Source organism: Streptomyces sp. NPDC054834, from assembly GCF_053611185.1.
The window spans coordinates 1-57141 of sequence record NZ_JBSGZV010000001.1; the positions used below are offsets into that span (position 1 = coordinate 1).

Below are 57141 nucleotides of genomic sequence, written 5' to 3' on the forward strand. Positions count from 1 at the left end.
CGAGTCTCCGCTCGCCCACCGGTTATGACATTGGTGTGGTCGCGGGCCGAACCCACCGCCGTCCGCACCGCCGGCCGCGGGGCCCGCGGTCGGAAGCGCGGGCCCGGCGGAGGGTGGGGGGTGACGGCGGAGCTCGGTCAGTGGCCCGGCCAGCCGTCGAGGTGGCGGTGCAGGGTCACGTCGGGCTGCGTGTCGCCCTTGGGAGCCTGCGCCACCGCGTCGTGGAGGACACCGGTGACCTCCGCGGCGAGACTGTCGACCTTCGACTTCAGCTCGGCTGCCGGAATCGTGGACCGGGTCAGCTCGTCCAGCCGGCGGTGGATGTCGGCGAGCCGTCCCCGGGCGTTGTCGTCGAGGGTGAGCCGGGTCGGCGTGGAGACGACGAACTGGTAGGCGCCGGCCAGCGTCTGACAGCCGGTGCACTTCTTGTTCGCCGCGTCACTGAGGTTCACGGCGTTCAGCCGGGTCTGCTCCCCCGTGACCGTGACGATCTGGAAGGACAGCGCCACCGACCGGCAGTGGGCGTCGGCCGAGCAGCCCGCCGAGACCGCGTTGGCCTGGTTGCGCACGGCGGTGGCGTCCACGTCGCCGAACTGGCGGACGGTGAACGAGTCCTTCGCCTGCGTGTGGTGCGCCCGGTCGGCATGACTGAACACATGGTCCGACGCGACGGCCACGTGCGACTGCGTCGCGGCCGTCGCGGCCTGAGCCGGCACCGCTGTCGCCACACCGGCGATGCCGGCGGCGAACAGACCTATGCGGACCGCCCGTTGGGTGATGGGGCTGCTGGTGGAGCGTGGCTTTCGGTGGCTGTTCATGGGATCTCCAGCGATGGATCGGACACGTACGGTTGGCGGCTGCCGCAGGCGCGCGGCCGGCGGTGGGCTCGCGCCCCAGGTGGGTGGTGGGCTACCGCCGCCGACACCCGGCTGACTGCCGGCAGACGGTTGGCTTCCGCCCCAGGCGCAGTCGGCTACCGCGCCGGCACCCGGCCGGCTGACTGCCGCTGACGGTGGCTGCGATGGGCGCAGGTCCGCGGCTGCCACGGCCGGGCGGTGGGCTCGCCCCCGGGTGGGCGGTGGGCTACCGCCGCCGACACCCGGCCGGCTGCCGGCAGGCGGTTGGCTGCCGCCCCAGGCGCAGTCGGCTACCGCGCCGGCACCCGGCCGGCTGACTGCCGCTGACGGTGGCTGCGATGGGCGCAGGTCCGCGGCTGCCACGGCTGGGCGGTGGGCTCGCCTCCGGGTGGGCGGTGGGCTACCGCCGCCGACACCCGGCCGGCTGCCGGCAGGCGGTTGGCTGCCGCCGCCGACCCGCGGGTGGTGGCTGCCACGGGCGCGCGACCGGCGTCGGCGGGCGGTTGGCTGCCGCCCCAGGTGCGGTTGGCTGCCACCGGTCCCGGGGTGGTTGCCGCAGGGACGGACGGTGACTGCCGCAGACCCGTGGTTCGCGGCCGGCTGCCGCGGGCGGTGGGCCGCCGTCGCCGGCCCCCTCCCTGGCCGGGCTGCCGCCGAACGCGCGGTTCGCGGCCGGCGTCGACGGGCGGTTGACTGCCGCCCGCCGGCTCCCCGCCGGGCCGGCCGACGCCGGCAGGCGGTGGCGGTCCCGGCCCCAGGCGCGGCTGGCTACCGCGCCGATGCCCTGCCGGCTGTCGCGGCTCAGGTCGACGGTGGGGCGGAGGGCTCGCTGGTCGGGGGCGGGGTGGAGGTCTCCGTCGGTGATGGTGTGACGCTTTCCGACGGGGTGGGTGAAGGCTCTGGTGTCGGCCCGCCCCCTCCGCCGGAGGTGGTGGGTGCGGGCTCCTCGGTGGCCGGGACGCTCGGTGCCGCCTTCTGCGTGGACGCGCTCCGGCTCGGCTTGCCGGACACGGAGGCCGAGGCCGACACCGACGCGCTGCCCGATGCCGAGGCCGACGGACCGTGTCCCGGCCGCGCCGACCCGGCGCCCGCCGCACCCGAGGATGACGTGGAGCCACCACCCGAGGGAGCGGAAGGGTTGTCGTCGTCCGGCGTGGACACCTCCCGCGGCTCCGGCTCCCGCGTGGACACCCCGGGTTGCAGGATCGGCGCGATCGGCGGCTTCTTCGGCAGCGGCTGCGGCGTCATCCCGGACACCCAGGCGTAGCTCAGCCCCGCCAGCCCGGCCAGCGCCAGCGCGCAGAACGCCACCCGCAGCCGCGGCCGGCCCTCGGTGGAGCGCTTCGCGGCCCGCAGGATCCGGCCGCCCATCTTCACCGACAGATAGATGACCCCGGCCATCGGGCACAGCAGCATGACGCAGCCGATGACCCCGACCAGGCCCTCGAGGATCCTCCCGTGCACGAAGGCCGACCCGGTGCCCAGGAGTTGCTCGGTCAGCGACCGCGTCATCGTGGCGATGATCCGGGGCAGGTTCCACAGGGCGTACCCGAGTTCGCCGACGATCAGCGGCACCATGGTCAGCACCCAGGTGGCCACGATCGTGCGGGCGGACTTCTTCAGCCCCGCGACCTCCTGGCGGGCGGCCCGCCCCTTCGCCCCCGGCACCAGGCTCAGCAGGATCGGCTTGATCTTGCCGTACAGGTCCGGCACGCCGGCGAGGTCGCCCAGGATGTAGTAGCCGTCCAGCCGGACGGCCGGCATCAGCTGCTCCAGGATCTCGAAGTGCCCGAGATACACCGTGGCCAGCAGGAACTGCGCCCCGGTGGCGAAGTACAGCCCGGCCATGACCAGCATGAAGACGACGTTGAAGTACACCCCGCCCAGATCGGTGCGCAGCCGCCCGCCGCGTCCGATCCGGTAGACGTCGGTGACGTCGGTGTACATCGACGGCCAGATGAGGAACAGCCCGCAGCCGATGCAGCCCGGTCTGGCGCCGCCGTATCTGCATGCGGAGGCGTGGCCGAACTCGTGGAACACGAGGGAGGCCACCGTGAGCACGAAGACGACGAGTATCAGCACCGGCTGGTCCAGGACCTCCAGGACCGGCTCGATCGCGCCGAAGAAGCCGAACAGCCAGACGTCCATGGCCACGGCCGCCAGCAGCACGAGCACGACCGCGGCCGGCCGGTGCAGCCAGGCGAACGCCCGGGCGATCTTCGCGGTGCGCCGCTCGTTGAAGATGACCCGGTGGCCCTTGAGAGCGAGCAGCAGGTCGGAGCGCGGGGCCTCGACCTCGTCGTCCTCCTGGCCCTCGGGGACCGTCAGCCCGAGCGGCTCGAGCTTCTTCTCGACCAGGTAGCGGATGTTCTCGCCGCTGACCTCACGGCCGAACCGGGCGCTGACCCGGTGGGCGATGGCCTCGACGTCGCGCACGCCGTCGACGGACGACGCCACCAGATACAGCAGCCGCGACAGCTGCACGACCTGCCCGTCCCCCCGACGGGCGATGTACTTGGGGTCGGTGAAGCCCGATCCCTGGTACTCGCCGTGCAACCGCAGTCCCGCGCTCAGTCTCGGCACCAGCGGCGGCGGCTCGACGACCGGCAGGCTGCCCGTCGCCACCTGCTCGTAGGTCACCGGCCAGCCGCCGGGGCCGGGCACCGGCCCCGTGTCGTACAGCGCCGGGACCCCGTCTCCGAGCACCGTCATCCGTGATCTCCCCCCACGTACTCACCGCTCCCCCCCCCCGTCCGGTTCCGGGGGCGGCCCGCGCCACCTCGCGGTCCGCCCCCGGTACCCGTCGTAGCGGTGCTGCCGCTTACTGCGTGACGTTGATCGTCTGGGCGGCCGAGGACTCGGCGGCCGACCACGAGGAGTGGTCGTTGAGCGCGGCCGACTCGTTGTGCGCGTTGATGTTCGCGACGTGCTTGGTGACGTTCACGGTCTTGCCGAAGCTGAACTTCAGACGACCGAGGGCCTCGCGACCCGGCAGCAGCTCGGCGGACTCGGTCTCCAGCTCGTTCATGTCCATGCTCATGATGGATGTCCTTTCAGGTGTTTCCGGCGTTCAGGTGTCTCAGGTGTTCGGGTGTTACGAGTGCTCAGGCGCCCAGGAGTTCAGCTGGGCGTGCGCGTCACTGAGCGACGTTGATGGCCTGGGCGGCGCCGGAGTCGGCCACGGACCACGCGGAGTGGTCGTTCAGGGCGGCGGACTGGTTGGCGGCGTGGATGTTCGCGACGTGCTTGGTGACGTTCACGGTCTTGCCGAAGCTGAACTTCAGACGACCGAGGGCCTCGCGACCCGGCAGCAGTTCCGCGGACTCGGCCTCGAGCTCGTGGGCGTCCATCATGATCGATTCCCCCTCAGGGATAGACATTTCCGGTCGGACCGAGTCAGGTTCCCCCCCGACTCTGTCCAACTTGGTCGGACGTGTTGTCCAACGAGATTGGACACTACGGCCTCGAGGCACCTCCGCGCAACCCATTCGGGTAAGCACCCTTTCGGCGGTACGTACCCCCGACCGTAGAATCGGCCCCGACATGGACAGCCAGGCCCCAAACCGAGCGGCGAGCAGGAAGTGACCGTCAGTGGCCAACGCACTGCAGCAGTTGATCCGGGAACGCCTCGACCGCAAGAGCTGGTCCTACGGTGACGTGGCGCGCCGCGGCGGCGTCCCCCGCTCCACCGTCCACCACCTGGCCACCACCGACCGCGTCGTCCGGATGCCCCAGGCCGCCACCCTCGAAGGCCTGGCCAAGGGACTGGAGCTGCCCCTGGACACCGTGCGCCGCGCCGCCGCGGAGGCCTGCGGCATCCACGTCTACGGCGCCCCGTCCAACGCGGCCGACGACGGCGGGGCCCCTCCCGCCGTCGACCCCGAGGTGGACCTGCTCATCGCCAGTGTCCAGAAGCTGTCGGCCGACGACCGCCGGCATGTCGCCGCCCTGGTGGAGTCCCTGCTGGACCGCTCCCCGCGCGAGAAGTGACCGGGCTCCCGGCCGGCCCGGCCGTCCGATGACACCGGACGGTCGCTCCACCACCAAGTCGGAAAAAGAATCCGACACCGCCCGAATCCACCGAGATCCCCCGCTAGTCTCTCGTCACGCCCGAGGCACTGGAGCCGCACGACCACGGGCTCTCTGGGGGGAATGTGTTGTTCGTGCATGGTGGGACGACCACGGCGGTGGTCCGGGGGCCCGCCGGTGAATCGATGGTCCTGCTGTCCGGGGACCTGCCCGAGGTCCTCACCGCGGAGGCGGTCGCCGATCTGCTGGACCTGGCCGCCGCCATCCTGGACGCGGATGAACTCGGCCTGTTCCACACCTGTCTGGAAACACTCCGCCGCAACGGTATGCGGGCGGGACGGCGGATCGAGGTCGGGGGGGCCGTACTGACCGTCTATGAAGGGTGACATGCCGTCGACCAGGGCCATGGGACCCGGCAGATGCGATCACCATCAGGGCGAGTGACGCTGTTGTCATACCGAGCGCGCCACTACCCCGAGGAGATCGTCATGGCCGTCCTGCCCGCCGGTTCCCTGGTTCTGGAGCCTGCCTCCCAGCAGCTCGCCGATGCCACCTCCAAGCCGCCGTTCCTGTACGAGATGGGTCCCGCGAAGGCCCGCAAGGTGCTCGACGACATCCAGGCGGAGCCGATCGACAAGCTTCCCGCCGACGCGGAGTGGATCACGGTTCCCGCCAAGGTGGGTGACGTCCGTGTCCGGATCGTCCGGCCACAGAACGCCGCATCACCCCTTCCGGTGGTCCTGTACATGCACGGCGGGGGCTGGATCCTCGGCAACGCGGACACCCACGACCGGCTGGTGCGCGAACTGGCCGACGGGACACGGGCCGCTGTGGTGTTCGTCGAATACGCCCGCTCACCCGAGGCGCACTACCCCGTGGCGATCGAGCAGGGCTACGCAACCGCCCAGTGGATCGTGCGCGAAGGAGCCGCTCACGGTCTCGACCCGGGCCGCATCGCGGTGGCGGGCGATTCGGTCGGCGGCAACATGACCGCCGCACTGACCCTGCTGGCCAAGGAGCGCGGCGACGTCCGCTTCGTCCACCAGTCGATGTACTACCCGGTCACCGACGCCGACATGGACACCCAGTCCTATTCCGACTTCGCCACGGGTTACTACCTCACCGCCGAGGCCATGCGATGGTTCTGGGACGCCTACGCGCCGAACCGTGCGCAGCGCGACGAGATCACCGCCTCCCCCTTGAAGGCGGACCTCGACCAGCTCGCCGACCTGCCGCCGGCCCTGGTCCTCGTCGACGAGGCCGACGTCCTGCGTGACGAGGGCGAGGCGTACGCCGCCAGACTCCGTGCCGCGGGCGTCGACGTCACCACGGTCCGCTATGACGGCATCACCCACGACTTCATGATGCTCAACCCGCTCAGCGACACCCACGCCACGCGTGCGGCCATCGCCCAGGCCATCGCGGTACTCAGCGCCGCACTGGGAACGAGTGAGGAGGCATAGGCCTGCGTCGGCGCGCCGCAGACATGGAAGGTGCCCGGAACCGGACTTGAACCGGTACGCCCGCGAGGGGCAGCGAGGTTTAAGCTCGCCGTGTCTGCATTCCACCATCCGGGCAGGCCATGGGCTCCGCTTCGAGGTTCCGACCCTATCGGGATGCATCCCCCGAACAGCGGCAGGGCAGTGCGATGTTGTCTTATTTTATTGAGGTCTGAGGGAGCATCAGGCCCCTGCACACGCCATCCGCACTTGCCAATAGCGTTACGTGTGGTGGATGCGCGCGTACACGGAATGACGGAATTTCACCGTACGAACAAGGGGGCCCCACCTGTTCTCGACAACTTGTCCGGTCTCCCGCGGACCTTCCCGCCCCCTCCTCGGCTCAGGGTCGGCCGTCATCCCCAGGTATGACATGACGCCGCCCGGTCCGACCGCAGTCGGCCCCCGGAACCGGAACAGCGGGTGACTCCAGGACGGCAGCCGGCCGGGACGATGGATCACGTCCCCACCAACGCCGTCGTCCTGACAGGAGCACCTTTCCGTGACCACCACACCCACCGCCGACCGGACCACCACCGTGGCCGCGCGCGCCATGGAGCTGTCGAAGATCTACGGGCAGGGTGAGACCCGGGTGGTCGCCCTCGACCAGGTCTCCGTCGACTTCCGGCAGGCCGAGTTCACCGCGATCATGGGGCCGTCCGGGTCGGGCAAGTCCACACTGATGCACTGCGTGGCCGGGCTGGACACCTTCTCCTCCGGGTCCGTGCGCATCGGCGACACCGAGCTGGGCTCCCTGAAGGACAAGCAGCTGACCAAGCTGCGCCGGGACAAGATCGGGTTCATCTTCCAGGCGTTCAACCTGCTGCCGACCCTGACGGCGCTGGAGAACATCACCCTCCCGATGGACATCGCGGGCCGCAAGCCGGACAAGCAGTGGCTGGACAGCGTGATCCAGATGGTCGGCCTGTCCGGGCGGCTGAGCCACCGGCCGGCCCAGCTCTCCGGCGGCCAGCAGCAGCGCGTCGCCGTCGCCCGCGCCCTGGCCTCCAAGCCCGACATCATCTTCGGCGACGAGCCCACCGGAAACCTCGACTCCCGCTCCGGCGCCGAGGTGCTGGGCTTCCTGCGCAACTCGGTGCGGGAGCTGGGTCAGACGGTGGTGATGGTCACTCACGACCCGGTGGCCGCGGCGTACGCGGACCGCGTGGTGTTCCTGGCCGACGGCCGGATCGTGGACGAGGTGTACGGGCCCACGGCGGAATCCGTCCTCGACACGATGCGGCATCTTCCTGGGGGACCCCCCCAGACCCCCGAGTTCGACGCGAAGGGCCGCACGAGCTGATGTTCCGCACCGCCCTGCGCAACGTATTCGCGCACAAGGCCCGGCTCCTGATGACCGTGCTCGCCGTCATGCTCGGCGTGGCGTTCGTGTCCGGGACGCTGGTCTTCACCAACACCATCTCCGACGCCTACCAGAAGAGCTCCGCCAAGGGCTTCGATCAGGTCGACGTCGCCGTCACGGCCGAGGGCCAGGCGGACAAGGGCAACACCGTCGGAAAGACCCCCGAACTGACCCAGGCACTGCTGGACCGGAGCGCGAAGGTCCCCGGGGCCGACTCCGCGACCGGCGTCGTCACCGGCTTCACCGCCATCGCCGACAAGAACGGCAAGCTGATCGGCGGCGGCTGGCAGTCCGAGGGCGGGAACTACTGGGGCACCAAGGACGCCCGGTACCCGCTCGTCAGCGGCCACGCCCCGAGCGGCAAGGGCGAGGTGCTGATCGACTCCAGGACCGCCGAGCGGGCCGGCTACAAGGTCGGCGACAAGGTGCGGATATCCGTCGACGGCCCCGTACTCACCCCGGTCATCAGCGGCGTCTTCACCACCGACGACGGCAATGTCGCCGCCGGCGGCAGCCTCGCCCTGTTCGACACGGCGACCGCGCAGAAGCTGTTCGGCAAGCCGGGCACGTACGACGAGATCGACGTCAAGGCGAAGCCGGGCACCAGCCAGACGGCGCTTCAGGACGCGCTGGACCAGGCCCTGCCGAAGAACCGCGTGGAGACCACCACCGGCAAGGAACTCGCCGACTCCCAGGCAGAACTGATCTCGTCCCAGATGAGCGGGCTGAAGCAGGGCCTGCTGGTCTTCGCGGGCATCGCGCTCTTCGTCGGCACGTTCATCATCGCCAACACCTTCACCATGCTGGTCGCCCAGCGCACCAAGGAGCTGGCCCTGCTGCGCGCGGTCGGCGCCTCCCGCCGCCAGGTCACCCGGTCGGTGCTCATCGAGGCGTTCGTGGTGGGCACGGTCGCCGGCATGACCGGTCTGGCCGCCGGCATCGGCATCGGCGCCGGACTGCGGTCGCTGATGAACTCGCTCGGCGCGACCGTCCCGGACGGCCCGCTGGTCATCACGCCCAGCACGGCCGTCGCCGCCCTCGCGGTGGGCATCGTCATCACCATGCTGGCCGCCTGGCTACCGGGCCGGCGCGCCGCGAAGATCCCGCCGGTGGCCGCGATGAGCGCGGTGCACGCGAAGGCGACCACCAAGTCGCTGGTGCTGCGCAACACGATCGGCGCCCTGTTCTCGGCGGCCGGCGTGGCGGTGGTCCTGGCGGCCACGTCGATGGACGCCGACAAGGCGCAGGCTCCCATGGGTCTGGGTGCCGTACTGCTGATCATCGGCGTGTTCGTGCTGACCCCGCTGCTGTCCCGCCCGCTGATCGCGGCCGCCGCGCCGGTGCTGCGCGTGTTCGGGGTCTCCGGCAAGCTGGCCCGGCAGAACTCGGTGCGCAACCCGCGCCGTACGGCCGCCACGGCCTCCGCGCTGATGATCGGCCTGACCCTGATCACCGGTATGACGGTGATGGCGGGCAGCCTCCAGAAGTCGATCGACAAGATGGCGAGCGCGGCGATCCGTGCCGACTACGTGGTGTCGATGGCCAACGGCAACGAACTCTCCCCGGACGTGGCCGAGAAGCTCGCCGCCACCGACGGCGTCACCGCCAGCAGCCCGCTGCGCAACGCGGCCTCCCGCATCGACGGCCAGACCGAGTACCTGACCGGCGTCACCGGCCCGGCGATCGGCAGGCTGACCGACCTGAAGGTCGACGACGGCTCCTTCGAGGTGGGCGGCTCGCGGGTCGTCGTCGACAAGGACACCGCCAAGTCCCACGGCTGGAAGGCAGGTTCGGGCTTCACCGTGCACTACGAGGACGGCAAGCGGCAGAAGCTGACGGTCGCCGGGGTGTACGAGGGCAACGAGATGATCCAGGGCATCATGCTGGACAACACGGCCCTGACCCCGCACCAGACGGACCCGGCCGACATGCAGGTCATGGTCAAGGCGGCGGGCGGCGCGTCCGACGCGACCAAGGACAAGCTGGAGAAGGCGCTGGGAGACAACCCGGCGATCAAGATCCAGGACAAGAAGGACCTGTCCGACTCGATCGCGAAGATGTTCACTCTGATGCTGAACATGCTCTACGGCCTGCTGGCGATGGCCGTGATCGTGGCGGTCCTCGGCGTCATCAACACTCTGGCCATGTCGGTCTTCGAACGCTCCCAGGAGATCGGCATGCTCCGCGCGATCGGCCTGGACCGCAAGGCCGTCAAGCGGATGGTCCGCCTGGAGTCCCTGGTGATCTCCCTCTTCGGCGCGGTGCTGGGCATCGGCCTGGGCGTGTTCTTCGGCTGGGCGGCCGGTGAGCTCCTCGGCACGAAGATGGCGACCTACGAACTGGTCGTCCCGTGGGGCCGGATCGCCTTCTTCCTGCTGCTGGCCGCCACGGTCGGCGTCCTCGCGGCCCTCTGGCCGGCCAGGCGCGCGGCCCGGCTGAACATGCTCACCGCCATCAAGTCGGAGTAACCCGCACGGCAGCCGAGGCCCCGTTCCCTTCCGGACACGGACAGGGAACGGGGCCTCGCGCGTTCAGTTCCAGGTGCGGGACCGCAGCGGCAGGCCCGACTCGCCCGACTCGGGGGTGCGTACCGCGAGGACCTGGTTGACGCCGATGCGGTTGTCTTCGAAGGCGAGAGCGGAGGCCGCCATGTACAGCTGCCAGACGCGGGCGCGGCCGGGGCCGGTGAGCCGGACCGCGTGCGGCCAGTCGGCCTCCAGGTTGGTGACCCACCGGCGCAGGGTGCGGGCGTAGTGCTCGCGGATCGACTCCACGTCCCGGACCTCGAAACCGGCCCGCTCCAGCTGGGTGACCGTGGTGCCGAGGGGGGCGAGCTCGCCGTCGGGGAAGACGTAGGCATCGATGAACTCGTTCACGTTGTACGCCGACTCGTCGCGGTGCGGACGGCGGGCGATCTGATGGTTCAGGAGCCGTCCCCCGGGCCTGAGCAGGGCGTGCAAAGCCGTGGCGTACTCCAGGTAGCGCTCGGCGCCGACGTGTTCGGCCATGCCGATGGAGGAGATCGCGTCGTACGGGCCGTCGGTGACGTCCCGGTAGTCCTGCACCCTGATCTCCACCCGGTCGGTGAGCCCCTCGTCGGCGATGCGCTTGCGGGCGTAGGCGGCCTGCTCCTGGGAGAGGGTGACGCCGACGACGCTCACGCCGTGCTCACGGGCCGCGTGGATCGCCATCGAGCCCCAGCCGCAGCCGACATCGAGCAGGCGCCGGCCGGGTGTCAGGGCGAGCTTGCGGCAGACCAGTTCCAGCTTGTCGCGCTGCGCGGACTCAAGGGTGCCGGCCTCCTCCCAGTAGGCGCAGGAGTACACCATGGAGGGGCCGAGGACGATCTCGTAGAAGTCGTTGCCGACGTCGTAGTGGTGGCTGACGGCGCGTCTGTCGCTGCGCCTGGTGTGCAGATGGCCGCGCCGGCGGACCTCCTCGCGGGGCGGCGCGGGCGGGATCGGGGGTCCAGCGAGCCGGAACAGCCCGCGGGCGGCGGCCCTGACCTCGGGGTCGCGCAGCGCCTGCGCGAGGGTGCGGGCGTCCTCCCCGCGCTCCCAGACCAGGCCGGACATCGCCTTCAGGACGGCGTACAGATCCCCTTCGACGTCCAGATCGCCGGCCACCCAGGCGCGGGCCAGGCCCAGTTCGCCCGGCTTGAACAGCAGCCGACGCACGGCGCGGCGATTACGGACGACCAGCATCGGTGCACCGGGCGGTCCCGCCTGCGAACCGTCCCAGCCGCGGATACGCACCGGGAGCGGGACTCCCAGCATCTGTTCGAGCAGGCTCTTGAGCCGCGACGCGGCGTCGGCCATGGCGCACACCTCCGTACGACGAACCCCGGAATGTCCTCCCCCACGTAAACATCCACCTGCCCGCGACACAGTCCCGCAATGGTGTTACGTCTGGGCAAACACCCTTTCCGCCCAACACAGAGCGCCCGGAACGCCATGCACCCGCACCGCCGGGCACCCGGGAACGCCGAAGGACCTCCCGCACCACGGATGGCGGGAGGTCCTTCGGTCGGTTCGGCGACCGGGGGAGGTCAGGAGGCCTTGGCCTTCTCCTCGGTCTTCTGCGCGGCGGCGACCGGCGCCGGCTTGGCGGCCTCGTAGAACTCCTCGCGCGGGTTCTCCATGGCGCCCAGGGAGACGACCTCGCGCTTGAGGAACATGCCGAGCGTCCAGTCCGCGAAGATGCGGATCTTGCGGTTCCAGGTCGGCATCGCCAGACCGTGGTAGCCGCGGTGCATGTACCAGGCGAGACGGCCCTTGAGCTTGATCTTCATCTTGCCCATGACGATCATCGCCACGCCCTTGTGGAGGCCGAGACCGGCCACCGCGCCCTTGTTGGCGTGCGAGTAGTCCTTCTGCGGGAAGCCCCGCATACCGGAGATCACGTTGTCGCCGAGGACCTTGGCCTGGCGCAGCGCGTGCTGGGCGTTCGGCGGGCACCAGGCGTTCTCGTTGCCCGCCTTGCGGCCGACGAGGTCGGGCACCTGGGCGTTGTCACCGGCGGCCCAGATGTAGTCCGTGCCCTTGACCTGGAGCGTGGGCTCGCAGTCGACGTGGCCGCGCGGACCGAGCGGGAGGCCGTAGCGGCCGAGCGCCGGGTTGGGCTTGACGCCCGCGGTCCACACGATGGTGTTGGAGTCGACCTCGAGGCCGTTCTTGAGCACGACGTGGCCGTCGACGCAGGAGTCCATGGAGGTGGACAGGTAGACCTCGACACCGCGGCCCTCGAGGTGCTCCTTGCCGTACTGGCCGAGCTTCGGGCCGACCTCGGGGAGGATCTTGTCGGCGGCGTCGACGAGGACGAAGCGCATGTCCTCGCGGGACACGTTCTTGTAGTACTTGGCCGCGTCCCGGGCCATGTCCTCGACCTCGCCGATGGTCTCCGCGCCCGCGAAGCCACCGCCGATGAAGACGAACGTGAGGGCCTTGCGGCGGATCTCCTCGTCGGTCGTGGAGTCGGCCTTGTCGAGCTGCTCGAGGACGTGGTTGCGCAGGCCGATGGACTCCTCGATGCCCTTCATGCCGATGCCCTGCTCGGCGAGGCCGGGGATCGGGAAGGTGCGGGAGACCGCGCCGAGCGCGATGACGAGGTAGTCGAAGGGCAGCTCGTACGCCTCGCCGACCAGCGGGGCGACCGTGGCGACCTTGCGGTCCTGGTCGATGGTGGTGACCCGGCCGGTGAGGACCTCCGCCTTCGGCAGCACGCGCCGCAGCGGGACGACGACGTGGCGAGGGGAGATGCTGCCGGCGGCGGCTTCGGGCAGGAAGGGCTGGTAGGTCATGTACGACCGGGGGTCGACGACCGTGACGGTCGCCTCGCCGTAGCGCATCTTCTTCTGGATGCGCCGAGCTGCGTACAGGCCTACGTACCCACCGCCTACTACGAGGATCCTGGGACGCTCCGTGGTGCTCATGCCATCGAGTATCCACCCGCCCCTCGGGGGTCGCTCGTGCGCCCCTTCACAAGGTTGCCGCGGCCCTGTGCTATCCTCCGCGACCCGCGTGACGCAGGTCATGATTGCGGAGGGGAACCGGCCGCCGCCGCGACCCGTTGTCAATGGCGCGTGAGCTGCCTCTCCGCCTGCTGGCGCCCCCCGTGAGCCCCCGGAAACACCCCTTGCGGAACCTCACCGGACACCGCCCCGCAAAGTGCTCCTGAGTGGACTCCCAGGCCTGTTGGACCCCCGAACGGCTCAACGGAACCTCTGGGATCCCTCTGACGGGCCGAATTCCTTGTGAAGAACTTCACGAACTTTTCCGGCGGAGCGTCAACGAGGGGCCCCGGAAGGCCCCTCGACCGCGCTCAAACGTTATCCGACCTGCTCACCCGGCGCCTACCGTCCGGTAACAAAAGAGACCTAGGACACCGACCACGCGATGCCGTCGAGCGTCGCTCACGAACGCGACTCCCCGGACAGGGCCGCGCGTGTACACGCTGATGCGTACACTGCTCTCATGACTGAGAACACCGTGACCGTACGGGAAGCCCGCGCGCACCTCGCCGATCACATCAACCGGGCCGAGGAAGGCGTTCCGACCGTCATCACGCGCAACGGCGCTCCGGTGGCAGCCCTAGTCCCGATCGCAGACTTCGAAGCACTGGAGGAAGCGGCCGACGTCATGCTGTCGCGCGAAGCCGAAGCGGTCCTGGCCGAGGGCGGCCCCACCGTGACGATGGCGGAATTGCTGGCAGACCTGTTCACCGAGCAGGACGGCGATGCGGCGTGAAGTACGCCTTCCGGTTCACCACAGCGGCGCAGCGGCAGTTCCGGGCCATCAGCCGGCCCGACGCGATGCGCATCCTGACCGCGCTGACCGTGCTCGGCGAAGACCCGTACCGCGAGGACGCCGACGTCAAGAAGCTCACCGGCCCGTCCGGGCTCTACCAGCTCAGGGTCGGAAGCTACAGGGTCGCCTACCAGGTCAACGATGGTGAGCTCGTCATCCTCGTCGTCAAGGTGGGCGACCGGCGGGACGTGTACCGCAACCTGTAGGCGGTCAGGCCAAAGACCATCCGATGCCGTCGAGGATGTCGTGCTCACTCACGACGACCTCCTCGGCACCGATCCGCTCCATGATCGCGAGCAGGATCAGGGCACCGGCGCCGATCACGTCGACCCGGCCCGGATGCATGGAGGGGATCGCCGCGCGCTCGGCATGGGTCGAGCGGAGCAGCTCACTCGTGATCTCGCGGACCCGGTCCAGCGGCACACGAGAGTGATGGATGGCCTCGGAGTCGTACTCGGGCAGGTCCTGCGCGATCGCCGACACGGTGGTGACGGACCCGGCAAGACCGACCAGCGTGCGCGCCTCGCGCAGCGGGACCGTCTCCTCGGCGAGGTCGAGGGCCGTCTCGATGTCCGCCCTCATCGCGGCGATCTGCTCCTCGGTGGGCGGATCGCTCACCTTGCCGTCGTGCAGCAGGTGCCGCTCGGTCATCCGCACGCAGCCGATGTCGACGGAGCGCGCGGCGCGTACCTGCTCGTCGCCGACGACGAACTCGGTGGAGCCGCCACCGATGTCCACCACCAGGAAGGGCCTGGCGAGGTCCGCACGCCCCGTCAGCTCCTTCGTCGCGCCGGTGAAGGAGAACTCGGCCTCCCGGTCGCCGGAGATCACCTCGGGCTCGACCCCGAGGATGTCCACGACCCCGCGCACGAACTCGTCCCGGTTCTCGGCGTCCCGGGAGGCGGAGGTGGCGACGAACCGCACCTTCGCGGCGCCCAGTTCACGGATGACGTCCGCGTACTCGCGGCACGCGGCGAAGGTCCGCTCCAGCGCCTCGGGCGCCAGCCGGCCGGTGCGGTCCACGTCCTGGCCGAGCCGCACGATCGTCATACGCCGGTCCAGCTCCAGCAGCTCGCCGGTGGCAGGGTTGACGTCGGCGACCAGCAGCCGGATGGAGTTCGTGCCGCAGTCGACGGCGGCGACCCGGGAGAAGCCCTCCGCGACGAGCGGTTTGTCGGCGAAGAAGCCGCTGCGGGCCTCGGCGGGGTCGAAGACCGCGCCCTCCTCACCCGGGTGCTCGTCCGCCGGATCAGGCGCCTCGAGCGGCTGCACGCACGGCCCCTTGCGCCACCACTCGGGCAGCATGGCGATCGCCTCGTCGCCGAGGGGGTTCACGCCCGGTCCCGCGGCCAGCGAGTGGGCCACGAGGACGTGCAGGCACTTCACGCGGTCCGGCATGCCGCCCGCGCTCGGGAAGCCTGCCAGGACCTCGATCTCGTCCCGGCGCCGGATGTAGTCCTCGTGCGCGGCCCGGTAGGCGGCGGCCAGTTCGGGGTCGCTCCCCAGCCGCTCGGTCATCTCCTTCATGACGCCGTCCGCCTCCAGCGTGCCGATCGCCGAGGCGGCGCGCGGGCACGTCAGGTAGTACGTCGTCGGGAAGGGCGTGCCGTCCGGCAGCCGGGGGGCGGTCTCCACCACGTCCGGCTGTCCGCAGGGGCACCGGTGCGCGATCGCGCGCAGTCCGCGCGGGGGCCGCCCGAGCTGCTGCTTGAAGGCCTCGACGTCCGCCTCGGTGGGCTCGGTGCGGGGAGTGGAGGGCGGGGGCGTTTCCATGCCTGTACGAAAGTCTCTCTGTGGGTTCACTGGTCGGAGGCGTCGGACTTGTCGACCCCGTCCCAGACGTTCGCGTACCAGGGGCGGTCGGCCGCCACCAGGTCGGCGCGCGCCTGCTTGGCCGCGCCCGGGTCGATCACGACGTATCCGGTCTCCCCCGGCATCACATAGTGCAGCCGCCGCCGGATCTGCTGCTCGGCGTACGTGTCGTCCTGCCACCGCGCCTTGAGGTCGCGCAGCTCTTCGACCCGCTCCTTGGCCTGCTGCTTCTCCCGCTGAAGGTCGGCGATCTGGGCGCGCTGGGAGACGTACTGCCGCATCGGGTAGGCCAGGGCCACCACCAGGGTGCACACCACGAGGGCGAGCAGCGCGGCCCGGCTGGTGAGCCGGGAGCGGCGGGCCTGCCGTTTGGTCTGGGAGCGGTAGACCCGGGCCGCCGTCTGCTCGCCGAGCAGCCGGATCCTGGTCGCGGTGGAGAAACGGTCCCGTTCCTTCGCGGCCATCTGGCTCTCCGCCTCCCCTGGGTGCTTCCTACGTGCGTACGTCCCCGGACACGGTACGGGACCGGGTACGGGGACGTACGTACGACTGGCTAGGCCTTACTCGGGGTTGACCGGTTGGGGTCAGCCCTTGGAGACCTCGGCGTTGCCCCTGAAGCGCGGGAACGCGCTGCGGCCGGCGTAGACCGCCGCGTCGTCGAGGATCTCCTCGATGCGCAGCAGCTGGTTGTACTTGGCGACGCGCTCGGAGCGGGCCGGGGCGCCGGTCTTGATCTGGCCGCAGTTGGTGGCGACGGCCAGGTCGGCGATGGTGACGTCCTCGGTCTCGCCGGAGCGGTGGGACATCATGCACTTGAAGCCGTTGCGCTGGGCGAGCTCGACGGCGTCCAGGGTCTCGGTCAGCGAGCCGATCTGGTTCACCTTCACGAGCAGGGCGTTGGCGGTGCCCTCCTCGATGCCGCGGGCCAGGCGCTCCGGGTTGGTGACGAACAGGTCGTCGCCGACCAGCTGGACCTTGTCGCCGAGCTTGTCGGTGATGACCTTCCAGCCGGCCCAGTCGTCCTCGAACAGCGGGTCCTCGATGGAGACGAGGGGGTAGGCCGCCACGAGCTCCTCGTAGTACTCAGTCATCTCGGCGGCGGAGCGGGACTTGCCCTCGAACTCGTACTTGCCGTCCTTGTAGAACTCGGACGCGGCGACGTCGAGCGCGAGCGCGATCTGCTCGCCCGGGATGTAGCCGGCCTGCTTGACGGCCTCGAGGATGAGGTCGAGGGCGGCGCGGTTGGACTCGAGGTTCGGGGCGAAGCCGCCCTCGTCACCGAGGCCGGTGGACAGGCCCTTCGACTTCAGGACCTTCTTCAGGGTGTGGTAGACCTCGGCACCCCAGCGCAGCGCCTCGGAGAAGGACTCCGCGCCGATCGGGGCGATCATGAACTCCTGGATGTCCACGTTGGAGTCGGCGTGCGAGCCGCCGTTCAGGATGTTCATCATCGGCACCGGCAGCAGGTGCGCGTTCGGGCCGCCCAGGTAGCGGAAGAGGGGGAGGTCGCTGGCCTCGGAGGCGGCGTGGGCCACGGCGAGCGAGACGCCGAGGATGGCGTTGGCGCCGAGGGAGCCCTTGTTGTCGGTGGCGTCCAGGTCGAACATCGCCTGGTCGATCAGGCGCTGCTCGGTGGCGTCGTAGCCGACCAGCTCCGGGCCGATCTGCTCGATGACGGCGAGGACGGCCTTCTCGACGCCCTTGCCCAGGTAGCGGTTGGGGTCACCGTCGCGGAGCTCGATGGCCTCGAAGGCGCCGGTGGAGGCGCCGGACGGGACGGCGGCACGACCCGTGCTGCCGTCGTCGAGGCCGACCTCGACCTCGACCGTGGGATTGCCTCGGGAGTCCAGGATTTCCCGGGCTACGACGACGTCGATGGACGGCACGAGCATCTCCTTCTTGGATGTGACGCTGAAAGTGCGGGGCTGGTGTGCCTTGCGACTAGAGCCTAACCGTCCCCGGGCCGTCGGCAGCCGACCGACCGCCCCGTGGACACGGTGACGGTACACATTGTTTGCCGACGGAACAAAGGGCCGGGAGGCAAAGAGACCGAGAGGCGGAGGGGAAGCAGAAGGAAAAGAAAAGACCCCGCCCCGGCGCGTACGGGGGAACACGCGCCGGAGCGGGGAGCCCCGTGGGGGACGGGGGGCGTGACCCTCACGGGGCCTCCATCATGGAGGCCACGGATATGAGGGCGCTGTGGTCGTACTACCAGCCAGGTGTCACTTCAGGTGCAGCTGCTGGCCCGGGTAGATGACATTGGCGTCGTCGATGATGTCCTTGTTCAGCTGGAACAGCTTCTGCCAGCCGCCGGCGACGTGGTGCTTCTCGGCGATCGAGCTGAGGGTGTCCCCCTTGACGACCTTGTACTCGCCGTCGCCCTTCTTGACCTTCTTGCCGGTCGGGGTGGTGACGGTCTTCTTGGCGGCCGGGCGCTCCGAGGAGCGGGAGGCGGCCTTCTGGTCGGCCGACCGGGTGGTGGTGCCGGCAGAGCTCGAGGAGTTGGAGGAGTTCGAGGAGCCGCTGCTCGAACCGGTGTAGGCGGCGCCGGACAGGCCCTTGCCGCAGACCGGCCAGGCACCCTTGCCCTGCGCGGCGAGGACCTTCTCGGCGACGGCTATCTGCTGGGACTTGGAGGCCTGGTTGGCCTGGGGGGCGTACTGCGTGCCGCCGTACGCGGCCCAGGTGGAGGCGGAGAACTGGAGACCGCCGTAGTAGCCGTTACCGGTGTTGATGGACCAGTTGCCGCCGGACTCGCACTGGGCGACCGCGTCCCACTCGGAGGCGGTGGCGGCGGAGGCGTTGCCGGCCGCCATCAGCGGGGCGGCGACGGCGGCGCCGGTGACACCGGCGACAGCGATGGCGCGAACGGCCTTGGACGGACGACGGTGCTTGCCCTTGCCGGAAAACAGCATGGATCGATCCCCTCACCGACGCCTGCGAGGTGAGCTGTCGGGTTCGGGCCGGTTGAGTTGCCCGGCCGCACCTCGCGTGGTTCTCGTGCGAGGTGCGGCTTCACCCCTAGCCGTCCCCGGCGGTCTTTCGACCTCCGGGCCCGGCGCTTACCTTGGGTCCCCCGCTCCTGCCTACGGCGCTTGACGCGACGACTGTTCCCGGGCAGCCGCTGGCAGGATTCGGCGTTGCGACGACCGGGGCCCGCGTTGGCGAGCGGTCACGACCGTAGACACGCGATCCGCGGAATTTCAAAGACGATCAGGGCTTCTGAGACTCATCCCACACTTTCAGCAAAGCGGACAACAAGCCCAAAACGGGGCGTCAACTCCCGCTACTTTGCACCCGTTTCGGCACTGAGTTCCAGGGTCTGACCGGGGGCGATGTTGTTCGGGTCGGTGCCGATGGCGTCCTTGTTCGCGGCGTAGAGCGCCCGCCACCCGCCCTCGAGGTCAAGGGAGTCGGCTATGGAGGCGAGGGTGTCACCGTCGCGGACGGTGTAGTCGCGCGCGGCGTGCCGGCCGGAGGTGGTGGCGGTCTGACCCTTTGTCACGCTTTCGTCCGCACTGTCACCCCGGTGACGGCCGCTGCTGATCGCCCCGGTGTCCACAAGGCTCCAGGAACCCCCGGTCTGCCATGAATTGTCCGAGTCGTCGACCTCGGGGGATGCCGTGGACGAGCCGCCGCTACCCCGGGACTTCCCGGAGCCGGAAGATGTCGACTTGTCCGTCTTGGCGGAATCGTCCGCACCCTTGGAGCCCGCATCGGCATCCAAGCCCGGCGAGGGCGAGGCGTCCGACGAGGAGCCGGAATCGGACGACCCCGACGAACCGGACGACGATCCCGAAGAATCCGCGGACCCCTTGGATTCCTTGGAATCGGATGAATCGGATGAATTCGACGAGTGGGAGGAGTCGTCGGAACCGGATGATCCGGACCCCCCGACGCCCGTGTCGACGTCCACCGAAGCGGAGTTCGACGTGAGGCCGGAGAGCAGGGCGCAGGTGGCCCAGGGCTTGGTGCCCTGGTCGGCGAGGATCTTCTCGGCGACCGCGATCTGCTGCGAGCGGCTGGCCTGGTCCGGGCTGGAGGCGTAGTCGAGGCCGCCGTACTTGTCCCAGTCGTCCTGGGACATCTGGAGGCCGCCGTAGTAGCCGTTACCCGTGTCGGCGCTCCACGAGCCGCCGCTCTCACATTCGGCCACCTTGTCCCACGTGGTCCCGTCGGCCGCGTTGGCCGCGGATGCGCCGAGCAACGGGATCGCGATGGCGGAGCCGGTCACTCCGGCCGCGACAAGGAGGGCCGGAGCCTGACGGGGGCGTCGGTGGCGACCGTTCCCGGAGAGCATGCGGTGACCTTTCGCAAGACAGCAGTAACCGGCGCGGCGGCTGCGGTGAGGCGCCGCGCTGACGAGTGAACGTATCGGCAGACGATCACTTGTCACAAGTTAATGCCGCGCAGATCACGTGAAGATCACAGAGTTGAACGCTGGTCACTTTTTTGCGAGGGCGCCGTCCGCCGTGCCGCTTACCAGTCGATTACCGGACGGGCGTGAACTCCACGGGCAAGGTGCGCAGTCCACGCATGATGAGCCCCCCACGCCACCGCAAATCGGCTGGTTCCACCGCGAGTCGGAGGTCGGGAAGACGGGTGAGGAGGGTGGCGAGCGCGGTCTGGCCCTCCAGCCGGGCGAGCGGGGCGCCGAGGCAGTAGTGGATGCCGTGGCCGTAACCGACGTGCTGATTGTCACGCCGTCCGAGGTCGAGGACGTCCGGGTCGGCGAACCGCTCGGGATCCCGGTCCGCGGCGGCGAGTACGACGAGCACGGGGTCGCCGGGTGCGATGTCCTGCCCGCCGACGGTGAGCGGCCGGGTGGCGAACCGCCAGGTGGCGAGCTCCACCGGGCCGTCGTAGCGCAGGAGTTCCTCGACGCCGGTCTCCAGCAGGTCCTGTTCGCCGCGCGCGAGGGACTCCTGAAGCCGCTGCCGCTGCCCGGGGTGCGTGAGGAGGGCGTACGTGCCGTTGCCGATGAGATTGACAGTCGTCTCGAACCCGGCGAACAGAAGGATGAACGCCATGGCGGCGGCCTCGTTCTCGGTGAGGTGCTCACCGTGGTCGGAGGCGCGGATGAGACCGGAGATGAGGTCCTCGCCCGGCGCCGGTTCGGCCGGGAGCGCCTCACGCTTCTTGTGGATCAGCTCGGCGAGGTAGCCCCGCATCTTCTTCACCGACCGTGCGACCCCGCCGCGCGGGCCTCCGCCGTGGCGGATCATCATCCCCGCCCAGTCCCGGAAGTCGTCCTGGTCCTCGCGCGGGACGCCGAGCATGTCACAGATGGCGTAGATGGGGAGCGGGAAGGCGAACTCGTGGATGAGATCGGCGGAGCCCTTCGCGGCGAACCCGTCGATGAGGTGGTCCGTCAGCTCCTGCACGCGCGGCGCGAACTCGGCGACGCGGCGGGGCGTGAACGCCTTGCTGACCAGTCGGCGCAGCCGGGTGTGGTCCGGCGGGTCGATGTTGAGCAGATGCGTCATCAGCTCGGCCTTGCGCTCCCCCGGGATCCCCGTCTTGCCCTTGGCGTGCGCGGGCTCGTCGTGGTGCGCCGGGTTCTTCGACAGCCGCGGGTCGGCCAGCGCCTGCTTGGCGTCGGCGTACCGGGTGACCAGCCAGGCCTCCACCCCGCTGGGCAACTTCGTCCGCCGCACGGGCGCGTGCTCCCGAAGCCAGGCATAGGCCGGGTAGGGGTTGCTCGCGAACTCCCAGGTGAACAGATCAGGGGCGGGCGCGTCGGAGGCTGCCTGGGGGTGGGGCTGGTTGGTCACCCCTTGACGGTATCCGGCTTCTCGGCGCGTGCCTCGGGGGCTATGGCCGTCCGCCGGACAGGCCCTGACCCGCCACGCCCTCGGCGGCCCGTATCGCGTCCCGGTAGGCCCGGGCCGCCGCTCTCAGGGCCGCCTCCGGGTCGACACCCTCCGCCTCGGCTCGCGTCGCGAGTGCCAGGAGGTCGTAGCCGATGCCCTCGCCCTGGGGCAGGGGCACGTCCAGGCCCGCGGTGCGTACCCGGGAGGAGAGCTTCGCGGCGAGGGCGAGACCGGGCTGGCCGAGGGGGATGCCCTCCGTCACGGAGGTGCGCTGCTTCTCGACCGCCTTGGTCCGCAGCCAGTGCTCCTTGACCTCCTCGGGGGTCTCGGCCGTCGCGTCGCCGAAGACGTGCGGGTGGCGGTGGATGAGCTTGGCGACGATGCCGCCGGCCACGTCGTCGACGGAGAAGGGGGCGTCGGCGTCCTCCTCCGCTATGCGGGCGTGGAAGACGACCTGGAGCAGGACGTCGCCCAGTTCCTCCCGCAGTTCCTCGCGGTCGCCGGCCTCGATCGCCTCGACGAGTTCGTACGCCTCCTCGATGCCGTACTTCGCCAGGCCCTCGTGGGTCTGGCGGGAGGACCAGGGGCACTCGGCGCGGATGCGGTCCATGACCTGGACGAGGTCGAGGAGGCGGGCACCGGGCAGGTCGTAGGAGGCGGGGAGCAGCTCCAGCTCCGGCATGGGCACCCGGCCGGTGCCGGCCAGGCGGGCCAGACCGTCCGTGAGGGCCGGCTCGCCCTCGCCCGTCGCCACGACCACGACGGTGTGCCCGCCGGCGCAGGCGTCGACGAGTTCCTGGGCGGTCGGGGCGGCCTCGTCGACGGCTATCCCGGCCTCGCGCAGATAGGGCAGCTGCGGATGGGCGCCGTCCGCGCACAGCACGCGGTCGGCGGCGCGAAGCGCCTGCCAGGCGGGCCAGGACAGCAGGCCGGGCGCGACACGGTGGCTGGTGGTGAGCAGGACGATCCGGCCGGGGGCGGCGTCCGGGCCCGGTACCTGGGCGTCTTCGAGGCTGGTGGTGTTCACGCCTCGAACGTAACGCACACCCGCCGGCGGCTTCGCGCGTTGTCCACAGGGTGGGGGTGACGGTGGGATCGTATGACCGCACTCGGACCTGGGCGTGGACCCGCCAGGCCTACGCCGTCTCCTGTGTCCCGCTCGCCGTGACCTCCCGCACCCACGGCGTCTTCGCGTCGACCCGGCTGCTCTTCTGCACGTCCCAGGTGCCGTAACGCGGGTTGAGGTCGACGTGGAGTTCCTCGGACGCGGTGGACAGGGCCTTCCAGAAGGCGGGCTGGGTGGTGTCGGTGCCGAGCCGGGTGGCGAGCTTCTGCGCTTCGAGCTGGAGGCGCAGATTGTCGTCGAGCCGTGCGGGCGCGATGCCGTACTTCTGGAGCCAGGTCGTCTCCAGCCCCTTCGCCCCGCCCGCCTGCTGCTCCAGGCCGGTGCGCATCTGCTGGATCTCCCTGCGGTTGACCGTGATGCCCTGGTCCCGCGCGGCGCGGTGCAGTACCTGGTCGAGGACCATGTTGTGCAGGGTGTCGCGGGTGAGACTGCTGGTGGAGGCCAGGACCTGCTGGTACTGCGCCTCGTCGGGCACCGCGGCCTGCTGCGCCCGGCGCACCTCGTTCACCCGGCTCTCCAGCTGGGCGACGGTGATCCGCCGGCCGCCGACGACGGCCGCAGCGCCGGGGTGCGCATCGTTTCCGCAGGCGGTGAGCAGAGGGGCCGCGGCGGCGATCGCGGCGGACAGGACGAGCGCGGTGCGACGGCGGCGGTGCAAGGGAACCTCCAAGGGAGATTGTGCGGCGGTGCACAAAGTCTTGCGGTGATCGATGGTAGGCAGTGGGCAAGCTCTGGCCAACCCATTCGACCAACGATTCGCGCGGGCTTCGGGCACCGCCGCGTGCCCAGGGAGGGTGCCGGTCAGCCCGTGATGGCCACGGGCGCGTCCCACGCGTCACGGTCGACGGTGATCGTGACGCCGCCGTGCGTCTCCTTGCTGTTGACCATGTACTGGTGGGCGCGGCTGTGGTTCGTGAACTGGGTGGAGCCCCACGGCCAGTCCGCGGTCGTGGTGTTCTGCTTGTCCCACAGCGCGTACCAGAGGTTGCCGGGCAGGTCCGTCCTGTCGGTGGCGGTGGCGATGGCCTTGGCGCTGGAGCTGGTGAAGCCGTAGTAGCCGGTGCGGTACGTCTTGGCGTGCAGGCCCTTGTCGAAGGCGCGCACATACGTCAGCACGGCGTCGTTGCACGACTTGTTCGTGGTGTCGTACGCCTCCATGTCCAGGTAGATCGGGCTGCCCGCCTTCATGCCGAGCGCGGAGGCCTTGGCCACGGCGTCGGAGGCGTCGGAGGCGCCCAGGGAGGCGGCGGTGGAGGCGGTCAGCTTCTCCGGGTTGGAGCCGGACTGGCAGGGCGGCTGGGCGCCGACGTAGAGCGGGACGAGCTTCCAGCCGAGGCCGCTGACGTACTTGACCCAGGAGGCGGTGAGGTTGGGCTGGCCGCAGCCGCGGTTCTTGCCGCCCACGTAGACGGCGGCGGCGCCGTAGAACCCGGTGTGCCAGGCCTTCATCGCGGACTGGGAGGGCGCGGCGCAGGTGTCGAAGGCGCGGCCGGTGTACGTCTTCTGCGCGGGCCAGGTGGTGGCCGCCATGGAGGTTTGCGCGGCGATGCCCGCTCCGGCCACGACTGCGGCACCGGCGACGGCCCACGTGATGTATCTGCGCTTCTTCGACTGCCGATGGCTGGACGACATGGAGGACCCCACCCCTTGTAGTGCTGCGTGGCGAAAACGGTGTGCGGAAAACGGTGTGCGGAAGACTGCGCGCGGAAGACTGCGCGCCGGGAACTGCGTGGCAAAAACGGACGGCAACTTATCCCGCGCCGTCCCTGTGGTCGGAAAACTGCGCCCCAGGAAGACCACAAGGATCTCTCAGGCAACGGCAAAGACTAACCACGGACCTGTCCCAGCCACTGAAGGGTCCGCCTGATCTCGGCGGCCAGCGGGTGCCCGGGGCCGTGCACGCGCTCCACGTCCAGCACGAGACGCGCGAGCGTGTCGTGGGCGGCGGGCCGGTCGCCGAGCGCGAGCAGCAGGTGGCCGATGCGGCGGCGGACGTCGTGGGCGAGCTGCGGGTCGCCGGAGACGTACTGGTTCTCGTAGTACGGCAGCAGCGCCCGGTATTCGGCCAGTGCGGCCGCGGGATCGCCGAGCTGTTCCAGGCACTGGGCGGCGTCGTAGCGGAAGCGCAGGGACTGCGGGTCGGCCTGGCCGGCCTCGGCGGCGCGTTCGTCGGCCAGGCGGCGCAGTTCGGGCAGCGCGCGCCGGTACTGGCCGTCGTCCATGAGCGTGGCCGCGTACTGCTTGCGCAGGGTGCGGACGACCGGGGAGTGCTCGCCGTGCTGTTCGGCCGCGGCGGGCAGGATCGCGCCGAGGATGTCCACCGCCTGCGTGATGCGGCCCTCGCCGAGCAGGCGTTTGACCTCGTCGACGGCGGCGGCGACGTCGGGCTTCTCGGTCACGGGCGGGGTGGGCGCGACGGGGGCGGGCTGGGGCGCGGGCGTGCGTGCGCGGTCCGGCCAGGGCGCGTGCGGGCGCAGGAAGGGGCGCGTCGGGTCGAGCGGGGCTCCGGTGGGTGTCCCGCGCGCGGGCAGGAGCAGCGCGAGATGCTCGTACACCTCCTGCGCGGAGGCGGGCCGGTGCTGCGGGTCCTTGGCCAGCAGGCGCAGGACCAGCGCTTCGAGGGCTTCGGGGACCTCGGGGCGGAGCCGGCGCACGGGCAGCGGCGGCTCGTACAGGTGCCGGTGGAGCACACCGAGCGCCGTGGAGCCCGCGAACGGGACGTTTCCGCTGAGCAGTTCGTGCAGCAGCACACCGAGCGCGTACAGGTCGGTGTACGGGCCGACCGCGCCGCCCATCGCCTGCTCCGGCGCCATGTAGGCGGGCGAGCCTATGGGCGTGCCGGTGTGCGTGAGGCGGGTGGTGTCGGCGTCCATGACGGAGGCGACACCGAGGTCGAGGACGGTGACCGTACCGTCCTGCTTCACCATCACGTTGCGCGGCTTGAGGTCGCGGTGCACGATCGGCACCGCGTGCACAGCGCTGAGCACGGCGCACAGCTGCGCGGCGACCGCCACCGCCCACTGCCACGGGTACGGGTCGTGCTCGGCGAGGTGGTCGGAGAGGTCGGCGCCGTCGACGTACTGCATGACGAGGAACAGTTCCTCGCCCTCACTGCCCGCGTCGTGCACGGTCACCAGTCCCGGGTGGTCGACCTGCGCGGTCACCCGGCACTCGCGCACGAACCGGCGGCGCAGCTCGTCGGCCTCCTGCCCTGCCACCTTGTCGGGGCGCAGCAGCTTCACTGCCACGCGCCGGTCGAGCCGCTGGTCGTATGCGGTCCACACCTGGCCCATGCCGCCCTGCCCGATGAGCGTGGACAGCTCGTAGCGGCCGGCGACGACGCGTCCTTGCGCCACGGTCACCTTCCGCCCTCGTGGTTGCCGTCGTGGTTGCGCAGGTAGTCACTCAGTTCGTCGAGCTCCGCGCGCACCTGGTCGATACGTGCGGGCGCCGGGCGCTGGGGCGGCGGCGGGGTGGGTATCGGCGGCTGGGGCAGCGGCGTGTGCGGCATCGGCGGCGGGGTGTGCGGGGTCTGCGGCGCGCTCGGCACGGGCGTCGCGGTGAACGGCGACGGCGGCTGCGCATAGCCGTACGCCGGTGCCATGGCCGGCTGCGCGGTGTAGGCGTGTTGCAGCTGGTGGAAATGGCGGATGTCGGCCGCGAGGTAGTACGCGATCGCGACCACCAGTGTGCCGAAGAGCAGGGTGATGCCCAGGTAGCCGCCGGCGGTGTGGACCTCGTCGCCTGGTTCGCTGCCCAGCAGTACGAGGCTGAGGATGTCGGCGGCGATCACTGCCACGAACAGGCCCCAGTCCAGCGACTTGCGCGTCACTACGGCCAGGCGCAACAGCATCGCCGAGGTCAGGAGACCGATGCTGAAGATCGCGATCACCACGAACAGCACCCGCAGGAAGACCAGCCACCCGATGTGGGGCGGCTGCTTCACCGGCTGTGCGTAGCCGCGGCCTTGCATGGCTGCTCCTGTTGCCTGAAGAGGGCGTGCGGTTGTCGTTTCGAGCGTATAGGCCGACACGGACAAGCGGTCCCAGGTTGTACCGAACCGTTGTCGTGCTGATCACTTTGCTCCACGGTCACCTCAGCCGGGCGCCACCGTGCCGTCCGTCAGGCCGTCGTACATCCCGCGCACGAGCTGCTCGCCGAGCCGGCCCGCGTGTCTGAGCGCCCGCTCGAACTCGTCGAGGGCCCGGAAGCGACCGCCGTAGCGCCGTTGTTCGTCGAGCGGCAGCCGGGGCAGCTGGAGCCGGCGCACATCGAGGCGGGTGGCGGTGGACGCGTAGCTGCTGGCCTGGCGGTTGTTGGCGGTGCCGCGCAGGAACCCGGCGAGGAACCACGGGTCGAGCGCGGTGGGATCGGGGCGCAGGAGTACGAGGTTGCGTCCCAGGGCGGCGCCCGCCATGGTGTCGTCGATCACGCGCGCCACCGAGCCGCCGCCGAGCACCGGGACGACGACGTCGCCCGGTTCGGTCAGCACGGCCTCCTCGTCGCTCTCGGGAAGCGTTCCCGAGGGCGCGGTGCCGGCCAGGACGTCGTGGTCGGTGAGGACGGGCACGCGCGTGTGGCCGCCGCTTCCGCCCGTGCGCATCACCAGGGCGCCCCCGCGTGCGAGTTCACCGATGGTGGTCAGCGGCCAGCGTGCGGGCCCCGCGGAGTCGGCCGGGGGCGGGGTGAGGTCGGCGGTCAGGCGCAGGGTCTCGCCGAGGCGTTCGCGCACGGCCGTGAGCTGCTGCGCGCCGTCGGCCGCGACGGGCGGCGGGAGATGGCGGGCGGGGGCGAGGTCCACGTCGTCGTCGAGGAGTTCGATGACCGGCACCGAACGGACCAGCCCCGGCCGTTCCTCGCACCCTCCCTCGCGCTCGAAGGCACGCCAGGCGTCGAGGACCGAGTCCCGCACGGCCTGCCAGTCGGGCCCGCCGCGCCCCTCGGTGGCGTACCGCCCGGTGTCGGCCAGCAGCACCTGAGGCTGCGCGGGCGTCCGGTCCGGGCGGCGCAGCACCCACAGGTGCAGGGGGATGTTGTACGGCGGGGCCGCGCCCACCGGCAGCGCGACGACGGCGCGCAGCGCGCCCCGGCGCAGCAGGTCGGCGCGGATACGGCGGCCGGACCGGCGGGAGGCGGCGGCGGGCGGCATCAGCACTACGGCGGTGCCGCCGTCCCGGAGCCGGGCGAGCGCGTGCTGCACCCAGGCGAGCTCGGATTCGGTGCGCGCCGGGAAGCCGTACTCCCAGCGGGGGTCGTAGGCGAGTTCGTCGTGTCCCCAGTTGCGTTCGTTGAACGGCGGATGGCACAGGACAGCGTCGGCGCGCAGCTCGGGGTAGGCCTCCGCGCGGAGGGTGTCGCCGACGGCGGCGCGCACCGTCACGCGCGCGTGCAGCGCGATGCGCAGTGCGGTGAGCGCGGCGAGTTCGGGGGCGCTGTCCTGGGCGTACAGCTCGTGGTCGGGGCGGGTGTCGACGGCGCGCAGGAGGGCGCCGGTGCCGCAGGCCGGGTCGAGCACGGTGCGGGCGGGGCCGGCGAGCTCGGCCATGAGACGGGCGAGTTCGGCGGGGGTGAGGGTGTACTGGCGGGGGTTGGCGTCCAGGTGCCGTCCCAGCAGGAACTCGAAGGTCTGCCGTGCGCCCAGCTCGGCGGCGAGCTCGGCGGCGCCGCGCAGGAGGGGGGCGGAGGGGAGTAGTTCGGGGCCGGCGGGGATGTGAACGGCTGGGGTGCTGTTCACAGACTGCGGGGTGTTCACATCGGGTGGGGTGTGAACGGCGGGTGCGGTGCCTGCCGCGCCCGGGGTGTTCACAGCGACTGTCGCGCCTGTGCTCCGCCGCTTGTGAACGCGCCGGTCACGCGTCACGCCGAAGCGCGGTACGAGTACCTGCTCCAGCGCGTCGGGCAGTATCGCGGCCAGGCGCGCGTCGGAGCCGGCGCTCACGTCCAGCCAGACGGTGGGGCGTTCGTGGATGAGCAGCAGGACGCAGCCGGCGTGCACCAGCGCGGTGACCGGTCCTTCGGGGTGTCCGGCGAGTTGTTGCCAGACGCGTTCCCGCAGGGGGACCTCGGCGAGTTTGCCCTGCTTGCGCAGCCAGGCCTCGACCTCGGCGAGGGCGAAGGAGGGGCTGGTCTCGGTGCCGCCGACGGGCTTGGGGAAGTCGGCGTGCCGACGGCGCCAGTTGCTCACGGCGGCGCGGCCGACGCCGGCCAGCCGTGCGATTCCGGCGGCGGTCACCTCTGTCGCGTTGTCCTGCACCCGCGCCGCTCCCCTCGTCCATGTGTGAGCAGAGCATAGCGGCGTTCACATGAGCCACGCATTCACGACCGTGTACTCAACCGTCCACGTGAACCGTGTTGACTCGGTTCACAAGCTCTGGTCTTATTGACCCCGCGAACGAGCGGCCGCCGGACGGAGGTGGTCGCCGCGTCGGGAGGGGGTTGCCATGGGCATGAAAGGCAAGGTCGCGCTGGGCGCTGTCGTGGGAGTCGTCGTCATCGGTGTCGTGTCGGCGAACGCCGACAGCGACGGCAAGGCTGGCGGTTCCGGCAGCGGCAGCAAGGGATCCTCTGCCTCCGCCCGGCACAAGCCCGGCAGCAAGAAGGACTCGGGCAGCTCGCAGACCGCCGCGAAGAAGGTCGCGTTCGAGGGGGACGGCGACTTCCAGGTCGGCAAGGACGTCAAGCCCGGCACCTACCGCACCACCGGGAACACCGACGACATGTGCTACTGGGAGCGGGCCAAGGACGCCTCGGGCGAGACGGACTCGCTGCTGGCCAACGACAACGTCACCGGCACCAGTTACGTCACCATCAAGGCCACCGACAAGCTGTTCAAGTCCAGCGGCTGCAAGGACTGGGAGGCCGTCGATCCTAAGGCGAAGGGTTCACCCGCCTCGACGGCGGACGGCAACGGCGGCATGTTCAAGGTGGGCACCGACCTCGCTACGGGGACGTACAAGTCCACCGGCAATGCCGACGACTCCTGCTACTGGGAGCGCACCAAGGACGCCGAGCAGGGCCTCGACTCCATCATCGCCAACAACAACGTGACCGGCACGGCCGTCGTCACCATCAAAGCCACCGACGCCTACTTCAAGACCACCGGCTGCGGGGACTGGAAGAAGGCCGGCTGAACCGGCCGCCGCCGGCCAGCACACCACGACGGCACAGGGGCGCGGCGGCCGGCCACCCGCCGCCCCGCGCCCGCTCAGCATCACTCACCATCTCTCACCAAGGAATTCCCATGCGTCGCACCGCACTTGCCGCCCTCTGCCTCGCCGCCGCGACCGCCGTCGGACTCACCGGCTGCATGCCGGGGCAGGACAAGGCGGACAGCAAGCCGAAGGGCCCGTTCGCCGGGCTGTCCGGTGGCGAGATCGCCGACCGGGCGATGAAGGCCACCACCGGAGCCTCGTCGCTGCGGATGAAGGGCGATGTCGCCGACGACACCGACGGCACCATCCGGATCGACATGGCCCTGAACAAGAAGGGCGAGTGCGCCGGCACGATGAGCATGGGCGGCCAGGGCAAGGCCGATCTGGTCAAGACCGGCGACACCGTCTACATGAAGTACGACGAGGCGTTCCTGCGCGCGCAGAGCAAGGGCGAGTCCAAGGCGGACACCGACGCGGCCGTGGCGATGCTGGCCGGTAAGTGGACCAAGATGGCCGCCAAGGGACAGGACGCCAAGGACATCGCGAGCTTCTGCGACCTGGACTCGGTGCTCGGCGGCGCCGAGGACGGCAACTCGGACGCCACCCGCGGCAAGACGACCACCGTCGACGGCACGCCCGCGATCGTGCTGCACGAGAAGGACGGCAAGGACCGTTACACCATCTACGTCGCCACCCAGGGCAAGCCGTACGTGCTGCGGGTCGACGGCTCGTCCGCCAAGGAGCCGCTGAACCTCGACTTCAGCGACTTCGACCAGCCGGTGCCGACGAAGAAGCCCACCGGCAAGATCATCGACCTGGACGCGCTGGGCGGCTGAGCCCGGCTCCGGCGCCGCTCACAGCCGGTGCCTCATCCACACGTTGGGAGCGTTGTCCCGCATCCCCGCCAGCATGCGGCCGGACAGGCCGAGGCCCTGGGCGTGCGGGGCGACCCTCGTCATCCCGCGGAACCCAGTGCTCGCTCCGCAGCCGGTCTAGGAGGACAAGGCGGCACGGTGGCGGGAGCAATGGCGCGAGCTGACCGTCCTGGACCGGCCCTCCACGAGCGCCACGGCTCCCTCGGCCGGCGACTGATGCCGGCTGTGTCCGCCTTCATCAGCCACCGCACTGCTCCAGCATCATCTGCTTGTCGGCGACCGTCACGGGAAGGTCGTACTTCAGCGACACCTGGGCGAAGCGCACCGAGTATGCGCAGCGGATCTGCTTGTTGGGAGGCAGCCAACTCGCCGGACCGGAGTCGCTCTTCGCGCCGTTGGTCGGTCCGTCCACCGGGATCAGGTTGAGCGGATCATTGGCTATGTCCTCCCGCTTGCCCTTGGCCCAGCGTGAGGCACCCATCTGCCAGTCGTAGGACAGCGGCATGACGTGGTCTATCTGGACCTTCGTCGCACGGGACTTGGTCCACTCGATCGCCTTCCCGGTGTACGGGTCATGCAGCGTCATGGAGGTGACGACGCAGTCCGAGCCCGCCCGGAAGCGGACTTTCTCACCATCGCGTTTCAAGAGATCGTTTCGCGAGTCACACCCGTTGTGAGCGAAGGGGATGCCGCCCGGCGCCGAGTCCATCCAGGCGTAGCCGAACTTGTCCCGCTCGTACCCCGTCTTGGGGCCTCGCCCCTTCGTAGCCACTTTCTCGATCAACGACCGCGCCTTCGCCTTGTCCGCGCTGGAGGTGATCGCGGCCAACCCAGGCCTCGTTCCGTCCGGATTGACCAGCGGGTTCACAGCCCGACCGTTTCCGGCAGTCGGCACGCCGGAACCGGAGGATCCGCCGTCCGCGGGTGGAGTGAGACCCTCGCAGCCGACAAGCATGAATCCGGTCGCCAGCAGTGCGGCGGATGCCAGAAGGGCGTGCCGTTTTCCGCCGCCGTGTCCCATGTGCCTCTCATTACGCATAGCGCACCACCCCGGGCACGACCTGCGAAAGCCACGTGATCACGCCGCGCAGCACAGAGATGACGCCGGTGTCACCGGAGTTGGAGCCGGTGTCGGCCCAGGCCGTGCCCAACCGCTCCCGGGAGTAACCGGTCTTGCCCTCTGTCAGCTGGTCGGTGCACCCGGCCACGGCGAGCACGATGACGGCGGCGCCGACCGCCCCGCCCCTCAGACGCGTCACGTGCGTCCCCCTTCGCCTCCCCTTGTTCCGCCCTCGCACGGACGGACCCACTCCTGGTCCCACCGTATCGGCCGGGGAATTCGAAGCGGAGAGCGCCCGGGGGAGGACGGCAGGCGCGTGAAGCGCCCCTTGCCCTCAGCCCTGGTACCGCTCCTAATCAGTGAGCAGGAGTGAGCCTTGGACCCAAACCTGGTCAACTGGTGTATCCCGAACGGTTGTGGATGCACTGGTCACCCGCGTTCGCGCCGCGTCCGGCGACACGGATCGTGTCCGTGGTCCGGGGATGCGGGGGCGGGTTTCCTCACGCCCCCGGGTGCCGTGTCCGGCCTGGGCGGTCCGATGCCCCACACGATCGCTCTGGTCGCGTGGGGGCGGTGCCGTCCGTCGCCGGACACGGTGCCCGAGAGCGCGTCGTCCGATCGCGACGCCAGCGGCGTCGTGGCGGGTGATCTTGCGGTTCTTGCTGCTTAGGGGCTTCTGCCAGTGCTCGGCGCCCCAGCGGGAGGTGTAGGCGGGGTCGACGACGACGATGCTGATGCCGAGTTCGGCGGCCATGGACACGAGCCGTGCCCGCAGTTTGGCAACGGGCATGCCGGAGATCAGTTTGTGGAACCGCTTCCTGCGGCCGTGCTTCTCCCGCGTCTTCTCCGCGCCAAAGTCCAGGTCCTCGATCGCGATGGAGATGTCTTCGCGCCGTGCCCAGTGAAGGAGGCGTGTGAGGGCGTGCCTCACCTGGGCGTCCCGGTAGGTGGCCGGCCCGTCGAGGTCATAGGAGAACCGGCGGGGCTCACCCGTAGGGTTGCCGTGCTCATCCAGACGCCACGCTGCGAAGTGGTCGGCGTTGGTGTCCACACCGATGAGCCCGTTCGCCCTGGCTACGGCCAGGGGAACGGTCTGGATCGGGCGGATCGTCCAGGACGCGGTGAGGTACCAGCGGCCCCGGTCCACGTCCAGGTGGATGCGGTAGGCGACAGCACGGTTCGCCGATACGCGGTCGGCCCACTCTTCGCCGCGGTGCCGGAAGTCGATCCGGCCGTCGAGCACGTACCGGCCGCGCGGGGCGTTGGCCAGGTGAGCCAGCGGAGTCGGGAGCTTGATGCCGACCTCGCCGTCGGAGCTGACGCGGATGGTTTCGTTCCCGAAACGCTTCCCAGACTCCCCGTCTGCCTGGAGGAACCAGCGTTCGGCAACCCAGCGCCTGCGCCACTCGTACTCGGTGAGGTGGGCGGCTTCCAGATTGTGCCGGTTGCGAGCCAGTCGCTTCCCGCCCCGCACCACGCGCACGACACCGGCCTCCCGGTCGGACCGCTCGCGTTCCAGCCGGTCTTCCAGCACATGCAGGCGCCGGGTCTTTCGGAACCACTCCTGCTTTGTGCGGTAGCCGCCCGGCGCACGCTTCGTGCCCTTCTCCCCGAACGGCTGGGACAGGCGGTGCGCGATCGTGCGCACCCCGGCCTCCATGCTGTGGATGTCGGCGAGCTGGGCACGGCGCGAGAGGCCCCACTGGTCATGGGTGGCCTTCGTGATACTCCCGGCCCAGCGGGAGGACGACTCCTCGGTCAGGGCTCGCTTGCGCTCCGCCCACTGGTCGCTGTCGTGATCGGTACCCGCCCGGCAACGGGCCTTGAAGTCTGCGGAAGCCAGCGAACCCAGGTGTGCGCCCACCAGCGGCAGCACCTCACGGTCCCGCTGGGACATGCCCTTGATGCTGGTGCGGATCGCCACCCCGGACGGGCCCACCGCAACGAACGGCGCCTCGATCGTGCGCAATGCGGAGTCAGCCATGCTCGGCGGCCTCCAAAGCCTTGCGGGCACGGTTCTTCGCCGACCGGCGACCGTACAGGCGAGCACAGAACGAGGTCAGCACCTCCACCATGTCGCGCACCAGGTCGTCTTCGACCTCGCCGTCATCAAGGACCACGAGGAAGCGCCCATGTGCGGACAGGGCGGCTTCGACAAGTTCGGTGTTCATCCGGCCCAGCCGGTCTTTATGCTCGACCACCACCGTGGTCACATCCGGATCGGCCAGCAGCCGCATGGCTTTGGGGCGGGCACCGTTCAAACCGGATGCGATCTCCGCCTCCGCACGCACCACCCGGTGACCGGCCCGCGCCGCCCACTGGGACAGCCGGGCGACCTGCCGCTCCAGGTCGGTCTTCTGGTCATGGGAGGAGACACGGGCATACAGGCCCAGCCCGCCGATCGCCTCGGGTGCGGCGCTGACCCCGACGTTCACGAGGATCGTGCGCGGGCCGACCCGCTGAGCCGGTACCGGCAGCGTCCCCTCACGGAACCAGCGATACGCGGTCTGCGGATGCACACCCTGCGTCTTCGCCCATTCCGTGAGATTCACGCTCTCACAACGACACTCACTCACACATGGTTACGCTCACTCACTCGACTTTGAAGAGCAGCAGTTGAAGACCCCCTTTTCCTCAGACCTTGCCGATGCCCAGCGTCGACTCCGACGGCAGCAGGCCCGAGGAGAGAACCGCGACCCAGTAGTCGCCGAGCAGATCGGCCAGGCGGTCGGTGGCGGACGCGCCGAGTATCCGCCAGGGGGCGGCGGCGAGTTCGTCGGTGTGCTGCTCGACGCGGTGGCGCAGGGCGCGGCCCGCCTGAGTGGCCGTACCGTCGGCGTCCACCAGGCCGCGGGCGGTCAGGCGCTCGCGTGCGGCCGCCCATTCCTCCGCGCTCCAGCCCCGGCTGTCGAAGCGTTCGGCGGAGGCGGCGCCTATCGCGGCGAACGACACCAGCGCCTCGACCGGGTCGAGACCGGCGACGAGCAGGGCGGCGAGGTGGCCGTCGCCGCGGTGTTCGCGCAGGATCGTCGCGGCGTGCCACAGCTGTAGGTGGGGGGCGTCGGGCCAGGGCAGTTCGGCGTTGGCGGCGGCGAGCGGACGGCCGGCGGTGTCCGCCGCCTCGGCCGCGCGCCGGGCGAGGGCGGCGGCCTCGGCCAGCTCGGGGCTGTCGACGCGGTCGCCGAACAACGCGCGGTACGCCCGGTCGATCGCCCCCGTTCTGGCCCTCAGGACCTCTTCCGGGCTCGCCACCTTCCACGCCGGGTCGATGTTCTCGGCGACCATGCGGGGGTTGAAGCTGTAGAAGGCGGAGGCCACCCGTTCGCTGCCGACCGCACCCAACGGGGCCGCGCGATAGGGGAAGTAGCTCGGCCAGCGCTCCTCGGTCGCGAATCCGAGCGTGGCCGCCTCCTCGAAGGCCTCCGGTGCGTAGTACAGCACCGCGTGCAACGGCTCCAGCAGGTGCCAGAGCTGCCGCACCCTGGACAGTTCGACCCCGTCCTCGCTGACGTGCTCAGACATGCGTGACTCCTCAGCGCACTCGGCCCGGCCCACAACTTGACACCGACAAGATTGCCTCACGCCCGTGAACTTGTCAATGCCTAGATTAGGCGTACGCTGCTGGACATGAGCCCCAGCACCGCTTCCCCCCACCGCCCGTACCACCACGGCGACCTCCGTCGCGCCGTCCTCACCGCCGCGCTCGACGTCATCGCCGCCGACGGACCCTCAGCGCTGAGCCTGCGCGACCTCGCCCGCCGGGCCGGCGTCTCGCACGCGGCGCCCGCGCACCACTTCAAGGACCGCACCGGCCTGCTCACCGCGATCGCGGCCGAGGGATACGGGCTGCTGGCCGCCGCGCTGCGGGAGGCGGCCGATCTGAAGGACGCGGGCGTGCGCTACGTACGCTTCGCGCGCGAGCACCCGGCGCACTTCCAGGTGATGTTCGCGCCCGGACTGCTGCGCGCCGACGACCTGGAACTCACCACCGCCCGCACGCTCGCCGCCGACGCCCTGCGGCACGCCGTCTCCACCGTGCCCCCCGGGGGCCGCGGCCCCGACGCCCGCCTGGCCGGTGTCGCCGCGTGGTCACTGGCCCACGGCTTCGCCACGCTGCTCCTCAGCCACAACCTCGACGACCCCCTCGGCGACCGGAACCCGGAGGAGGTGTTCAGCACCCTGGCGGCGATGCTGTTCCGCCCCGCACCCCACTGATCCGGGCTTGACCCTGCCCCTGGCGTCAGGGTTCGACGATCCCGGCATGAGCGAACCGAGCGCCCCGCGCACATCGAGCGAACCCGACGACATCCCCCGCACCGTCCTGGTCACCGGCGCCGGCACCGGCATCGGACGCGCCACCGCCCGCGCGTTCGCCGCCGAGGGCGCGCACGTCCTGGCCGTCGGCCGACGTCCCGCGCCCCTCGCCGAGACCGCCGACGGCCACCCCGGGATCACCACCATCCCCGCCGACATCACCGCCGAGGACGGCCCGGCGACCGTCGTCCGCATCGCGCTCGAGCGCCATGGGCGCATCGACGTGCTGGTCAACAACGCCGCCGTCGTGAACACCGAGTCGCTGCGCACCTATTCACGCGCCTCCGTGCAACCCCAGCTCGCGACGAACCTCCTCGCCCCCGTCCTGCTCACCCAGGCCGCCCTTCCCGCGCTGGAGGAGAGCCGCGGTGTCGTGGTGAACGTGACGACGTCCGTCGGCCAGCGCGGCTGGCCCGGCAACTCCCTGTACGCGGCGGGCAAGGCGGCCCTCGAAGTCCCCACCCGCAGCTGGGCGGTGGAACTCGCCCCGCTCGGGATCCGGGTCGTCGCTGTGGCCCCCGGCGCCATCGAGACGCCGATCGCCGACCACTCGGGCTACACGCCCGAACAGCGCGCCGCCATCCGCAAGTGGCAGCTCGACCACACCCCACTGGGCCGGGTGGGCCGCCCCGAGGAGGTCGCCTGGGCGATCACCCGGCTGGCCTCGCCGCAGGCGTCGTTCATCACCGGCGTGATCCTGCCCGTGGACGGCGGCGCCGTGGTCACCTGACCCGCCGATGGACGGCGGCGCCGTGGTCACCTGACCCGCCGATGGACGGCGGCGCCGTGGTCACCTGACCCGCCGATGGACGGCGGCGCGTTGTCACGTGACCTCGCGCAGCGCCGTCGCCAGCCGTTCCCGCACCGCCAGTTGGGCCGCGATCCGGGCGTCGATCACGGCCAGCCGGTCCCTCGCGACCCGCAGGCCCTTCGAGGAGACCGGTCCGGCGGTGACGTCCCCGTCCAGACAGGGCAGGAACGCCCGTACGTCCTCCAGGGTGAGTCCCGCGTCCAGCAGATTCCGGATGTTGCGGACGCGGACCACCGCCCCGGCGTCGTACTCGCGGTAGCCGTTGGCGGCGCGCTCCGAAGTGATCAGCCCCGCCTGCTCGTAGTGCCGCAGAGCGCGGGGCGTCGCCCCGGTCGCCCTCGCCAGTTCACCGATCCGCACGTGTCTCCCCTGCTCAGGACCCCAGGATCGAGGCCAGGAACTCCCCGACCCACCCCAGCAGTTCCCGGCCGACCAGCGGCTTGCCGCCCACCTTCGCGGTCTTGGGGCGCGGCACCAGCACCTGGTGGACGGCCGGCTTGATGACCGTCCCCGGGTACAGCCGCTTGACCCGCAGTTCCTGCGACTCCCGCAGCTCCACGGGGGCGAAGCGGATGTTGTTGCCCTGGAGCACGACCTCGCCGACGCCGCACGCGCGCGCGAGCATCCGCAGCCCGGCCACCAGCAGCAGGTTCTCCACCGGCTCGGGCAGCTTGCCGCACCGGTCGACGAGTTCCTCCCGTACCGCCTTGACGTCCTCCTCGGTGTTGGCGGAGGCGATGGCCCGGTAGGCCTGGAGGCGCAGCCGCTCGCCCGGCGCGTAGTCGTGCGGGACGTGCGCGTCGACGGGCAGCTCGATCTTGACCTCGAGCGGCGGCTCCTCCTGGACCTCGCCGGTCTCCAGCTGGCGCCGGTAGTCCGCGACGGCCTCGCCGACCATGCGGACGTACAGGTCGAAGCCGACACCGGCGATGTGGCCGGACTGTTCGCCGCCGAGGAGGTTTCCGGCGCCGCGGATCTCCAGGTCCTTCATGGCGACGTACATGCCGGCGCCCATCTCGGTGTGCTGGGCGATCGTCGCGAGCCGCTCGTGCGCGGTCTCCGTCAGGGGCTTCTCCGGCGGGTACAGGAAGTACGCGTACCCGCGCTCACGCCCTCGGCCGACCCGGCCGCGCAGCTGGTGCAGCTGGGAGAGGCCGAAGTTGTCCCCTCGTTCGACGATCAGGGTGTTGGCGTTGGAGATGTCGATGCCCGACTCGACGATGGTGGTGGAGACGAGCACGTCGAACTTCTTCTCCCAGAAGTCGACGACGACCTGCTCCAGCGCCGACTCCGACATCTGGCCGTGCGCGGTGGCGATGCGCGCCTCGGGGACGATCTCCCGGAGTCTGGCGGCGGCCCGGTCGATGGACTCGACCCGGTTGTGGATGTAGAAGACCTGGCCCTCGCGCAGCAGCTCACGGCGGATGGCCGCGCCGATCTGCTTCTCCTCGTACGGGCCGACGAAGGTGAGCACCGGGTGCCGCTCCTCCGGCGGGGTGGTGATCGTCGACATCTCGCGGATGCCGGTGACCGCCATCTCCAGGGTGCGTGGAATGGGTGTGGCCGACATGGTCAGCACATCCACGTTCGCCCGCAGCTTCTTCAGCTGCTCCTTGTGCTCGACGCCGAAGCGCTGTTCCTCGTCGACGATGACCAGGCCGAGGTCCTTGAACTTCGTCTCCGAGGAGAACAGCCGATGGGTGCCGATGACGACGTCGACCGCGCCCTCGCGCAGCCCCTCCAGGACGGCCTTGGCCTCGGTGTCGGTCTGGAAGCGGGACAGGGCGCGGACGTTCACCGGGAACTGTGAGTAGCGCTCGGAGAACGTCCCGAAGTGCTGCTGCACGAGCAGCGTGGTGGGGACGAGGACCGCGACCTGCTTGCCGTCCTGGACGGCCTTGAAGGCGGCGCGGACCGCGATCTCCGTCTTGCCGTAGCCGACGTCACCGCAGATCAGCCGGTCCATGGGGACCGACTTCTCCATGTCGTCCTTGACCTCGGCGATGGTGGTGAGCTGGTCGGGGGTCTCGGCGTACGGGAAGGCGTCCTCGAGCTCGCGCTGCCAGGGGCTGTCCGCGCCGAAGGCGTGCCCCGGGGCGGCCATGCGCGCGCTGTACAGCTTGATCAGGTCGGCGGCGATCTCCTTGACCGCCTTCTTCGCGCGGGCCTTGGTCTTCGTCCAGTCGGCGCCGCCGAGCCGGTGCAGGGTGGGGGCCTCGCCGCCGACGTACTTGGTGATCTGCTCCAGCTGGTCGGTGGGGATGTACAGGCGGTCGCCGGGCTGGCCGCGCTTGGCGGGGGCGTACTCGACGACCAGGTACTCGCGGGTGGCGCCCTGGACGGTGCGCTGCACCATCTCGATGTAGCGGCCGACGCCGTGCTGCTCGTGGACGATGTAGTCGCCGGTCTCCAGGCTGAGCGGGTCGATGGTCTTGCGGCGGCGGGCGGGCATGCGGGTGCCGTCCCGGCCGGCCGCCTTCTGGCCGGTGAGGTCGGTCTCCGTCAGGACGGCGAGTCTGAGCGCCGGGTCGACGAAGCCGTAGTCGATGGAGCCGCAGGCGACGTGCACGACGGAGGGGCTGAGCGTGCCGAGGTCGCCCGTCTTCGCATCGGATACGGCCAGGCGGGCGGCGATGCCCTCGCCGCCGAGCACCTCCACCGTGCGGGCGGCCGGGCCGTGGCCCTCGGTGACGAAGACGGTGCGCCAGCCGTCGGCGAGCCAGCCCTTGGTGTCGGCGAGGGCCCGTGCCGTGTCCCCGCGGTAGGTCTCGGGCGCGTGCATGCCCAGCTTGAGCGTGTCCGCGTCGAGCTCGTCGTCCGCGGCGAACGGCGAGACCGACCACCACATCATGTCCAGCTCGCGCGCGCGGTCGCGGACGTCCGCGATGGGCCACAGGGAGGCCGCGCCGACGTCGATGGGCGCCTTGCCGCCGCCGGCGGTGGCCGCCCAGGAGGCCTGGAGGAACTCCTGGCTGGTGGCGACGAGATCGGCGGCACGCGTGCGTACCCGCTCCGGGTCGCACACGACGGCCATGGCGCCCTTGGGCAGTACGTCGAGCAGCAGCTCCATGTCGTCGACCAGGACCGGGGCCAGGGACTCCATGCCCTCGACCGCGATGCCCTCGGCGATCTTGCCGAGCAGTTCGCCGAGCTCCGGGTGCTGTTCGGCGAGGGCACGCGCGCGTGTGCGGACGTCTGCCGTCAACAGAAGTTCACGGCACGGCGCTGCCCACAGGCCGTGCTCGGCGACCTCCAGCGACCGCTGGTCGGCGACCTTGAAGTAGCGGATCTCCTCGACGTCGTCGCCCCAGAACTCGATGCGCAGGGGGTGTTCCTCGGTGGGCGGGAACACATCGAGGATGCCGCCGCGCACGGCGAACTCGCCGCGCTTCTCCACCAGCTCCACGCGCGTGTACGCGGCTGCCGCGAGGGCCTCCACGATCGCGTTCAGATCAGCGGTCTGCCCGGTCCGCAGGGCCACCGGCTCGAGATCGCCGAGCCCCTTGACCTGCGGCTGGAGCACGGACCGTACGGGGGCGACGACGACGGAGACCGGGCCGGTCTCGGGGTCGTCGGGGCGGGGGTGGGCCAGGCGGCGCAGGACGGCGAGGCGACGGCCGACGGTGTCGCTGCGCGGGCTGAGCCGCTCGTGGGGCAGCGTCTCCCAGGAGGGGTACTCCACGACGCCCTCGGGGGGCAGCAGCGTGCGCAGGGCGGCGGCCAGGTCCTCGGCCTCCCGTCCCGTCGCCGTGACCGCCAGCACCGGGCGGCCGGCGTCGCGGGCCAGGGCGGCGATCGCGAAGGGGCGGCCCGCCGGGGGGCCGACCAGGTCGACGTGCATGCGGTTGCCGTCGGCGGCCGCCTTGATCGCTTCCGCGAGGGCGGGGTCCTTGACTACGGCGTCGAGCAGACCGTGCAGGCTCATTCGGGGGCGGCTTTCGTCCGGGGCGGGCAACACGACGGGCCCGACACGCTTGGCGGGCCGGGGGTTCCCAGGGTACGACGCCGGGAGCCTGTCACCCGGCGGAGTGAACGCGGTGGCCCGGTGGAGGGACGGGGAGCTACCGTGGCCACAGGGGCTAGCCCGCCGTTTAGTCCACTGTTCGGGAGGTCTTCATGAGCAGGCAACACGCCCAGCGGCAGTACAACGTCCACGACGCCAAAACGAACTTCTCCCGGATACTGCAACTGGTGGAGACAGGCGAAGAGATCATCATCAGCCGGGCAGGGGAGCCCGTAGCGAAGGTCGTGCCGTTCCGGGCCAAGGTCAACCGCACGGGTTACGGATCGCTGCGCGGCCAGGTGGTCATCCACGACGACTTCGACGACATGTCAGACGACCCAGGGTTCGTCGAAGCCTTCGGACTGCTGCCGGAGGACCCGACGTGAAGCTACTGGCCGACACCCACGTCGTCCTGTGGTGGTTGCTCGCCGACGACCGGCTTCCGCCCGAAGTCAAGGAGCTGCTCGATACCGAACCAGAGGTCTACGTCAGCGCCGTGACGCCATGGGAGCTATCCGTCAAACGACGTCTCGGCAAGCTTGAAGGACCTCCTGACCTGCTCCGGCGCGCGTGGGAGTGCGGACTGCGACAGCTCCTGATCAGTGGTGAACACGGCATCCAGGCCGGAGACCTCCCTTTGCACCACCGCGACCCCTTCGACCGCATGCTCATCGCCCAGGCCCAGCTCGAAGACCTGACCCTCATCACCCGCGACACCTGGATCCCCAAGTACGACGTCCCCGTCCTCCGCGCATGAAACGACCCGGCGCCGAGAAGTCCCCCGTGACTTCTCGGCGCCGGGCCTCCCCCGTGCCCCCGTGTCCCCCGTCCGGTATGGCTAGTCGGTCGCGATCGCGTTCAGTACGTTCATCCGGCCCGCCCGGAACGCCGGCACCAGTGCCGCGAACAGTCCCACGAAGGCCGAGCCGACGAAGACGGCGATGATGGTCGGCCAGGGGATGTCCAGGACCTTCAGGCCCTCCAGGGCGAGCAGTTTCTGGGCGGTGGCTCCCCAGCCCATGCCGAGGCCGAGGCCGAGCAGGGCGCCGAAGAGGGCGATGACCACCGACTCCAGACGGATCATGCGGCGCAGCTGGCGGCGGGAGAGGCCGATGGCCCGCATCAGACCGATCTCCCGGGTGCGCTCCACCACCGACAGGGCCAGGGTGTTCACCACGCCCAGGACCGCCACGATGATCGCCAGTGCCAGCAGGCCGTAGATCATGTTCAGCAGCTGGCCGATCTGGTCCTTCAGGTTCTGCTTGTAGTCGGTCTGGTCGCGGACCTTGTACTGCGGGTAGCCGTGCAGCGCGGACTTGAGCGCCTTGTAGGCGGCGGCCTGCCGGCCGTCCTTGGCGGTGGCGAAGACCAGCTGGTCGAGCGGCATCTTGTCGGCCGGCACGTACTTGGCGAGCGTGGCGATGGAGGTGTACTTGGCGCCCTGGTCGATCACGTCGTCGCTGCTGGTGATCGCGCGGACCGTCAGGTGGGCGGCGGAGCCGTCCTTGAAGGCGACGGTGATCTTCGAGCCGAGGTGGATGCCGTGGGCCTTGGCGAACTTCTCGTGGACGGACATCGAGTCGGGCAGGTAGGCGTCCTTGAGGTCGCCGGCGACGGTCTTCTTGTGCAGGTCGCTCGCGTACGACGGGTCGGCCGCCGTGATGTCGGTGTCCTTGAGCGTCTTGCCGTCGGGGGTGGTGTAGTCGGCGACGGCCGTCCTGTACTCGGTGACCCGGGCCAGGCCCGGCGTCGACTTCACGGCCTTCACCGCCTGCGGGACGACCTTTTGGCCCTTGTCGTTCTGGATGATGAAGTCCGTACCGACGGTCTTGTCGAGCTGGTCGGTGGCGGAGGCCACCATCGAGGAGCCGACCACCGACAGGCAGGCGACCAGCGCGAGGCCGATCATCAGGGCCGCGCCGGTGGCGCCGGTGCGGCGCGGGTTGCGCAGGGCGTTGCGTTCGGCCATCCGCCCCACGGGGCCGAAGACCCGCAGCAGTACGGCGCTGAGCACCCGTACCAGGCCGCCGGCGAGCAGCGGGCCGATGACGACGAAACCGATCAGGGTCAGCACGATGCCCATGCCGAGGAACGGGGTGCCGTCCTTGGCCTTGTCGACCGAGGCGGCCGCGTACAGGCTCAGGCCGCCGGCACCGGTGAGGAGGACGCCGATCAGGGCACGTATCCAGCCGGCCTTGGCGTCGGCCGGGGTGCCCGCGTCGCGCAGCGCGGCCATCGGGGAGACCTTGCCGGCCCGGCGGGCGGGCAGGTAGGCGGCCAGGACGGTGACCACGACACCGAGGAGCAGACCGATCACCGGGGTCGTCCAGGCGACCGTCAGATCGTCCGTGGACAGGTGCATGCCCATCGTGCCCATGAGCTTCATCAGGCCGACCGCGATGCCGACGCCCGCACCGACACCGAGCACGGACCCGACCACGCCCAGCAGCAGCGCCTCGGCCAGCACCGAGCGGTTGACCTGCTTGCGGGAGGAGCCGATGGCCCGCATCAGACCGATCTCCCGGGTGCGCTGTGCGACCAGCATGGAGAAGGTGTTGATGATCAGGAAGATGCCGACGAGGAAGGCGATCCCGGCGAAGCCGAGCATCGCGTACTTCATGACGTTCAGGAGGCCCTTGACCTGCTTCTGGTTGGCGTCGGCGACCTCCTTCGCGGTCTGCACCTTGTAGCCGCCGCCGAGTTCGGCCGTCACGTTCTTCTTCAGCCGGGCGTCGGTGACGCCCTTCACCGCCGTGACGTTGACGTTCGTGTAGACGCCGGTGTCGCCGACGAGCGTCCGCTGGGCGGTACGGGTGTCGAAGTAGAAGATCGCCGCGCCGGGGTTGGTGACGGTGAAGGTGGCGATGCCGGAGATGCGGGCGGTGTGCGTGCCGACCGTGGTGATCACACCGATCTCGTCGCCGAGCTTCAGGTGGTGCTTGTCGGCGGTGTCGGCGTCGACCATGATCTGGCCCGGGCCCTTGGGCGCCGTACCGGAGGTGATCTTCATGGTGCGGGCGTCGTTGCCGTTCCAGCTGCCGACGATGGTCGGCGCGCCGCTGCTGGGCGAGAGGTCGTCCTTGTCGGCGTCGACGACTGTGGCCGTGGTGGAGAACACCGTCCCCTCCGCAGCCTTGACCCCCTGGACCTTGCGGACCTTGCCGAGCACCGAGGCGGGCATCACCGGAGGCTTGCCGTTGTCGGAGGTCGTCTCACCGGTGTCGGAGGCGCCCTTGGCACTGACCTGCACATCGGAGGAGGTCGCCTGGAACAGCTTGTCGAAGGTGGTGTTCATCGTGTCGGTGAACACCAGCGTGCCGCACACGAACGCCACCGACAGCAGCACCGCTATCGCCGACAGCGCCATACGGCCCTTGTGCGCGAAGAAGTTGCGCATCGAGGTCTTCAGGACGGTCATGACGTACGCCCCCGGGCGTCGAAGTCCTTCATGCGGTCCAGGACCTGATCGGCCGTCGGCTGGTGCATCTCGTCGACGATCCGGCCGTCCGCGAGGTACAGCACCCGGTCCGCGTACGACGCCGCCACCGGGTCGTGGGTGACCATCACGATGGTCTGGCCCAGCTCGTCCACGGACGTGCGCAGGAAGCCGAGGACTTCGGCGCCGGCGCGCGAGTCGAGGTTTCCGGTCGGCTCGTCCCCGAAGATGATCTCGGGGCGGGCGGCCAGGGCGCGGGCCACGGCGACGCGCTGCTGCTGGCCGCCGGAGAGCTGGGTGGGCCGGTGCTTGAGCCGCCCGGCGAGGCCGACGGTCTCCACCACCCGGTCCAGCCACGCCTGGTCGGGCTTGCGGCCCGCGATGTCCATGGGCAGCGTGATGTTCTCGAGCGCGTTCAGCGTCGGCAGCAGGTTGAACGCCTGGAAGATGAACCCGATCCGGTCCCGGCGCAGCTGGGTGAGCTTCTTGTCCTTCAGGCCGGTGATCTCGGTCTCGTCCAGGTAGATCTGACCGCTCGTCACGGTGTCGAGCCCGGCCAGGCAGTGCATCAGCGTGGACTTGCCGGAGCCCGAGGGGCCCATGATCGCGGTGAACTGGCCGCGGGCGATGTCCACGTCGACGTGGTCCAGGGCGACGACGCGGGTCTCCCCCGACCCGTACGCCTTCACGACCTGCCGCGCCCGCGCGGCAACGGCCGTACGCCCTCCAGTGCCCCCGTGCCTGGGAATGGTCACAGCCGATGTCACGGTAAGTCTCCTATATCGGTTGGCAAGTCTGCGGATGGGCCCCGGTGAGCCGGTGGGGCTGGGTTCGTCGTTCTGGGTACGTCAATGAGTCTCGCGTCCGGCGGGGCCGCGGCGCGCTGGTGCGAAGCCCCCTCTTCCAGGGGGGTTAACCCCACCCCCGCCGGTTCGGTCAGCCGCCCCCCGACGGCGTAAAGCCAGGTTAAGGACGGCAGCGGTGCCGTCTCGTCCTCCGGCGGTACGAACCCTCCCCCAGCCGTTGTACGGAGGAACCCCTAGGGGCGGTCCACCCGCGGGTGGAGCCGGTCTCGGGGTCCCGCTCCACCCTGCGGCCCCGACAGGCTGCACCCTCCCGCCGCGTGAGGGTCAAGTGGGAAGCTGTCCCCGGCAGGTAGGTGCAAGGGGCAAGGGTCTGGGGGTTTCCGGTGGGCGGTACGACACCCGCGATACGCGACGACGCGGCACGGCCCACCGCGACCCGCGGACGGGGCGCGGTCGTCGCCGCCCTCATGCTCGCCATGGCACTGGCCGCGCTGGACTCCACCATCGTCTCCACGGCCGTGCCGCAGATCGTCGGCGACCTCGGCGGCTTCTCCGTCTTCTCCTGGCTGTTCTCCGGCTATCTGCTCGCCGTGACCGTCACCCTGCCCGTCTACGGCAAGCTCTCCGACACCTTCGGCCGCAAGCCGGTCCTGGTCGCCGGCGCGTCCCTCTTCCTGCTCGGCTCGCTGCTGTGCGCCGCCGCGTGGAACATGGCCGCGCTGATCGCGTTCCGGATCGTGCAGGGCCTGGGCGGCGGGGCGTTGCAGGGCACGGTGCAGACCCTGGCAGCCGACCTCTACCCGCTCGCGGAACGCCCGAAGATCCAGTCGAAGCTGTCCACGGTGTGGGCGGTGTCGGCGGTCGCGGGGCCGGGGATCGGCGGGGTGCTCGCCGGGTACGCGGACTGGCGGTGGATCTTCCTCGTCAACCTGCCCATAGGGGCCGCCGCACTCTGGCTGATCGTCCGTCACCTGCACGAACCGGCCCGCGATCCGGCGGTCCGCCCCCGGATCGACTGGGCGGGCGCGCTCGCGGTGTTCGCGTGCGGCGGTGTCCTGCTGACGGCACTGGTGCAGGGCGGGGTGGCCTGGGCGTGGCTGTCGGCGCCGTCGCTCGCCCTGTTCGGCACGGGACTCGCCCTTGTCGGGGTCGTGGTGTGGGTGGAGCGGCGGGCGGCGGAGCCGATCATCCCCGGGTGGGTGTGGCGGCGCCGGACCATCGCGGCGGTGAACCTGGCACTCGGCGCGCTGGGGCTGCTGATGGTGGCGCCGGCGGTGTTCCTGCCGACGTACGCGCAGTCGGTGCTCGGCCTCGCCCCGGTGGCCGCCGGGTTCGTCCTGTCGGTGTGGACGCTCAGCTGGCCGGTGTCGGCGGCGCTCAGTCAGCACGTCTACCGGCGCATCGGCTTCCGTGACACCGCGATGCTCGGCATCGGCTCGGCCACGCTGATCCTGCTCGCCTTCCCTTTCCTGCCCTTCCCGGGCCGGGCCTGGCAGCCGGCGCTGCTGATGCTGCTGCTGGGCGGCGCGCTGGGCCTGTTCCAGCTGCCGCTGATCGTCGGGGTGCAGTCGACGGTCGGCTGGGCGGAGCGCGGCACCACCACCGCGTCGGTGCTCTTCTGCCGCCAGACCGGGCAGACCGTCGGGGCCTCGGTGTTCGGCGCGGTGGCCAACAGCGTCCTGGCCGCCCGGCTGGGCGGCGCGGGCGACCTGGACTCCGTGACCAGGGCACTCGACGCGGGCACGGCGCCCGAGGCCACCCGGCGGGCGATCGCCGACGCCGTGCACGCGGTGTACCTGGGGGCGGCGGGCGCGGCGGCGCTGGCGTTCCTGGTGCTGCTGGTGCTGGCGCCGCGGCGCTTTCCGGTGCTCGGCGAGTGAGCGCTGCCGGGCCGGTCAGGGCAGCCGGACGGAGACCTCGGGGTTCTGCGGTGACGGCCCGTCGAGAAGCGGCTGCCGGATGCCTTTCAGGTGCAGGTCGAAGAAGGCGGCCACGTACGCGCGCGTGATCGCTTCCGAGCGCGCCGAGGAGAGCACTTTCGGGTCGGCGACACCGAGCAGTTCCGCGAGCAGGGGTGCGTCGGTGAAGGTGCCGTGGTCGGATCCGGTGACCGTCAGCCAGCGTTTCCAGCCGTCCAGGCGGTCCCAGGCCTGGTTCCAGGTCTTGTCCTCGACGCCGGTGGTCTCGCTGAAGAGCAGGAAGGGGCGGCCGTCCAGACCGGCCTCGGGGACCGGCGCGAAGAAGGTGCCGTCCATGTTCACCCCGGCCCGCACCCGGTCGTCGGCGGCCATGGTCGCGGCGGCGGCGTCACCGCCGATGGAGTGCCCGGCCATGCCGGTCCGCCTCGGGTCGATCATGCGGGCGTACCGCCATGCGGGATGCCGGCCGGTGAGCCGGTCCAGTACGAAGGAGACGTCCTTGGCCCGGCTCTCGGCGATGGCCGCGGGCCCGCCCGCCGGGGGCTCGTCGCAGATGGCGCAGGGCACGGTGCGGCCGTCGGGCAGGGTCGTACCGGCGGTCTCGTACAGGTGGTCGACGAGGGCGATGATGTACCCGCGGCTCGCGAGGTCCTCGGCGAGACCGGTGAGCGTGGCGCGCGGCAGCGTGAAGCCCGGTGAGAGCACCACCAGCGGGAACCTGCCGTGCGCCGGGCGCGCGCCGGGGTGCGCCCAGGTCCGCAGGCCGCTGATCGTCTCGGGCGGCACGGTGGAGCCCGGGACCTTCATGGCCAGCAGGAGACGCGCCTCCTCGGTGGTCATGTACGGGGCAGTCGGGCCGCGGGTCCCGGTCCGGGCCGGGTAGTACACCGAAACCATCAGCTGCCGGGCGCCCGCGGACGGCACCCAGGGGTCCGGGCGGTGGGTGTCGACGAGGTGCAGCGTGCTGCGGCCGACTGCGTGCGGGCCGGTCGGGCGGGGCAGCGCGGCGGAGACGGCGTGGGTGACCGAGCTGGAGTGTGCCGACGAGGCGGCGGCCGGTGCCGGGGCGGCGGACGCGGGGCCGGCGCCGAGGACCGGCAGCGACAGGGCGACCGCGGTGGCCGCGACGGTGGCTAAGCGATGGGATCCAGAAGATCTGCTCATGCCCCAGACGGTAGGCGGCGGTTCACGGCCCAACATCGCCTCAGGGAGGTACGTACCCCTGGTCCCGCAGGGGCACAAGAGCCCCTCCTGCGGGCGGACATCCGGCTCCGGGCGTCCGACTCCGGTCGCACGCACGTGAGTTAACGCCGGTAACACCCGAGGTCAGACATGTTTTCGCATAGTAAGCGCATACCGACCGTCCAGTTTGCTCAAAACCCCACGCGCCCCGGAAAGCTGCGAGTAGCGTGCGCACTCGCTCCCCCCACCTCCCTGCGGTCCGCCGCCACGGACCCGAGCCACGCAAGGAGCACGGGATGTCCTACGACCCGTCGCCGCGCCACCCCACACATCACCCCACACACCTCACCTACCCCTGGCAGCCGCCACCCCCCGAACCCCACCGCCCCCGCAGCGCACCCCAGCGCGAACCGCTCGGCCACCACAGCGATCTGCGGATCCTGCGCAGCGCCTACCGCTGGCAGCGCCGCACCGCCACCCTCACCGCGCTCGGCTACTTCACGCTCTTCCTGCTGCTGTCGGCGTTCGCGCCGGACCTGATGACGGCCCCCGCCGTCGACGGCATCCCCACCGGCCTGCTCCTCGCCCTGGCCCAACTGCCCGTCACCTGGCTGGCGATCGCCCTCTACGAGCACACCGCACGCCGCCGCGTCGACCCGCTCGCCGACCGCATCCGCAAGCAGGCCGAACTCGACGCCAAGCGGGGGGCCGCACGATGACCGGCTTCAGTGACTCGGCGCAGGCGTGGTCGCTGGTGGCCTTCTGCTCCGTCGCCACCATCACCCTGCTGCTGTGCGTGATGACCGGCCCGGACCGCGACGACCTCGACGAGTTCTACACCGGCTACGGCTCCCTCTCCCCGCTGCGCAACGGCCTCGCCATCGCCGGCGACTACATCTCGGCGGCGACCGTGCTCGGCACCGGCGGCGTGATCGCCCTGTGCGGCTACGACGGCATCGTGCTGGCCCTGAGCACGACCCTGTCGCTGATGCTGCTGATGTTCCTGCTGGCCGAACCCCTGCGCAACGCCGGCCGCTTCACCATGGGCGACGCACTGGCCCGCCGCACGCCCGGACGCAGCGCGCGGATCGCGGCCTGCGCGGTCACCATCGCCGCGCTGCTGCCGCTGATGCTGGTCCAACTCGCGGGCGCGGGGCAGCTGATGGCGTTCCTGCTCGGCTTCTCCAACGAGTCGGTGAAGACCGGATGCGTGGTCGGCATCGGCGCCCTGATGATCAGCTACGCGGCGATCGGCGGCATGAAGGGCACCGCCCTCATCCAGATCCTGAAGATCGTGATGCTGCTCGGCTCCGGCGCCGTCATCGCCGTGATCGTCCTGCACCGCTTCGACTGGGACCCCGGCGCCCTGTTCGGCCAGGCCGCGCTGCAGAGCGGCGCCGGACCGGCCTTCCTCCACTCCGGCCTCCAGTTCGCGGGCGGCGCCGCACCCCGCCTGGACATGATCACGTCCGAGCTGACGATCGTGCTCGGCGGCGCCTGCCTGCCGCACATCACCATGCGCATGTACACCGCCTCCAGCGCCCGCCAGGTCCGCCGCTCGATGTCCTGGGCGGTGTCCTGCGTGGCCCTGTTCGTGCTGGTCATCACGGTCGTGGCGGTCGGTGCGACGGCGCTCGTCGGCAGCAGGGCCATCGCGGGGGCCGACCCGCAGGGCAACACCGCCTACCTGCTGGGCGCGCGAGCCGCGTTCGGCTCCGACATCTCCACCGCGGAGACCCTGCTGTTCACCACGGTCACGTCCGCGATCTTCCTGACCCTCCTGGCCTCCGTCGCCGGGATGATCCTCGCCTGCGCCAACTCCCTCGCCCACGACGTCTTCGCCACCCGCGTGCAGGAGATGCCCGCTCCCCGCGAGACGACCCTGGCCCGGCTCTCGGCCCTGGCGATCGGCATCCCCGCGATCCTCCTGGCCACCCTGGTCCAGCATCACAGCCTGCAACCCCTGGTGATCCTCTCCTTCTGCCTGGGGGCCTCCGCCATCGCCCCCGCCCTGGTGTACAGCCTCTTCTGGCGCCGCTACACCCGAACGGGCCTGCTGTGCACCCTGATCGGCGGCTCCCTCACCGTCCTGCTGCTCATGCCGGGCACCAACCTGGTCTCCGGCTCACCCGTCGCCGCCTTCCCCGACGCCGACTTCAACTGGTTCCCGTTCACCACCACGGGCCTGGTCTCCATCCCGGCCGGCTTCGCCTTCGGCTGGCTGGGCACGGTGGCCTGCGGCCGGCACAAGGCCGAGGAGCAGCGACGGCAGTACGAGGCGGTGGAGGGCTGGATCCTGGCGGGGGTGGTGCGACGGTAGACGCGGCGCCGAAGGAAGGGCCCGGGCGGGGCCGGGCGCGCGGCCCCGCCCCGCCCAGGGCGACGCCCACAGCCCGACGCCCGCAGAGACAGGACACACAGCCCCCACCAACCGAGGCAAGGCACCCGGCCGAGCACCGGACAGGGCGATGCCCTCAGCCCAGTGCCAGTCGGCGCGAGGCCCGCCGCCCCGGCGTGCGCGCGGGGGCGTGCGCCCGGGCCGGCTACTCGGCCGCTCGCCCCTTCCATGTCGTGATGCTGCTGCGCACGTAGTCCATCTGTGCCTGCATGGCGTCCCACGTCTCCCCGTGCTCGCGCAGCACCCGCTCCGTCTCCCGGGCGATCAGGTCCTCGCGCACCCGGGCCTCGGCGAGTAGCTCGGCCGCACGCGCGCGTGCCTCCTCCTGTCCCGGCGCCTCCCCCTCCTTCGCCGCCACGAGCTCCCGCTCCGCATCCGACACCGCGGCCTCCGCCCGGGCCACCTGCTCGGCGTGCAGCGCGTCGAACGCGGCCGACCGCTCAACCTCCTCCCGCTCCACCGCCGCCCACCGCTCGGCGTGCTCCCGGGCCTGCTCGACCAGCATCCCCGAGGTCCGCTGCCGTACCTCCCGCAGTGCCGCGAGGGCCTCACTGCGGCCCTCCTTCACCGCCCGCCGCGTACCGATCCGGAGGGCGTCGGCCTCGGCCTGCGCCGCGAGGAGCCGCTGGCGGGCCCACTCCTCGGCATCCCCGACGAGCGCGTCCGCATACTCCTCGGCCGCCCGGCCCACGCTCTCGGCGTACGTCTGCGCCTGAGCCAGCTCAGCCCGCGCAGCGTCCCGCGCGGACTCCCGTACGGCATGCGCCTCTTCCACCCCGAGCTGGAAGAGACGCTGGGCGCTCTCGCCGAGCGACTCGTACGTCGGCGGTGCGAGCTGCGCGATCGTCTCGCGCAACCGGGTCACCTCCGCCGCCATGTCCTTGGCGAGCACGGTGAGCCGGGCGGCCCGCTCCCAGGCGGCGTCCCGGTCCCGCGAGAGCGCCTCCGCGAACGCGTCGACCCGGTCGGGCCGGTAGCCGCGCCCCCGGACGGAGACGAAGCCGTGCGGCGACACCGGTGCACTGCCCATCCTGTGAACCCCTCTCCGCCAGACACACACGAAATGATGATTTCGCGCATATCTTGATGTATCGGACGCAAGTGTTCATAACGCGACACTCCGCAGACACAACACGGCCAGGTTTTGGCAGCACGCGAAGGGGCCGGCCCCGGTCACCCGGGTCCGGCCCCACCGACTACGACAAACCGCTATGACAACCGCGCTACAGCAGTCCGTCCCACATCTGCTCCAGCAGCACCGACCACCAGCTCTCCGGCGACCCCAGCGCCGCCGGGTCCAGCGAGGCCAACTGCGCCTGGAAATCGACCGTCCAGCGGCCCGCCTGTTCCGGATTCAGACCGAACCGCAGCCGCCACATCCGGCCCAGCAGCGCCAGACACCGCGCGAACTCCGGCAGCCCCGAGTTCACGAACTGCGGCGGTACGGGCCCACCGCCCGGCCCGGCCTCCACCGGCACGGCGACGATGTTCGCCGTCCCGTACTGCACACAGATCGCCTTGCCGAAGTCCGTACCCATGACCAGGTACGACCCCGCGTCCGGCGCCGGCTGCACCCCACGCTCCGCCGCCAGCTCCGCCAGCGTCGGCACCGGACGCCCCGGCTGCGCCTGCGCCCAGAAGAACGGACCCATGTCCAGCGGCAGCCCGGCCACCACCAGCGTGTGCGCCACGACCGGCGGCACACCCTGCCGCGACACCGCACCCTGGTCGAACCGGAAGACCCCCGGCCCGAACGCCGCCGCCAGCTCCTGCGCGATCGCCTCCGGCGGAATCGGCGGCGCCGGCTGCACCGGCGGAATCGGCGCCCGCACCGGCGCCGGCCGCGCGGGACCGTCCGCCACCTGGTGCAACTCGCCCTGGTGCGCCAGCAACTGCTGCATGCCCTGCTGCCGGCTCGCGTGGTCCGTCCCGTACGGCGCGATGCTCGCGATCCGCGCCTGCGGCCACTGCTCCCGGATCATCCGCGCACAGTACGCGCCCGGCAGCTCGCACGACTCCAGCTCCGTGTGCAGCTCCAGCACCTGGTTCGGCGGCACGTTCATCGCACGCAGCTCATGGAAGATCTGCCACTCCGGATGCGGCGTACCCGGCGACGAACGCCGGATCAGCTGCTGCTCGGAGCCGTCCTGCGCGCGATAGCGCAGCACGGCCTGATACCCCGGGCCGACCATCGGCTGCCCCTGCTGCTGCGGGTAGCCGTACGCCGGAGGCTGCCCTGGCGGCGGCGTGGCACCGGGCGGGGGCATGACGCCAGGGGGCGGCATGGCACCAGGCGGGGGCATGGCACCGGGAGGCGGCATGGCGCCCGGCGGCATCGGCTGCGGGGCAGCCGCTACACCGGGGGGAGGCGGCGGAGGCGCGCCGGGCCCGGACACCGGGGGCGCGGCCAGCACGGTCTCCGCGTGATGCACCCCACCAAGCCCACCACCCGTCGGAGGCCTCTGCGGAGCAGGGCCGCCCGGCGCACCGGGAGCAGCCGGGGCCGCCGGAGGCTGCGGACCCGCGGGCCCCTCCTGACCGAGCGCCGACACCATCTGCGTCGGCACATACCCGCCCGCAGGCGCGCCCGGCGCCCCGGGCCCACCCGGCGGAGGCGGTGGCGCGGCACCCGGCGTCCCCGGAGCGCCCGGCGGAGGCGGCGGCGCACCCGCCCCACCGCGCGCCCGGCGCGGCGGAGGCGCGGCCTTGCTCGTCGCGGCGTCCGCGATGTCCCCGGCGTTCGGCGCCAACGGCCGCCCCGGACCAGCCGGGCCACCGGGACCACCGGGACCACCGGGACCACCGGGACCACCCTGGCCCCCCGGACCGACCGGAGGCTGAGGCGCGCCCGGAACACCCGCCGGTGCTCCCGGGGCCTGCGGATAGCCGTACCCGGGAGCAGCCTGCGGGCCACCAGGCGGCGGAGGCGGAGGCGGCGGAGGGCTGCCCTGCGGCACACCCACGGTCGGCGGCGGAGGCGGCGTACTCCCCTGCGGCACACCCGGCGCCTGCGGATAGCCGTACGACGGCGCACCCGGCGGAACGGGCGGCGGCGTACTCCCCTGCGCGGGCCCCGGAACCGGCGCGGCAGCCGCAGCCCCCGGACCGTCCACCGCCGGCGCGACAGCCGTCGGCGCGACAGCCGTCGGCGCGACAGCCGTCGGCGCGACAGCCGTCGGCGCGACAGCCGTCGGCGGCAGCTGACTGCCCCCCGACATCAGCGCCGTCTTGGCGTCCGGCGGAGTCGGCGGAGTCGGAGAACCATCACCGGACTCGCTCAACGGCGGCGCGAACACCGTCGCCGGCAACGGCACGGACCGGTCCTCACCCGCATCCCCATTGGTGTCCGTACCCGCCCAAGGCGTCGCCCCGGCGGGCACCGGCCCATCGGAGCCACCCCGCTCACCGGCCCCGGCGGCCGGCCACGGCGCACCACTGCCCGGCACACCATCCGACGGCACCGCATCCGAGGGCACCGCATCCGACGGCTCGGCACCCGACGGCTCGGCACCCGAAGCACCGGCAGGCCCCGAAACCGGCACCCCCGCCTGCGTCCGGGGCAACTCGCCGCCCTGCGACCGCCGATCCGGAATCCCCAGCTTGTCCGCCGCCTCCTGCAACCACTCCGGCGGACTCAACAAGAACGACGTCTGATTCAGATCCACCCGCGCCGCAGGCGCCGGCACCGCATCCGCCACCTCGGCCTCACGGCCGTACTCCTCCTCGTACCGGCGGATCACCTCACCCACCGGCAACGCCGGCCACAACGTCGCCTCACCACTGTCCCGGGCGATGACCAGCCGCTGCCCGCCCGCGTCCGAACGCGGGCCCTCCGCACGGTCCTCACCCCACACCACGAAGCCGAGACCGAACTCCCGCACCCGCACCTCACGATGCTGGTACACCGGCACGTCCCCGTTGATCCACTCTTCCGCGCGCTCCTGCGCCTGCGCGAACGTCACCATCGCCGAAGCTCACTCCCCCACGGAAGAAACCGGAACGGCACGCGCGAAACCGCCGTCCACCATCAGGTTCGCCACCGTCTCCAACTCCGGCGGACTGCCCGCCAGCCGCGACAGAAAGGCGTCGAAGTCGTCACCACACGGCAGCAGCAAACGCTCCACCCGCTCCGCCGGAGGCCACGCCGGATCCACGTCCCGCGCGTCGTCATACGCACAGAACCACACCGAACCGGCCCGCTCCCCCCGCACCTTCACCGCCAGCAGACCACCCTGCACAAAGGCCACCCCCAGGTAATCCTTCGTCAGATGATCACGCAAGCACTTGTTCACATACACCAGGTCATTGACCGCCGCCTCATCACGCACCGTGAAGAACGGCTGATCCACCAACAACCCCAACTCGGCGACCAACGCCGTCCCCACCGGCGCACACCCACCCGCCGCCTTCAAAAACGACCGATAAGCACCCGGCAACCGATACCCCAGGTCCTCCTCGACCCCCTGCACCTGCAACTCCGTCACCGCCACGCCCGACTTCGGCAGACCGAAATGCGCCGGACGCGTCTCCTGCAACGGCCGCGTCCCACGCTTCCCATGGTCCACCCCAGCCGTCGCCACCCCACCGTGATGCCGCAGCAACGCCTTCACCTCGACCGGAACCAGCTCCAGCCGCCGCGAACCCACCACGTGATGCCACGTCCAGCCATGCGGCGTCGCCACATCCGGCACCGTGTCCCACAGCTCATGCCCCGCCGCCGCCAACGCCGCATTCGCCGACACATAATCCGTCAGCCGCAACTCATCGACACCGAAACCCTCCGGCGGCTCGGCGACCTCCGCCACCGCACGCGCATACGGCGAGAAATCGGGGTACCCGCGCTCGTCGACACGTACCCCTCTCGGGTGACGTGCCGCCCGGACCGGATCCGGGAAATGCACGACCTGCCCGGCATAGGCCGCGTTCGGCGGCGCGGCTTGCTGCCCGAGCCGACCTGTCGTCATGGCGGTAGCCCCCTGCGGCGTTCTCTCAGGCCTGTACGGCGGAATCGATCGCGGATGCCGACAGCCTATGCGGTACGCCGACCCCGGTCACCGGCCCTCCACTTCCGTGACCAGCCGTCACCCCACCGTGACAGCCCACCCCGAACAGGGCGTGTCGCACCGCCCCAGCTTCCGCACCCGCCACGCGATTTGGCACTCTGTGTCCTTCGGGGGAAGCCCGGGAGGGAATGAGGACCATGAACACCATGCAGGCCGGAGGCGGTGGAGACGTACACGCGGGCGACCCCCGCATCGGCTGGAGCAGCACCGAGACACCTCCCGCCCCCACCCTCCTGCACCGCCGCGACGGCATCCTGCCCACCGTCGCCGCCGCCCTCTCCGTCCGCGGCACCACCCTCACCGGCACCGCCGCCCGCGGCGACCACACCCCACCGCTGCACCCCCTCGTCCAGGACTTCCTCGACACCCTCAGCAGCGCCCAACGCGACCGCTTCACCGGCCGCTGCGCCGAAACCATCCTCATCTCACGCCACATCACCGCCGCCGACACCGAGCGCAGCAGACGCGCCGCCCGCAAACCCATGACCAACGGCGAAGCACGCAAAGCCCTCAAGCAAGCCAAACTCACCGCCCGCCGCATACGCGAAGACGGCGACCCCCTCCACGGCAGCTTCGCCACCCCCTGCCGCGCCTGCACCGCCCTCAGCGACCACTTCGGCGTCCGCATCGTCGACCCCACCACCGACGACTGAACCCACCACCCGCACCATCCCGTACAAGCACGACGAACGAAGGGCAGATGCACGCCGACCGCACCTCCTCCCCCAGTCTCGGCTCCGCTCGACCCGGGGGACCCCCATCACGCTTCTCCGTCCCCGTCGACGCCGCCCTGCGCACCGCCGGCTGGCAACCCGGACGCTGGGACATAAAACAAGCCGAATACTGGGCCGACACCCTCCGCGACCACACCTCACCCGCCGGCCACCGCCACACCGTCTTCCCAGCGGCCGTCGAAGCCTGGGCCGAATTCGGCGGCCTCCACATCACCCCCACCGGCCCCGGCCGCCAGATCGCCCCCGCGACCCTCCACCTCGACCCACTGCACGGCGTCCACCACGCCCGCACCCTCGGCGACCTCGGCCGCGCCCTCGACACCGACGTCTGCCCCCTCGGCGAGGAAACCGACACCCACTCCCTCCTCGCCGTCGACGCCGCAGGCCGCGTCTACGCCCTCGACCACACCGGCGACTGGTACCTCGGCCCCGACATCGACCACGCCCTCACAGCACTCATCTCCGGCATAGCACCGGTACGCCTCACCGCCGGCTGACCACCCAGAACCCCACCGCCCCCGCGGCTCACGCCGCCGGAATCACCGCCGACACCCGGAAACCCCCCGCATCCGTCGGCCCCGACAC

At 70.9% G+C, this 57141-nt stretch carries 50 protein-coding genes, 1 tRNA gene, 1 pseudogene and 1 riboswitch (1 of these 53 only partly in view); of the genes and pseudogenes, 18 read left to right on the forward strand and 34 right to left on the reverse strand.

Annotated elements, in window-relative coordinates:
* Positions 1–137: 137 nt before the first annotated feature.
* From ACWGJM_RS00005 to ACWGJM_RS00020, 4 genes are all read right to left on the reverse strand, one after another.
* Entirely contained in the window at positions 138–818 is a 681-nt protein-coding gene (locus ACWGJM_RS00005; RefSeq protein ID WP_453409358.1) for a hypothetical protein, read from the reverse strand.
* Between the two features lie 840 nt (positions 819–1658).
* On the reverse strand, positions 1659–3569 hold the full coding sequence (locus tag ACWGJM_RS00010; RefSeq protein ID WP_453409359.1) for a hypothetical protein: 1911 nt from the start codon (positions 3567–3569) through the stop codon (positions 1659–1661).
* Positions 3570–3678: 109 nt separating this feature from the next.
* The gene (locus tag ACWGJM_RS00015; protein ID WP_132852923.1) at positions 3679–3897 is read right to left on the reverse strand and encodes a hypothetical protein; all 219 of its coding nucleotides are present in this window, start codon (positions 3895–3897) and stop codon (positions 3679–3681) included.
* 97 nt (positions 3898–3994) lie between these two features.
* Positions 3995–4210 carry a hypothetical protein gene (locus ACWGJM_RS00020; RefSeq protein ID WP_453409360.1) on the reverse strand — a complete coding sequence of 72 codons (216 nt, stop codon included), beginning with the start codon at positions 4208–4210 and terminating at the stop codon, positions 3995–3997.
* A 238-nt stretch (positions 4211–4448) separates the two neighbouring features.
* On the opposite strand from ACWGJM_RS00020, the gene ACWGJM_RS00025 reads away from it, so the two are divergent.
* The 3 genes from ACWGJM_RS00025 to ACWGJM_RS00035 all read left to right on the forward strand — a co-directional run bounded on the left by ACWGJM_RS00025 (position 4449) and on the right by ACWGJM_RS00035 (position 6349).
* Entirely contained in the window at positions 4449–4847 is a 399-nt protein-coding gene (locus ACWGJM_RS00025) for a helix-turn-helix domain-containing protein (RefSeq protein ID WP_453409361.1), read from the forward strand.
* A gap of 173 nt (positions 4848–5020) precedes the next feature.
* The gene (locus ACWGJM_RS00030) at positions 5021–5272 is read left to right on the forward strand and encodes a hypothetical protein (RefSeq protein WP_453409362.1); all 252 of its coding nucleotides are present in this window, start codon (positions 5021–5023) and stop codon (positions 5270–5272) included.
* Positions 5273–5374: 102 nt separating this feature from the next.
* Positions 5375–6349 (forward strand): alpha/beta hydrolase, encoded by a 975-nt coding sequence (locus ACWGJM_RS00035; protein ID WP_453409823.1) that lies wholly within the window; start codon positions 5375–5377, stop codon positions 6347–6349.
* Positions 6350–6380: 31 nt separating this feature from the next.
* Here the strand turns inward: ACWGJM_RS00035 and ACWGJM_RS00040 are convergent.
* Positions 6381–6463: transfer RNA gene (locus ACWGJM_RS00040), tRNA-Leu, on the reverse strand.
* A gap of 424 nt (positions 6464–6887) precedes the next feature.
* Here ACWGJM_RS00040 and ACWGJM_RS00045 point away from each other — a divergent pair.
* A complete protein-coding gene (locus ACWGJM_RS00045) occupies positions 6888–7688 on the forward strand; it encodes an ABC transporter ATP-binding protein (RefSeq protein WP_453409363.1) in 801 nt (266 codons plus the stop codon).
* Positions 7688–10216 carry an ABC transporter permease gene (locus ACWGJM_RS00050; RefSeq protein ID WP_453409364.1) on the forward strand — a complete coding sequence of 843 codons (2529 nt, stop codon included), beginning with the start codon at positions 7688–7690 and terminating at the stop codon, positions 10214–10216. Before ACWGJM_RS00045 ends, ACWGJM_RS00050 begins: the two co-directional genes overlap by 1 nt.
* A gap of 63 nt (positions 10217–10279) precedes the next feature.
* Here the strand turns inward: ACWGJM_RS00050 and ACWGJM_RS00055 are convergent, their stop codons facing one another.
* Both ACWGJM_RS00055 and ACWGJM_RS00060 read right to left on the reverse strand, forming a co-directional pair.
* Positions 10280–11566, reverse strand: a complete 1287-nt coding sequence (locus ACWGJM_RS00055; protein ID WP_453409365.1) for a class I SAM-dependent methyltransferase — start codon at positions 11564–11566, stop codon at positions 10280–10282.
* Positions 11567–11796: 230 nt separating this feature from the next.
* Positions 11797–13179 (reverse strand): NAD(P)/FAD-dependent oxidoreductase, encoded by a 1383-nt coding sequence (locus tag ACWGJM_RS00060; RefSeq protein WP_453409366.1) that lies wholly within the window; start codon positions 13177–13179, stop codon positions 11797–11799.
* 541 nt (positions 13180–13720) lie between these two features.
* Between ACWGJM_RS00060 and ACWGJM_RS00065 the strand changes: the two genes are divergently transcribed.
* Both ACWGJM_RS00065 and ACWGJM_RS00070 read left to right on the forward strand, forming a co-directional pair.
* Positions 13721–13993, forward strand: coding sequence for a type II toxin-antitoxin system Phd/YefM family antitoxin (locus ACWGJM_RS00065; protein ID WP_453409367.1), 273 nt, complete (start codon positions 13721–13723; stop codon positions 13991–13993).
* Positions 13990–14259 (forward strand): type II toxin-antitoxin system RelE family toxin, encoded by a 270-nt coding sequence (locus tag ACWGJM_RS00070; RefSeq protein ID WP_453409368.1) that lies wholly within the window; start codon positions 13990–13992, stop codon positions 14257–14259. Before ACWGJM_RS00065 ends, ACWGJM_RS00070 begins: the two co-directional genes overlap by 4 nt.
* Positions 14260–14263: 4 nt before the next feature.
* Here the strand turns inward: ACWGJM_RS00070 and ACWGJM_RS00075 are convergent, their stop codons facing one another.
* The 13 genes and pseudogenes from ACWGJM_RS00075 to ACWGJM_RS00135 all read right to left on the reverse strand — a co-directional run bounded on the left by ACWGJM_RS00075 (position 14264) and on the right by ACWGJM_RS00135 (position 29057).
* Complete coding sequence (locus tag ACWGJM_RS00075) at positions 14264–15166, reverse strand: Ppx/GppA phosphatase family protein (protein WP_453409824.1); 903 nt, start codon at positions 15164–15166, stop codon at positions 14264–14266.
* A gap of 258 nt (positions 15167–15424) precedes the next feature.
* Positions 15425–15826: pseudogene (locus tag ACWGJM_RS00080) on the reverse strand (DUF501 domain-containing protein); the annotation flags it as partial.
* A 26-nt stretch (positions 15827–15852) separates the two neighbouring features.
* Positions 15853–16329 (reverse strand): FtsB family cell division protein, encoded by a 477-nt coding sequence (locus tag ACWGJM_RS00085; RefSeq protein WP_453409369.1) that lies wholly within the window; start codon positions 16327–16329, stop codon positions 15853–15855.
* Between the two features lie 120 nt (positions 16330–16449).
* A complete protein-coding gene (gene eno / locus ACWGJM_RS00090) occupies positions 16450–17757 on the reverse strand; it encodes a phosphopyruvate hydratase (protein WP_453409370.1) in 1308 nt (435 codons plus the stop codon).
* Between the two features lie 330 nt (positions 17758–18087).
* Complete coding sequence (locus ACWGJM_RS00095; RefSeq protein WP_453409371.1) at positions 18088–18780, reverse strand: transglycosylase family protein; 693 nt, start codon at positions 18778–18780, stop codon at positions 18088–18090.
* 4 nt (positions 18781–18784) lie between these two features.
* Positions 18785–18969: riboswitch (cyclic di-AMP (ydaO/yuaA leader) on the reverse strand.
* 182 nt (positions 18970–19151) lie between these two features.
* Complete coding sequence (locus tag ACWGJM_RS00100; protein ID WP_453409372.1) at positions 19152–20165, reverse strand: transglycosylase family protein; 1014 nt, start codon at positions 20163–20165, stop codon at positions 19152–19154.
* Between the two features lie 190 nt (positions 20166–20355).
* Entirely contained in the window at positions 20356–21639 is a 1284-nt protein-coding gene (locus ACWGJM_RS00105; protein ID WP_453409373.1) for a cytochrome P450 family protein, read from the reverse strand.
* Positions 21640–21679: 40 nt separating this feature from the next.
* Positions 21680–22705, reverse strand: a complete 1026-nt coding sequence (locus ACWGJM_RS00110) for a nucleoside triphosphate pyrophosphohydrolase (protein ID WP_453409374.1) — start codon at positions 22703–22705, stop codon at positions 21680–21682.
* Positions 22706–22814: 109 nt separating this feature from the next.
* On the reverse strand, positions 22815–23462 hold the full coding sequence (locus ACWGJM_RS00115; RefSeq protein WP_453409375.1) for a SurA N-terminal domain-containing protein: 648 nt from the start codon (positions 23460–23462) through the stop codon (positions 22815–22817).
* A 143-nt stretch (positions 23463–23605) separates the two neighbouring features.
* Complete coding sequence (locus ACWGJM_RS00120; protein ID WP_453409376.1) at positions 23606–24436, reverse strand: glycoside hydrolase domain-containing protein; 831 nt, start codon at positions 24434–24436, stop codon at positions 23606–23608.
* A 194-nt stretch (positions 24437–24630) separates the two neighbouring features.
* The gene (locus ACWGJM_RS00125; RefSeq protein WP_453409825.1) at positions 24631–26124 is read right to left on the reverse strand and encodes a protein kinase domain-containing protein; all 1494 of its coding nucleotides are present in this window, start codon (positions 26122–26124) and stop codon (positions 24631–24633) included.
* Between the two features lie 38 nt (positions 26125–26162).
* The gene (locus tag ACWGJM_RS00130) at positions 26163–26777 is read right to left on the reverse strand and encodes a hypothetical protein (protein WP_453409377.1); all 615 of its coding nucleotides are present in this window, start codon (positions 26775–26777) and stop codon (positions 26163–26165) included.
* Between the two features lie 123 nt (positions 26778–26900).
* Complete coding sequence (locus ACWGJM_RS00135) at positions 26901–29057, reverse strand: N-6 DNA methylase (protein WP_453409378.1); 2157 nt, start codon at positions 29055–29057, stop codon at positions 26901–26903.
* Positions 29058–29244: 187 nt separating this feature from the next.
* On the opposite strand from ACWGJM_RS00135, the gene ACWGJM_RS00140 reads away from it, so the two are divergent.
* The gene (locus ACWGJM_RS00140; protein ID WP_453409379.1) at positions 29245–29934 is read left to right on the forward strand and encodes a hypothetical protein; all 690 of its coding nucleotides are present in this window, start codon (positions 29245–29247) and stop codon (positions 29932–29934) included.
* Between the two features lie 110 nt (positions 29935–30044).
* Complete coding sequence (locus ACWGJM_RS00145; RefSeq protein WP_453409380.1) at positions 30045–30791, forward strand: hypothetical protein; 747 nt, start codon at positions 30045–30047, stop codon at positions 30789–30791.
* 277 nt (positions 30792–31068) lie between these two features.
* Here the strand turns inward: ACWGJM_RS00145 and ACWGJM_RS00150 are convergent, their stop codons facing one another.
* The 5 genes from ACWGJM_RS00150 to ACWGJM_RS00170 all read right to left on the reverse strand — a co-directional run bounded on the left by ACWGJM_RS00150 (position 31069) and on the right by ACWGJM_RS00170 (position 35412).
* The gene (locus ACWGJM_RS00150; RefSeq protein ID WP_453409381.1) at positions 31069–31851 is read right to left on the reverse strand and encodes an HNH endonuclease family protein; all 783 of its coding nucleotides are present in this window, start codon (positions 31849–31851) and stop codon (positions 31069–31071) included.
* A 10-nt stretch (positions 31852–31861) separates the two neighbouring features.
* Complete coding sequence (locus ACWGJM_RS00155; RefSeq protein WP_453409382.1) at positions 31862–32089, reverse strand: hypothetical protein; 228 nt, start codon at positions 32087–32089, stop codon at positions 31862–31864.
* Positions 32090–32242: 153 nt separating this feature from the next.
* Positions 32243–33874 carry an IS200/IS605 family accessory protein TnpB-related protein gene (locus ACWGJM_RS00160; RefSeq protein ID WP_453409383.1) on the reverse strand — a complete coding sequence of 544 codons (1632 nt, stop codon included), beginning with the start codon at positions 33872–33874 and terminating at the stop codon, positions 32243–32245.
* Complete coding sequence (locus ACWGJM_RS00165) at positions 33867–34442, reverse strand: IS607 family transposase (protein ID WP_453409384.1); 576 nt, start codon at positions 34440–34442, stop codon at positions 33867–33869. Before ACWGJM_RS00165 ends, ACWGJM_RS00160 begins: the two co-directional genes overlap by 8 nt.
* Before the next feature lie 82 nt (positions 34443–34524).
* On the reverse strand, positions 34525–35412 hold the full coding sequence (locus ACWGJM_RS00170) for an SCO6745 family protein (RefSeq protein ID WP_453409385.1): 888 nt from the start codon (positions 35410–35412) through the stop codon (positions 34525–34527).
* Positions 35413–35517: 105 nt separating this feature from the next.
* Here ACWGJM_RS00170 and ACWGJM_RS00175 point away from each other — a divergent pair, with 105 nt between their 5' ends.
* Positions 35518–36105: a TetR/AcrR family transcriptional regulator gene (locus ACWGJM_RS00175; protein WP_453409386.1), complete on the forward strand. Its 588-nt coding sequence runs from the start codon at positions 35518–35520 to the stop codon at positions 36103–36105.
* 46 nt (positions 36106–36151) lie between these two features.
* The gene (locus tag ACWGJM_RS00180) at positions 36152–36934 is read left to right on the forward strand and encodes an SDR family NAD(P)-dependent oxidoreductase (RefSeq protein ID WP_453409387.1); all 783 of its coding nucleotides are present in this window, start codon (positions 36152–36154) and stop codon (positions 36932–36934) included.
* A 93-nt stretch (positions 36935–37027) separates the two neighbouring features.
* On the opposite strand, the gene ACWGJM_RS00185 is transcribed toward ACWGJM_RS00180, so the two are convergent.
* Together ACWGJM_RS00185 and mfd are read right to left on the reverse strand one after the other, a co-directional pair.
* Positions 37028–37375, reverse strand: coding sequence for a MerR family transcriptional regulator (locus tag ACWGJM_RS00185; RefSeq protein ID WP_453409388.1), 348 nt, complete (start codon positions 37373–37375; stop codon positions 37028–37030).
* A gap of 13 nt (positions 37376–37388) precedes the next feature.
* Complete coding sequence (mfd, locus tag ACWGJM_RS00190; RefSeq protein ID WP_453409389.1) at positions 37389–40940, reverse strand: transcription-repair coupling factor; 3552 nt, start codon at positions 40938–40940, stop codon at positions 37389–37391.
* A 191-nt stretch (positions 40941–41131) separates the two neighbouring features.
* Between mfd and ACWGJM_RS00195 the strand changes: the two genes are divergently transcribed.
* Positions 41132–41404, forward strand: a complete 273-nt coding sequence (locus ACWGJM_RS00195) for a type II toxin-antitoxin system Phd/YefM family antitoxin (protein WP_453409390.1) — start codon at positions 41132–41134, stop codon at positions 41402–41404.
* Positions 41401–41775 (forward strand): type II toxin-antitoxin system VapC family toxin, encoded by a 375-nt coding sequence (locus ACWGJM_RS00200; protein WP_453409391.1) that lies wholly within the window; start codon positions 41401–41403, stop codon positions 41773–41775. The genes ACWGJM_RS00195 and ACWGJM_RS00200 overlap by 4 nt, the downstream gene beginning before the upstream one ends.
* An 81-nt stretch (positions 41776–41856) precedes the next feature.
* Here ACWGJM_RS00200 and ACWGJM_RS00205 read toward each other — a convergent pair whose 3' ends face one another.
* Both ACWGJM_RS00205 and ACWGJM_RS00210 read right to left on the reverse strand, forming a co-directional pair.
* Positions 41857–44436, reverse strand: a complete 2580-nt coding sequence (locus ACWGJM_RS00205; protein WP_453409392.1) for an ABC transporter permease — start codon at positions 44434–44436, stop codon at positions 41857–41859.
* Positions 44433–45221 (reverse strand): ABC transporter ATP-binding protein, encoded by a 789-nt coding sequence (locus tag ACWGJM_RS00210; RefSeq protein ID WP_453409393.1) that lies wholly within the window; start codon positions 45219–45221, stop codon positions 44433–44435. The genes ACWGJM_RS00205 and ACWGJM_RS00210 overlap by 4 nt, the downstream gene beginning before the upstream one ends.
* A gap of 422 nt (positions 45222–45643) precedes the next feature.
* Here ACWGJM_RS00210 and ACWGJM_RS00215 point away from each other — a divergent pair, with 422 nt between their 5' ends.
* On the forward strand, positions 45644–47140 hold the full coding sequence (locus ACWGJM_RS00215; protein WP_453409394.1) for an MFS transporter: 1497 nt from the start codon (positions 45644–45646) through the stop codon (positions 47138–47140).
* A 15-nt stretch (positions 47141–47155) separates the two neighbouring features.
* Here ACWGJM_RS00215 and ACWGJM_RS00220 read toward each other — a convergent pair whose 3' ends face one another.
* Positions 47156–48343, reverse strand: a complete 1188-nt coding sequence (locus tag ACWGJM_RS00220; RefSeq protein WP_453409395.1) for an alpha/beta hydrolase family protein — start codon at positions 48341–48343, stop codon at positions 47156–47158.
* Positions 48344–48657: 314 nt separating this feature from the next.
* On the opposite strand from ACWGJM_RS00220, the gene ACWGJM_RS00225 reads away from it, so the two are divergent.
* Together ACWGJM_RS00225 and ACWGJM_RS00230 are read left to right on the forward strand one after the other, a co-directional pair.
* Positions 48658–49080, forward strand: coding sequence for a DUF485 domain-containing protein (locus tag ACWGJM_RS00225; RefSeq protein ID WP_453409396.1), 423 nt, complete (start codon positions 48658–48660; stop codon positions 49078–49080).
* Positions 49077–50681: a sodium/solute symporter gene (locus ACWGJM_RS00230; protein ID WP_453409397.1), complete on the forward strand. Its 1605-nt coding sequence runs from the start codon at positions 49077–49079 to the stop codon at positions 50679–50681. The genes ACWGJM_RS00225 and ACWGJM_RS00230 overlap by 4 nt, the downstream gene beginning before the upstream one ends.
* Before the next feature lie 223 nt (positions 50682–50904).
* Here the strand turns inward: ACWGJM_RS00230 and ACWGJM_RS00235 are convergent, their stop codons facing one another.
* The 3 genes from ACWGJM_RS00235 to ACWGJM_RS00245 all read right to left on the reverse strand — a co-directional run bounded on the left by ACWGJM_RS00235 (position 50905) and on the right by ACWGJM_RS00245 (position 55723).
* Positions 50905–51789 (reverse strand): cellulose-binding protein, encoded by an 885-nt coding sequence (locus tag ACWGJM_RS00235; protein WP_453409398.1) that lies wholly within the window; start codon positions 51787–51789, stop codon positions 50905–50907.
* A 193-nt stretch (positions 51790–51982) separates the two neighbouring features.
* Positions 51983–54724, reverse strand: a complete 2742-nt coding sequence (locus ACWGJM_RS00240) for an SUKH-4 family immunity protein (protein ID WP_453409399.1) — start codon at positions 54722–54724, stop codon at positions 51983–51985.
* 9 nt (positions 54725–54733) lie between these two features.
* Positions 54734–55723, reverse strand: coding sequence for an SMI1/KNR4 family protein (locus tag ACWGJM_RS00245; protein WP_453409400.1), 990 nt, complete (start codon positions 55721–55723; stop codon positions 54734–54736).
* Between the two features lie 227 nt (positions 55724–55950).
* Between ACWGJM_RS00245 and ACWGJM_RS00250 the strand changes: the two genes are divergently transcribed.
* A complete protein-coding gene (locus ACWGJM_RS00250) occupies positions 55951–56475 on the forward strand; it encodes a YwqJ-related putative deaminase (RefSeq protein WP_453409401.1) in 525 nt (174 codons plus the stop codon).
* A 47-nt stretch (positions 56476–56522) separates the two neighbouring features.
* The gene (locus tag ACWGJM_RS00255) at positions 56523–57053 is read left to right on the forward strand and encodes an SUKH-3 domain-containing protein (RefSeq protein WP_453409402.1); all 531 of its coding nucleotides are present in this window, start codon (positions 56523–56525) and stop codon (positions 57051–57053) included.
* Positions 57054–57081: 28 nt separating this feature from the next.
* Here ACWGJM_RS00255 and ACWGJM_RS00260 read toward each other — a convergent pair whose 3' ends face one another.
* Positions 57082–57141 carry the end of a sensor histidine kinase gene (locus tag ACWGJM_RS00260; protein ID WP_453409403.1) on the reverse strand. It continues 1242 nt past the right edge of the window, so only the last 60 of its 1302 coding nucleotides appear in the window; its start codon lies off the right edge, out of view; it ends in the stop codon at positions 57082–57084.

Bases quoted from the DNA above. Each gene is read 5' to 3' on its own strand.
- ACWGJM_RS00005 (WP_453409358.1), bottom strand. From the start codon at position 818: ATGAACAGCCACCGAAAGCCACGCTCCACCAGCAGCCCCATCACCCAA.
- ACWGJM_RS00010 (WP_453409359.1), bottom strand. From the start codon at position 3,569: ATGACGGTGCTCGGAGACGGGGTCCCGGCGCTGTACGACACGGGGCCG.
- ACWGJM_RS00015 (WP_132852923.1), bottom strand. From the start codon at position 3,897: ATGAGCATGGACATGAACGAGCTGGAGACCGAGTCCGCCGAGCTGCTG.
- ACWGJM_RS00020 (WP_453409360.1), bottom strand. From the start codon at position 4,210: ATGATGGACGCCCACGAGCTCGAGGCCGAGTCCGCGGAACTGCTGCCG.
- ACWGJM_RS00035 (WP_453409823.1), top strand. From the start codon at position 5,375: ATGGCCGTCCTGCCCGCCGGTTCCCTGGTTCTGGAGCCTGCCTCCCAG.
- ACWGJM_RS00050 (WP_453409364.1), top strand. From the start codon at position 7,688: ATGTTCCGCACCGCCCTGCGCAACGTATTCGCGCACAAGGCCCGGCTC.
- ACWGJM_RS00055 (WP_453409365.1), bottom strand. From the start codon at position 11,566: ATGGCCGACGCCGCGTCGCGGCTCAAGAGCCTGCTCGAACAGATGCTG.
- ACWGJM_RS00060 (WP_453409366.1), bottom strand. From the start codon at position 13,179: ATGAGCACCACGGAGCGTCCCAGGATCCTCGTAGTAGGCGGTGGGTAC.
- ACWGJM_RS00065 (WP_453409367.1), top strand. From the start codon at position 13,721: ATGACTGAGAACACCGTGACCGTACGGGAAGCCCGCGCGCACCTCGCC.
- ACWGJM_RS00085 (WP_453409369.1), bottom strand. From the start codon at position 16,329: ATGGCCGCGAAGGAACGGGACCGTTTCTCCACCGCGACCAGGATCCGG.
- eno (WP_453409370.1), bottom strand. From the start codon at position 17,757: ATGCTCGTGCCGTCCATCGACGTCGTCGTAGCCCGGGAAATCCTGGAC.
- ACWGJM_RS00095 (WP_453409371.1), bottom strand. From the start codon at position 18,780: ATGCTGTTTTCCGGCAAGGGCAAGCACCGTCGTCCGTCCAAGGCCGTT.
- ACWGJM_RS00100 (WP_453409372.1), bottom strand. From the start codon at position 20,165: ATGCTCTCCGGGAACGGTCGCCACCGACGCCCCCGTCAGGCTCCGGCC.
- ACWGJM_RS00120 (WP_453409376.1), bottom strand. From the start codon at position 24,436: ATGTCGTCCAGCCATCGGCAGTCGAAGAAGCGCAGATACATCACGTGG.
- ACWGJM_RS00130 (WP_453409377.1), bottom strand. From the start codon at position 26,777: ATGCAAGGCCGCGGCTACGCACAGCCGGTGAAGCAGCCGCCCCACATC.
- ACWGJM_RS00140 (WP_453409379.1), top strand. From the start codon at position 29,245: ATGGGCATGAAAGGCAAGGTCGCGCTGGGCGCTGTCGTGGGAGTCGTC.
- ACWGJM_RS00145 (WP_453409380.1), top strand. From the start codon at position 30,045: ATGCGTCGCACCGCACTTGCCGCCCTCTGCCTCGCCGCCGCGACCGCC.
- ACWGJM_RS00150 (WP_453409381.1), bottom strand. From the start codon at position 31,851: ATGGGACACGGCGGCGGAAAACGGCACGCCCTTCTGGCATCCGCCGCA.
- ACWGJM_RS00160 (WP_453409383.1), bottom strand. From the start codon at position 33,874: ATGGCTGACTCCGCATTGCGCACGATCGAGGCGCCGTTCGTTGCGGTG.
- ACWGJM_RS00170 (WP_453409385.1), bottom strand. From the start codon at position 35,412: ATGTCTGAGCACGTCAGCGAGGACGGGGTCGAACTGTCCAGGGTGCGG.
- ACWGJM_RS00175 (WP_453409386.1), top strand. From the start codon at position 35,518: ATGAGCCCCAGCACCGCTTCCCCCCACCGCCCGTACCACCACGGCGAC.
- ACWGJM_RS00180 (WP_453409387.1), top strand. From the start codon at position 36,152: ATGAGCGAACCGAGCGCCCCGCGCACATCGAGCGAACCCGACGACATC.
- mfd (WP_453409389.1), bottom strand. From the start codon at position 40,940: ATGAGCCTGCACGGTCTGCTCGACGCCGTAGTCAAGGACCCCGCCCTC.
- ACWGJM_RS00195 (WP_453409390.1), top strand. From the start codon at position 41,132: ATGAGCAGGCAACACGCCCAGCGGCAGTACAACGTCCACGACGCCAAA.
- ACWGJM_RS00205 (WP_453409392.1), bottom strand. From the start codon at position 44,436: ATGACCGTCCTGAAGACCTCGATGCGCAACTTCTTCGCGCACAAGGGC.
- ACWGJM_RS00220 (WP_453409395.1), bottom strand. From the start codon at position 48,343: ATGAGCAGATCTTCTGGATCCCATCGCTTAGCCACCGTCGCGGCCACC.
- ACWGJM_RS00225 (WP_453409396.1), top strand. From the start codon at position 48,658: ATGTCCTACGACCCGTCGCCGCGCCACCCCACACATCACCCCACACAC.
- ACWGJM_RS00230 (WP_453409397.1), top strand. From the start codon at position 49,077: ATGACCGGCTTCAGTGACTCGGCGCAGGCGTGGTCGCTGGTGGCCTTC.
- ACWGJM_RS00235 (WP_453409398.1), bottom strand. From the start codon at position 51,789: ATGGGCAGTGCACCGGTGTCGCCGCACGGCTTCGTCTCCGTCCGGGGG.
- ACWGJM_RS00240 (WP_453409399.1), bottom strand. From the start codon at position 54,724: ATGGTGACGTTCGCGCAGGCGCAGGAGCGCGCGGAAGAGTGGATCAAC.
- ACWGJM_RS00245 (WP_453409400.1), bottom strand. From the start codon at position 55,723: ATGACGACAGGTCGGCTCGGGCAGCAAGCCGCGCCGCCGAACGCGGCC.
- ACWGJM_RS00250 (WP_453409401.1), top strand. From the start codon at position 55,951: ATGAGGACCATGAACACCATGCAGGCCGGAGGCGGTGGAGACGTACAC.
- ACWGJM_RS00255 (WP_453409402.1), top strand. From the start codon at position 56,523: ATGCACGCCGACCGCACCTCCTCCCCCAGTCTCGGCTCCGCTCGACCC.